Here is a 57671-nt window from a genome sequence, read left to right on the forward strand (position 1 = left end):
GATGGTGCATCCGGGAGGATTCGAACCTCCGACCGCTCGGTTCGTAGCCGAGTACTCTATCCAGCTGAGCTACGGATGCAAATGGCGGTGAGGCGGGGATTCGAACCCCGGATGCAGCTTTTGACCGCATACTCCCTTAGCAGGGGAGCGCCTTCAGCCTCTCGGCCACCTCACCAACACGCCTCTTACGAGTGCTTCGAAGAACTTGTTTCTGCTCATCGTCGCTGCGTGGCGCACATATTACTTTCTGGGACTTATAAGTCAAACAATTTTTCCAGCGCTTTTATCGTTTGCACATTTCACGCGCAATTAGTCTGCAAAAACGGCAAAAAGAGTGTTTTATCAACAGATAAATTGGCAATTCTCTGAAGCAATGAACAAACGGAAAATTCGCAGGGAACGGCAATACGTGTAAGGGAATCGAGAAAACAAGGAAGGCAAAGAAGAAAAGTTAAGAAAAAGGACAACTCAATCAGGTTGCGCCTCACCAGAAAGGTGAGACGCGAAAACCTTAGTAACTGGACTGCTGGGATTTTTCAGCCTGGATACGCTGGTAGATCTCTTCCCGATGGACAGAAACTTCTTTCGGGGCGTTTACGCCGATGCGCACCTGGTTGCCCTTCACCCCTAAAACTGTCACGGTGACCTCATCGCCTATCATGAGGGTCTCACCAACTCGACGAGTCAGAATCAGCATTCTTTGCTCCTTGAAAGATTAAAAGAGTCGGGTCTCTCTGTATCCCGGCATTATCCATCATATAACGCCAAAAAGTAAGCGATGACAAACACCTAAGTGTAAGCAGTCACGGCATCACATTCTGTTAAACCTAAGTTTAGCCGATATACACAACTTCAACCTGACTTTATCGTTGTCGATAGCGTTGATTCGCATGCCGTAACTTGGGGTTTCGGCATGCGCTAACGCTTATAGTTATTACAGTTTTGCGCTGACCCAGCCTTTCACACTGGCTAACGCTGCAGGCAGAGCCGCCGCATCCGTACCACCGGCTTGCGCCATATCCGGACGACCGCCACCCTTACCGCCTACCTGCTGAGCGACCATACCAACCAGCTCCCCTGCTTTCACGCGATCTGTCACGTCCTTAGACACACCCGCAATCAGAGAAACCTTACCTTCCACCACCGTTGCCAGAACGATAATGGTAGACCCCAGTTGATTTTTCAGATCATCAACCATGGTACGCAGCATTTTCGGCTCAACGTCCGCGAGTTCGCTGACCAACAGCTTCACGCCATTGATATCAACCGCTTTGCTGGAAAGATTTGCACTCTCCTGCGCCGCAGCCTGTTCCTTCAATTGCTGCAATTCTTTTTCGAGCTGACGCGTACGCTCCAGTACGGAACGAACTTTGTCACCGATATTCTGGCTATCGCCTTTCAGCAGCTGCGCAATATCGCTTAAGCGATCGCTCTCAGCATGCACTGTTTGGATAGCGCCTTCACCGGTTACGGCTTCGATACGACGAACGCCTGCAGCAGTACCTGACTCGGACACAATGCGGAACAGACCGATATCACCCGTACGGCTGGCATGAGTACCACCACACAGTTCGGTAGAGAAATCACCCATGCTCAGAACGCGCACGTGGTCGTCATATTTCTCGCCAAACAGCGCCATTGCACCTTTGGCTTTCGCCGCTTCAAGATCCATGATGTTCGTTTCAATCGGCAGGTTGCGACGAATTTGTGCATTCACCAGATCTTCAACGGCACGGATTTCAGCAGGTTTCATCGCTTCGGTATGAGAGAAGTCAAAGCGCAGAATTTTATCGTTAACCAGCGAGCCTTTCTGCGCCACGTGCGTGCCCAGAACCTCGCGCAGCGCCGCATGCATCAGGTGCGTTGCGGAGTGGTTCAAGCGGATACGCGCACGACGAGCTTCATCTACGTCAGCCTGCACGGCATCGCCAACTTTCAGAGAACCCGCAGACAGTTTGCCGATGTGACCAATCGCCTGACCATATTTCTGCGTATCGCTAACGGCAAACGCGAAGCCCGCACCTTTCAGTTCGCCTTTATCACCAATCTGACCACCGGATTCCGCATAGAACGGCGTCTGGTCAAGAACGACAACGGCATCCTGACCTGCGTTAATGGCGTCTACCGCTTTACCATCAACAAACAGTGCGGTGACTTTGCCGTTCAGTTCCAGGTACTCGTAGCCTTTAAATTCAGAAGCACCATCAACGCGAATCATCGCATTGTAGTCTGTACCAAAGCCGCTGGCTTCACGCGCACGACGGCGTTGCTCTTCCATTGCGGCTTCAAAGCCCGCTTCGTCAACCTTGATGTTACGCTCGCGGCAAACGTCTGCCGTCAGGTCAACCGGGAAACCGTAGGTGTCATACAGACGGAATGCTGTTTCGCCGTCCAGCGTATCGCCGGACAGTTTTGCCAGTTCTTCATCCAGCAGCGCCAGGCCACGCTCCAGCGTACGCGCAAACTGCTCTTCTTCGGTTTTAAGAACCTGCTCAACCATAGCCTGTTGATGCTTCAGTTCTTCGCCCGCGGAACCCATTACGTCTACCAGCGGACCAACCAGCTTGTAGAAGAAAGTGTCCTTCGCGCCCAGCATGTTGCCATGACGAACTGCGCGACGAATGATACGACGCAGCACATAGCCACGGTTTTCATTCGACGGAACAACGCCATCGGCAATCAGGAACGCACAGGAACGGATATGGTCGGCAATAACGCGCAGCGACTTGTTGCTCAGATCGGTCGCGCCGGTAACTTTCGCCACGGACTCAATCAGTGAACGGAACAGGTCAATTTCATAGTTGGAGTTAACGTGTTGCAGCACGGCCGCAATACGCTCCAGACCCATACCAGTATCCACGGACGGTTTCGGCAGCGGTTCCATGGTGCCGTCAGCCTGACGGTTGAACTGCATGAAGACGATGTTCCAGATCTCAATGTAGCGATCGCCATCTTCTTCCGCGCTTCCCGGAGGCCCCCCCCAAATGTGGTCGCCGTGGTCGTAGAAAACTTCGGTGCACGGACCGCAAGGACCGGTATCACCCATCTGCCAGAAGTTGTCGGAAGCATAAGCCGCGCCTTTGTTATCACCGATACGGATGATACGTTCGCGCGGAATACCGACTTCTTTTTCCCAGATTTCATAGGCTTCATCGTCAGTTTCATAGACGGTGACCCACAGACGCTCTTTTGGCAGGGCAAACCAGTTTTCACCGGTCAACAGTTCCCATGCGTATTGAATGGCGTCGTGTTTGAAGTAATCGCCGAAGCTGAAGTTGCCCAGCATTTCGAAAAAGGTATGGTGACGTGCAGTGTAACCGACGTTTTCCAGGTCGTTGTGCTTACCGCCCGCACGTACGCAACGCTGCGAGGTGGTTGCGCGGGAATAATTACGCTTGTCGAGGCCAAGGAAAACATCCTTGAACTGGTTCATCCCGGCGTTGGTAAACAACAAAGTAGGGTCATTGTTCGGTACCAGGGAGCTGCTGGCAACTACCTGATGTCCTTTACTATGGAAAAAATCGAGAAACGCCTGACGGATCTCAGCGGTGCTCTTGCTCATAATTATCCTGAAGAAATCAAGCTAACGAAATGTCATTACCAGCATCGGCACGTAAACTGCGCCTCTGGCAATCGAAAAGTGGGAATAAGATAAGTTTTCTTTACTGGGAAGTAAAATCCCGTATGCGGTCAATCGTCAAAATTTCGCCATATTGCCTGAATATCTTCCATCAGATAGCCGCGATAGAGCAAAAAACGCTGGACCTTTACCTTATCTGAAAATTCCACAGGTAAAGGTTCTCCATATTTCCGGACGGCCTGCTCACGTGCAAGCACTGCCCAGTCAATTTCGCACTCACGCATGGCTCGCTCAATAGCCTCACGCGCGATCCCTTTCTGATTTAATTCCTGACGCACGCGGGCAGGTCCGTAGCCCTTACGACTGCGGCTGGCGATAAACTGCTGCACGAAGCGATCATCATCCAGATAACGACTTTCAATACACCAGGCGATGACCTTGTCGTAATCCTCTGGCGTGGCATCAATTTCTTCTGATCCATTTTTCCCCATCACCGGAGCGGCCAGCTTACGTCGCAGTTCCTGCTCGCTGTGATCGCGCATCGCCAGAATACGTACGGCGCGGTCAAGCAGTCGGGAATAAGCGGAACGGCGGGAAGTTGCGTCTGTCATAGTGAGCCTTCAGAAATGAAAAAGGGCTGCATGATATGCAGCCCTTTACTATATGCGATTCAAAACAGATTATCAGAAATCTTCGTTCGTTTCTTTTACGTCTTCGCCGCTATCATCAACGGAGAAATCAGGCGTTGAATCCTGGTTATTGAGCAGTAACTCACGTAATTTCTTCTCAATTTCTTTCGCAGTTGCCGGGTTTTCTTTCAGCCAGTTGGTTGCGTTTGCTTTACCCTGACCGATTTTCTCACCGTTGTAGCTGTACCATGCACCAGCTTTTTCAATCAGCTTCTCTTTCACGCCCAGGTCAACCAGTTCGCCGTAGAAGTTGATACCTTCACCGTAAAGAATCTGGAATTCGGCCTGTTTAAACGGTGCTGCAATTTTGTTTTTCACGACCTTAACGCGGGTTTCACTACCCACCACGTTGTCGCCTTCTTTCACCGCACCAATACGACGGATATCCAGACGAACAGAAGCATAGAATTTCAGGGCGTTACCACCGGTGGTGGTTTCCGGGTTACCGAACATAACGCCAATCTTCATACGGATCTGGTTGATGAAAATCAGCAGCGTGTTGGACTGCTTCAGGTTACCGGCCAGTTTACGCATTGCCTGGCTCATCATACGTGCCGCAAGGCCCATGTGAGAGTCACCAATTTCGCCTTCGATTTCTGCCTTCGGCGTCAATGCGGCAACGGAGTCGACAACGATAACGTCAACCGCACCGGAACGCGCCAGCGCATCACAGATTTCCAGCGCTTGCTCACCGGTATCCGGCTGAGAACACAGCAGGTTATCGATATCAACGCCAAGTTTACGCGCATAAACGGGATCCAACGCGTGTTCCGCATCGATGAACGCACAGGTTTTACCTTCGCGCTGTGCGGCGGCAATAACCTGCAGTGTCAGCGTTGTTTTACCGGAGGATTCTGGCCCGTAGATTTCGACGATACGACCCATAGGCAAACCGCCCGCGCCCAATGCGATATCCAGAGAAAGCGAACCGGTGGAGATGGTTTCCACATCCATGGAACGGTCTTCACCGAGGCGCATGATGGAGCCTTTACCGAATTGCTTTTCGATCTGACCCAGCGCTGCCGCCAACGCTTTCTGTTTGTTTTCGTCGATAGCCATTAATTACTCCTGTCATGCCGCTTTCGGGTTAAACCGCGAAACGTGATAGATAATGTTCTGTTGAAGCAATTATACTGTATGCTCATACAGTATCAAGTATTTTGTAGAAATTGTTGCCACAGGGTTTGTAACGCGTAGGCGGTCGCCTGTCGACGTACTGCATCGCGATCGCCGCTAAAGCATTCCCGGCGGGTAATCCCCTCGCCGCTTGCGCTGGCAAAAGCAAACCATACCGTCCCCACGGGCTTTTCTTTGCTGCCGCCATCCGGCCCCGCAATACCGCTTATCGAAACAGCGAAATGCGCGCGGGCGGCTTTTAGCGCACCTATCGCCATCTCCACCACCACTGGCTCACTCACCGCGCCATGCTGGGCCAGCGTCTCTTCACGCACGCCAATCATCTGCGCTTTGGCTTCATTGCTGTAAGTCACAAACCCGCGTTCAAACCAGGTGGAGCTTCCGGCAATATCCGTAATCGCTTTGGCTACCCAGCCGCCGGTGCAGGATTCCGCCGTCGTCACGGTTGCCCCGCGCGCTTTCAGCGCCAGGCCAACCTGCTCGCTTAACTGCATCAGTTCACTGTCGGTCATTTCAGCCTCTGTCAGTTAAAAAAATATGCCGGACAAGATAGCACTTTCATAACCAATGTGGGGATGGCGAGAACGTTTTACGAGGGGGATTCCAAAAATTGCTCCGTTGCATAAATAAGACCTGCCGGATGGCGATGTCAGGGCATCTTCTCCGGCCTACAAGAGATATCCTCCAGTAGGCCGGGGGAGTGATTACTGCACACGCGCCAGCGCCACCGCCTGACCCAATTGCCACACGGCCATCGCGTAATGGGTACTGTGGTTATAGCGGGTGATGGTGTAGAAGTTCGGCAACCCATACCAGTACTGGTAGCCGGTACCGATATCCAGGCGTAGCAGGCTGGCCTGCTGATGATTCCCCAATGACTGCTGCGGCGTCAGACCTGCGGCGGCAAGCTGAGAAATGCTGTACTGCGTTTTAAAGCCGTTAGCCAACCCAGGCGCCTGACCATTTGCCGGAACCGCTACTGTATCGCCTTTCACCCAGCCGTGACCTTTGAAGTAGTTCGCCACGCTACCGATGGCATCAACCGGATCCCACAGGTTAATGTGCCCATCACCATTGAAATCAACGGCATATTGTTTATAGGAAGACGGCATAAACTGGCCGTAGCCCATTGCCCCCGCGAAAGAACCTTTCAAATCGAGCGGATCGTCGCTTTCATCTCGCGCCATCAGCAGGAAGGTTTCCAGTTCGCCAGAGAAGTATTCCGCACGACGAGGATAGTTAAAGGACAGCGTCGCCAGCGCATCCAGAATCCGCGTTTTACCCATCACGCGGCCCCAGCGAGTTTCTACGCCAATAATGCCAACGATAATTTCCGGCGGTACGCCGTAGACCTGCCAGGCGCGGTTCAGGGCATCTTCATATTGGTTCCAGAAAGCCACGCCGTTTTGCACGTTATCCGGTGTGATGAACTGTTTACGATACCGTAACCATGCGCCGTTAGGTCCGGCTGGCGGTTGTGTCGTCGGCGCCTGGCGGTCCATCAGACGCAATACCGAGTCCAGACGCTTAGCCTGCGACAAGATCTCCTGCAACTGCTGGCGGTCAAAACCGTGCTTATTCACCATTTTCTCGATGAACTGCTGGGCGTTCGGATTATTGGCAAAATCACCGCCCGTTTGCATGACATTGTGCTGCGGCTCAAGCAGGAATCCGCCGGATGGCGTACCCGTAGTCGTTTGAGTCTCTGAAGGTTTAGGTTTGCTGCTACAGGCAGCGAGCAATACGAAAAGGGGAAGTAACGCTACATAACGACGCTTGAACATGAGACATCCATTAAACAAATTCAGCCTGGGGGAAGTATGGTAAAGCATCCTCCGTCACACAAGGAAGCAGTTGTCGCTCTCCTTCACAGAATTTCCCCCCTCTTGCACTTCCGCCCGGCACAATTGCGAGCCTTCACGCACTTTCTTTCAAATTAAAATATTTATCTTTCATTTTGAGATCAAAATAACACTTTAAAACATTTCAATGTGATTAAAATAAATTACCGTTTGGCAAGATAACTAAAAACCCCTACAGGAGAGAATAATGATCGACACCATCACACTCGGGGCTGAGTGGTTTATCGGCTTGTTCCAGAAAGGCGGAGAGGTCTTTACCGGCATGGTGACCGGTATTCTTCCTCTGCTGATCAGCTTGCTGGTCATCATGAATGCGCTGATTAACTTTATCGGTCAGCAGCGTATTGAACGTTTTGCCCAGCGCTGCGCTGGAAACCCGCTGTCCCGCTACCTGCTACTGCCGTGCATCGGCACATTTGTGTTTTGTAACCCTATGACGCTGAGCCTGGGTCGCTTTATGCCGGAAAAATACAAGCCCAGCTACTACGCCGCCGCCTCTTACAGTTGCCATTCAATGAACGGCTTGTTCCCGCACATCAACCCTGGCGAGCTGTTTGTCTATCTGGGGATCGCCAGCGGACTGACTACGCTGGGTCTGCCGCTCGGTCCGCTCGCGGTGAGCTATTTGCTGGTCGGTCTGGTGACCAACTTCTTCCGTGGCTGGGTGACCGATTTCACCACCACCATCTTTGAGAAAAAAATGGGCATTCAACTTGAGCAGAAAGTACATCTGGCGGGAGCAACATCATGACGCGTATTCGTATTGAAAAAGGCACCGGCGGCTGGGGCGGCCCGCTTGAACTGGATGCCGTTCCGGGCAAGAAAATTGTCTATATCACTGCAGGAACGCGCCCGGCGATTGTCGACAAGCTGGCGAATCTGACCGGTTGGCAGGCCGTTGATGGCTTCAAAGAAGGCGAACCGCCGGAGAATGAAATTGGCGTGGCGATCATCGACTGCGGCGGCACACTGCGCTGCGGGATCTATCCAAAACGTCGTATCCCGACGGTGAACATTCACGCCACGGGAAAATCCGGTCCGCTGGCCCAGTTCATTGTTGAAGATATCTATGTCTCTGGCGTAAAAGAAGAAAACATTACCGTTGTCGGTGAAGCGTCCGCTACACCAACGCCCGCAAACAGCAGCATGGGCCGCGATTACGACACCAGCAAGAAAATTACCGAGCAAAGCGACGGTCTGTTGGCAAAAGTCGGGATGGGCATGGGCTCAGCCGTTGCGGTTCTGTTCCAGGCCGGGCGCGACACTATTGATACCGTGCTGAAAACCATTCTGCCGTTTATGGCATTCGTCTCGGCGCTGATCGGCATCATTATGGCTTCTGGTCTGGGAGACTGGATCGCCCATGGACTCGCACCGCTGGCCAGCCATCCGCTGGGGCTGGTGACGCTGGCGCTGATTTGTTCTTTCCCACTGCTGTCGCCTTTCCTCGGCCCCGGTGCGGTCATCGCCCAGGTTATCGGCGTTCTGATCGGCGTACAGATTGGTTTGGGGAATATTCCCCCGCATCTGGCGTTACCTGCTCTGTTCGCCATTAACGCCCAGGCTGCATGCGACTTTATCCCTGTCGGGCTGTCGCTGGCCGAAGCACGTCAGGACACGGTCCGCGTCGGCGTGCCATCCGTTCTGGTGAGTCGTTTTCTGACCGGCGCGCCAACCGTTCTCATCGCCTGGTTTATTTCCGGCTTTATTTACCAATAAGAGGCACTCAAAAATGACCGTGATTTATCAGACCACCATCACCCGCATCGGCCAGAGCGCCCCGGATGCACTCAGCGACCAGATGTTGATTACCTTTCGTGAAGGTGCGCCCGCGGATATCGAGGAGTTTTGCTTCATTCATTGCCACGGCGAGCTGAACGGTTCGTTACAAGCGGGGATCCAGTTTGAACTAGGCCAGCATCAGTACCCGGTCACCGCCGTTGGCAGCGTGGCAGAACAAAACTTACGTGAACTGGGACATATCACCCTGCGTTTTGACGGACTGAGTGAAGCGGAATTCCCCGGCACCGTACACGTTTCAGGCCCCGTGCCAGACGGTATCGCGCCGGGCTGTATTTTGAAGTTTGTTGCTTAAGATTGAAGGAGATAAAGATGAATCAGGTTGCCGTTGTCATTGGTGGAGGCCAGACCCTTGGCGCATTCCTTTGCCGTGGGCTTGCGACAGAAGGATACCGCGTCGCGGTGGTGGATATTCAAAGCGATAAAGCCGCCAACGTGGCGCAGGAAATTAACGCCGAGTTTGGCGAAGGCACCGCCTACGGTTTTGGCGCAGATGCCACCAGCGAACAGAGTGTGATGGCGCTATCGCGCGGAGTGGATGAAATATTCGGCCGCGTCGATCTGCTGGTTTACAGCGCGGGTATCGCTAAAGCCGCTTTTATCAGCGACTTTCAGCTCGGTGATTTCGACCGTTCGCTGCAGGTGAATCTGGTCGGCTACTTCCTCTGCGCACGTGAGTTCTCACGCCTGATGATCCGCGATGGTATTCAGGGACGCATTATCCAGATCAATTCCAAATCCGGGAAAGTGGGCAGTAAACACAATTCAGGCTATAGCGCGGCAAAATTTGGCGGCGTGGGCTTAACCCAGTCACTGGCGCTGGATCTGGCGGAATACGGGATCACCGTGCATTCACTGATGCTTGGCAATCTGCTGAAATCACCGATGTTCCAGTCGTTATTGCCGCAATATGCAACCAAACTTGGACTTAAGCCAGACGAAGTTGAGCAGTACTACATTGATAAGGTTCCGCTCAAACGCGGCTGCGATTATCAGGACGTGCTGAACATGCTGCTGTTTTACGCCAGCCCGAAAGCCTCTTACTGCACAGGGCAGTCCATCAACGTGACCGGCGGTCAGGTGATGTTTTAATATTGAATTGCCGGATAGCGGCTACGCTTATCCGGCAAAATTAAAGGAGTACATAATGGTTTCCGCACTGATTACCGTCGCCGCCATTGCGTGGTGTCTGCAGCTGGCATTAGGGGGCTGGCAAATATCCCGCTTTAATCGGGCGTTTGATAGGCTTTGCCAACAGGGTCGGGTTGGCGTGGGGCGCTCCGGCGGACGTTTTAAACCCCGAGTGGTGGTCGCCATTGCGCTAGATGAGCAGCAGCGAGTAACTGATACGTTATTTATGAAAGGTCTTACGGTATTCGCCAGACCCGGCAAAATTGCCACAATAATGGGCAAACATCTTGATGATTTACAGCCTGATGTGATCTTTCCCCATGATCCGCTATCGCAGAATGCACTATCATTGGCGCTTAAACTGAAACATGGATAATTTCGTTGTGAATGCTAATAGCTTGCGAAATTATCATTTTGCAACCTATAGTCAGGGTAATCACGCCTATGAAACCTCGTCAGCGTCAGGCTGCCATACTGGAGCATCTGCAAAAGCAGGGAAAATGCTCGGTTGAAGAACTGGCCCACTACTTTGACACGACCGGCACGACCATTCGTAAAGACCTTGTTATTCTGGAGAATGCCGGTACCGTCATTCGTACCTATGGCGGCGTAGTATTAAATAAAGACGAATCCGACCCGCCAATCGATCACAAAACGCTAATCAACACGCATAAAAAAGAGCAGATTGCCGAAGCCGCCGTCCGTTTTATTCACGATGGCGACTCCATTATTCTGGATGCGGGCAGCACCGTACTGCAGATGGTGCCAATGCTCACGCGCTTTAGCAACATCACAGTCATGACCAACAGCCTGCACATTGTTAACGCCCTTTCGGAGCTGGACAACGAGCAAACCATCCTGATGCCCGGCGGGACCTTTCGCAAAAAATCTGCGTCATTTCACGGTCAGCTGGCTGAAAACGCCTTTGAGCAGTTCAGCTTTGATAAACTCTTCATGGGCACCGACGGCATTGACCTCAATGCTGGCGTGACCACCTTTAATGAAGTGTTTAGCGTCAGCAAAGCGATGTGCAATGCCGCTCGCGAAGTAATTCTGATGGCTGACTCATCAAAATTTGGGCGCAAAAGCCCCAATGTTGTATGCAGTCTGGAAAGCGTCGACAAGCTGATTACCGATGCGGGTATCGACCCTGCGTTTCGTCAGGCGCTGGAAGCAAAAGGGATTGAAGTAATCATAACCGGAGAAACCAATGAGTGATGCACTACTGAACGCGGGCCGCCAGACGTTAATGCTGGAGCTACAGGAAGCCAGCCGACTGCCAGAACGACTGGGTGATGATTTTGTCCGCGCTGCCAATACGATCATCCACTGCGAAGGCAAAGTGATTGTCTCCGGGATTGGCAAATCCGGCCATATTGGCAAAAAAATCGCGGCAACCCTCGCCAGTACCGGCACCCCCGCCTTTTTTGTACATCCGGCGGAAGCATTGCACGGCGACTTAGGCATGATTGAAAGCCGCGATGTCATGCTGTTTATCTCCTACTCCGGCGGCGCGAAAGAGTTGGATCTCATCATTCCACGCCTGGAAGACAAATCCGTCGCTCTGCTGGCCATGACCGGAAAACCGACCTCACCGCTGGGTCTGGCGGCCAAAGCGGTGCTGGATATTTCCGTTGAGCGTGAAGCCTGTCCGATGCGCCTGGCACCGACCTCCAGCACCGTTAACACGCTGATGATGGGCGACGCGCTGGCCATCGCCGTAATGCAGGCGCGCGGCTTCAACGAAGAAGATTTTGCGCGCTCGCATCCGGCGGGTGCGCTGGGCGCTCGTCTGTTAAATAAAGTGCATCATCTGATGCGTCGTGACGATGCCATACCGCAGGTGACGCTCACCACCAGCGTCATGGACGCGATGCTGGAACTTAGCCGTACGGGTCTTGGCCTGGTGGCAGTCTGCGATGATGACTCGTTGGTGAAAGGCGTCTTTACCGACGGCGACCTGCGCCGCTGGCTGGTTGGCGGTGGAGCGCTCACCACTCAGGTTAGCGAGGCGATGACCCACAACGGCGTTACGTTGCAGGCACAGAGCCGCGCCATTGACGCCAAAGAGATCCTGATGAAACGCAAAATCACTGCAGCACCGGTGGTCGATGAAAACGGTAAACTTACCGGTGCTATCAACCTGCAGGATTTCTATCAGGCCGGTATTATCTAATCCTTCAGCCCCAGACGTTTCGCCAGCCGGTGCAGGTTGGCGACGTCTGTTTCCAGCGCCCGCGCACTTGCTGCCCAACTGTGATTATTTTGCGCCAGCGCCCGGCGGATCATCTCTCGCTGGAATGACTCCGTTGCTTCACGCAGATTATGCTGTTGCGGGATCTCTGCAACACCTTCCGCCGCTGGTGTTACAGGCGCTTCATCCTGCAAGGCAAAATGCTGCGTCTCTAGCACCACTTCATCCCCTGCTCTGGTGGCCCTTGCCAGAACAACCGCACGGTGAATGGCATGTTCCAGCTCGCGTACGTTACCAGGCCAGGCGTAGCTCAACAGATGACTACGCGCACCGGGGCTTAACACCACACGGGAAAGTCCCAGTCGCAGTCGACATTGCTCGCAAAAATAGCCTGCCAGCAGCACCACATCTTCGCCACGCTCACGAAGAGGCGGTACGGAAAGGGGAAAGACGCTCAGCCGGTGGAATAAATCCGCACGGAAATTCCCGGCCAGCACCTCTTCGCGTAAATCACGGTTCGTTGCCGCGAGTACGCGCACGTCGACACGCAGGCTGCGATCGTCACCCACGCGTTGAATATCACCGTATTGCAGCACGCGTAGCAGCTTAGCCTGTAGCGCCAGCGAGAGTTCGCCAATTTCATCGAGAAACAGCGTCCCGTTATCGGCCATTTCAAACTTACCGCTCCGATTACTGATAGCCCCGGTAAAGGCCCCTTTTACGTGACCAAACAGCTCGCTTTCCGCTACGCTTTCTGGCAAGGCCGCACAGTTCAGATACACCAGCGGGTTCACCGCGCGGGGTGAACCTTCATGAATCGCTTTCGCTACCAGCTCCTTCCCGGTCCCCGTTTCGCCGCTAATCAGTACGTTGAGATCGGACCCCGCCACAATCTCAATCTCTTTTTTCAGCTGCATCATATTGGGCGACAGGCCAATCATCTGGGTTTCCGTCACCTGCTCGAAAGCCGTCGACGAACCCGGCAGCATATTCTGGCTTTCCAGCTGTTCAATCAGTAGCGCATTGCTCAACGCGCCAGCCGCCAGCGCGGCAATCAGCCTGAGTTCTTCATCACTGAACACATCAAACTGATCCGGTTCCATGCCATCCAGCGTTAACGCGCCAATCAAATTTTGACCGGCGAACAGTGGTAAGCCAATACAGGCATGCACTTTCAGACTCTCCTGGCCTGGGATCAGCCCGTCGTAAGGATCGGGCAAATCACTGTCGGCAGGAAAACGTACCACGTCTCCGGCACGGGCAATCGCTTCCAGACGCGGATGCCCTTCCAGCGTAAAGCGCCTGCCGAGAACATCCTGGGCCAGCCCATCGATTGCCAGTGGAATAAACTGTCGCGACTCGTAGCGCAGCAATGCCGACGCGTCGCACTCCAGTACCTGACGCAAGGTGGTTATCAGGCGTTGAAAGCGATCCTGATGTCCAATACCGCTTTGTAATTCAATGGCGATGCCCGCCAGCACATCTACGGAAAAGCTCATGGCTACCTCATTGTCATTTTGACAATTCATATTGTCATATTGACAATAAGAAACATAGTCATTTTGACTACCACCTTATGAGCAATAAAAAATAAAATCTTTAAAATCAAAGAAATAAAAAGTTGGCATGCAACCTGCTATTAGCAAAACATCTTTTTTGAAAAACGCCGAATTAATTGAGGTTGTTATGTCTATTCTGGTTAAAAATAACATTCATTGGGTTGGCCAACGTGACTGGGAAGTGCGTGATTTCCACGGAACTGAATACAAAACGCTGCGCGGTAGCAGCTATAACAGCTATCTCATCCGTGAAGAAAAAAATGTCCTGATCGATACCGTAGACCACAAATTCAGCCGTGAATTCGTGCAGAACCTGCGCAGTGAAATCGACCTTGCCGATATCGACTACATCATTATTAACCACGCGGAAGAAGACCATGCCGGTGCGCTGACCGAGCTGATGTCCTGCATCCCGGACACGCCAATCTACTGCACCGCTAATGCCATTGACTCTATTAACGGACACCACCATCACCCGGAGTGGAACTTCAATGTGGTCAAAACCGGCGACAGCCTTGACATCGGCAACGGCAAACAGCTGATCTTCGTTGAAACACCCATGCTGCACTGGCCGGACAGTATGATGACCTACATGACCGGCGATGCGGTGCTGTTCAGTAACGATGCCTTCGGCCAGCACTACTGCGACGAACGCCTGTTCAACGACGAAGTTGACCAGGCCGAACTGTTCGAACAGTGCCAGCGCTACTATGCCAATATCCTGACGCCGTTCAGCCGTCTGGTGACGCCGAAAATTACTGAGATCCTCAGCTTCAACCTGCCGGTCGATATGATTGCCACTTCCCACGGCGTGGTATGGCGCGACAACCCGACACAAATCGTTGAGCTGTACCTGAAATGGGCAGCGGATTATCAGGAAGACCGCATCACCATTTTCTACGACACCATGTCCAATAACACCCGCATGATGGCGGACGCGATTGCCCAGGGCATCAACGAAGTCGACCCGAACGTGGCGGTAAAAATCTTTAACGTCGCCCGTAGCGACAAAAACGAAGTCCTGACTAACGTCTTCCGCTCTAAAGGCGTGCTGGTCGGGACTTCCACAATGAACAACGTGATGATGCCGAAAATCGCCGGTCTGGTGGAAGAGATGACCGGCCTGCGTTTTCGTAACAAGCGTGCCAGCGCCTTTGGTTCACACGGCTGGAGCGGCGGTGCGGTAGACCGTTTGTCCACGCGTTTGCAGGATGCCGGTTTCGAGATGTCGCTGAGCCTGAAGGCGAAATGGCGTCCGGACCTCGGTGCACTGGAACTGTGCCGCCAGCATGGCCGCGAAATTGCACGTCAGTGGGCGCTTGCTCCACTGCCGGAGACCCCCGTTAAAGCCTTGTCCAAAGAAGAAGAGTGCGCCTGTGCCGCTGCGGCTGCCGCTGACCTTGGCCCAAGCATGCAGTGCAGCGTGTGCCAGTGGATTTACGACCCAGCAAAAGGTGAACCGCTGCAGGACGTTGCACCGGGTACACCGTGGAGCGACGTACCGGACAACTTCCTGTGCCCGGAATGTTCATTAGGTAAAGACGTCTTCGACGTACTGGCAACGGAGGCAAAATGAGCCACGAAATTGTCATCATTGGTTCGGGCTTCGCCGCCCGCCAGTTAGTCAAAAATATCCGTAAGCAGGATGTGACTGTCCCGCTGACCCTGATTGCCGCGGACAGCATGGATGAGTACAACAAGCCCGATCTCAGCCACGTTATCAGTCAGTCACAGCGTGCAGACGACCTCACCCGCCAGTCGGCGGGGGAGTTTGCCGAGCAGTTTAATTTGCGCCTGTTCCCACATACCTGGGTAACCGACATCGACGCCGATGCCCACATAGTGAAAAGTCAGGACAAGCAGTGGCAGTACGACAAACTGGTGCTGGCGACGGGGGCTTCAGCCGTTGTACCTCCGGTTAGCGGGCGTGAGTTAATGCTTACATTGAACAGCCAACAAGAGTATCGCGCCTGTGAAACGCTGCTGCGTGACGCCCGGCGGGTGCTGATTGTTGGCGGCGGACTGATTGGCAGTGAACTGGCGATGGATTTCTGTCGGGCCGGTAAAGCGGTAACGCTTATCGACAACGCCGCCAGCATTCTGGCCTCGCTGATGCCGCCGGAAGTCAGCAGTCGCTTACAGCATCGTCTGACCGATATGGGTGTCCATCTGCTGCTGAAATCCCAGCTTCAGGGGCTGGAAAAAACGGCCTCGGGTATTCGCGCCACGCTCGATCGTAGCCGCAACGTAGAAGTCGATGCGGTGATTGCCGCCACCGGCCTGCGCCCTGAAACCGCGCTGGCGCGTCGCGCCGGATTGAACATCAATCGTGGCGTCTGCGTCGACAGCTATCTGCAAACCAGCCACCCGGACATTTATGCCCTCGGCGACTGTGCGGAAATTAATGGTCAGGTTCTGCCGTTCCTGCAGCCGATTCAACTGAGCGCCATGTATCTGGCGAAGAACCTGCTCGGCGGCAATGCGCCATTGAAGCTGCCTGCCATGCTGGTAAAAGTTAAAACGCCGGAACTGCCATTACATCTGGCAGGGGAAACCCAGCGCCGTGATCTGAACTGGCATATTGCCGCTGAAGCGCAAGGTATGGTGGCCAGAGGAATGAACGAAGAAGGCCAGCTATGTGCGTTTGTGGTCAGTGAAGACCGAATGAAAGAGGCCTTTACGCTGCTGAAAACGTTGCCCGTGTAAGTCCAGAGTACCGTTGCTTGATTTATTAACCTCACGCGCACGGATGTGCGTTGCCACTTGTCGGTATGCCCCGACATGTTTTTCTTGCCCCGCCAGTCCCGGGGCTTTTTTTTATTTTTGCGTCAACACCCGCGCCGCGGCAATCACGCCCTGCCCCAATGACAACCCGCCGTCGCCCGCCGGTAAACGCTGCGGGAACAGTAAGGTAAAATCACGCAGATAAAACGCCAGACGGGCCGACAATAAGCGGTTATGCATCACGCCACCGCTGAATACTAACGTTTTAATTCCGCGCGCTTCGGCCTGCTCACGCATCAGCGTGGCAAAACCACGCGCCAGCGCGTCGTGAAACGTCCACGCTCTTTCTGCAGGGTCGGTCTGCCAGGTGAGCCATTGCTGCCAAAAAATCGCTAAGTCCAGTTGATTGCCATTAAGCGGCACCGTAACAGGGTGATCAACACCTGCACACCGCGATGCCAGCGCCTCCAGCGCACAGGCCGCCTCACCTTCATAACTCAACGATTCCGGCGCACAATGCAACGCGGCGGCAACCGCATCAAACAAGCGCCCGCACGACGATGCCAGCGGGGCATTGATTCCCCGCTCAATGGCGCGCGCCAGTACGTTCCAGTTTTGATGCTGTAGCCCCGATGTTTCCGGGTAACGCTGCCAGTCAGGAACAAAACGCAGGCATTGCGCGAGCAGATTGCGCCATGGCTGTTTTGCCGCTAAATCGCCGCCCGCCAGCGCTACCGCCGGTAAGCCGCCAAGGTGCTCGCATTCACGATAGTTGATCCGCAAACACTCACCTCCCCACAGCGCACCATTTTCCCCCATGCCGATGCCGTCCAGCGTCAGAGCAATCACGTCACCTCCGTCGAGCGGCCAGCCGTGCTCGGCCAGACATGCCGCAGCATGCGCATGGTGATGCAGTACCGTTTCGGTTGGCAGATTCATTTCACTGGCCCACTGGCTGGAAACATAGCCAGGGTGTGCATCATGCACGATACGCTGTGGCGTAAAATCATAAATGTTCTGGATCAGACGCAGCGCATCACGCCACTGTTGCTGAATGCCGTCATCGCTGAGATCGCCTAAATGCTGGCTGATAACCGCCTGTTCGCCGCGCACCAGGCAGAAAGTATTTTTCAGATCCGCACCTAAGCACAGCATCGGCGGCACGTCGCGAAATCCCGGCGGCAGCGCGACCACATCCGGCACGTAACCCCGGGAACGACGCAGCATTTCCCCGCTGTCGCGCACCACGGAGTCATCCATCCGCTGCACAATTTCGCGGTTATGCAGCAAAAAACCATCGGCAATCTCACTTAAATCTTCCAGCGCCTGCGCATTGGTAATAGCAGGCGGCCTGCCGCTAAGATTGCCGGAGGTCATCACCAGCGGGCAATTCATCTCTTGCAAGAGCAAATGCTGTAACGGATTCGCGGGCAGCATGACGCCCACTTCCGTTAACCCTGGCGCAATGCCCTCGCTCAATGCAGCGACATAGCGTTTTTGCACCAGCACGATCGGCGCAGCGGGGGTTGTGAGCAAACGACGCGCGGGTTCAGGTAGTCCGTCATCAGTTGGTAGCATTACCGCCAACGGTTTCGCCGGGCGGTGTTTGCGCAGCCTGAGCAGCGCGACGACGTCATCATTGCGCGCATCGCACACCAGATGAAACCCACCAATGCCTTTAACGGCCACAATTCCGCCCGCTTTGAGTCGCGATACCGCCGCCTGCAACGCTGCTTCTTTTTCCGCCCGCAGATCTGCGCTTATCCACTCAAGATGCGGGCCACACGTTGGGCAAGCGACAGGCTGCGCATGAAAACGACGATCATATGGATCGCGGTATTCCGCTTCGCATTGTGAACACAGTGGGAATGAGGTCATGACGGTAAAGGGACGGTCATACGGCATTGCACGAATAATGGTGAAGCGCGGACCGCAGTGAGTACAGTTGATAAAAGGATAACGATAACGGCGTTCGCCGGGGGTGCTCATTTCAATCAGACATTCGGGACAGGTCGCGGCGTCCGGAACGATCTGCGTATTCATCGAACCGCCAGCGCTTTGCCGAATAGTGAAATCGGCAGGCTGTTGCGTCCAGGCGAACGATTCGCGCTCAACGCTATCAATGCGCGCCAGTGGCGGGCAGTGTTGGTGCAACTGCGCAATAAATTCCGCCGGATCTTCCTGCAAGCGCACAACCACACCGTCACCGTCGTTACACACGTCGCCATGCAGCTGTAACCGCTGCGCCAGTTGCCAGACGTAGGGGCGAAATCCAACGCCCTGTACCTTGCCGCGAATACGCAACTGTACGCCGGTGTGGGTGTTTATTGTCATGATGAATTCCCGCGGTAATGTATCCCTGAAATGTCCGTTTGCCGGATGGCAGCTTCGCCTTATCCGGCCTACGTTACTCCTTTGTAGACCTGACAAGCACAGCGCCATCAGGCACGTATTTTACGCGGATTTTCAGATATCAGAACAGCAAAGATGCGGTGGAATCCAGCGCCGCGCGACGGCGTTTTTCAGCGCTCAGTTGTTCAAGCTTATTGCGATCCACATAAATCAGCGCGTGAGTCGGGCAGACTTCCATACAGGCAGGACCGGCCTCGCGATGGTGGCACAGGTCGCACTTATTGGCTTCGGCTTTTTCTGCACGGACGTTCAGGCCAGCCCCACTGTTACGTACAACCGGGCGCACAACCACTTCCATTGCGCCATAAGGACAAGCCACAACGCAGGTTTTACAGCCAATACAGCGTTCCTGCATTACGTGGACAAAGCCTTTATCACGGCTGATTGCACCGTTCGGACAGACGTTAGCGCACGGCGCATCTTCACACTGGCGGCACAATGTCGCCGTGGAGACATTAACGCCTTTGATGACGTGAATGCGGGGTAAAAAGGTTTCAGGGGTCAGCGATGCGCAGTCCTGGTTATCCTGATGGGATACCACGCAGGCCACTTCACAGGTACGGCAACCAATGCATTTATTGGCGTCTGCAATGATGAAACGGTTCATCAATTTCTCCAGCAATGACAGAATATCTGCCGAAGCATTCACAAATCGTGCCAGATTTTAATCTACTGTTCTTAAAGGTTTTTTATTTTGATGTCTACAAGGAAAGCGTGTCATCGTCACTAGTGACGATGACAAATGACAGCCGTCAGGACGAAACGGGCGGCGCAACAGAGTCGCGGTGAATGAGTTCACCGGTGAAGGTTTTTGGCGGGGTAAATACCCCGTCCCCCAGCATAAAGATCAGCCGTCCAATCGTTTCCTGGATCATTTCCGTCACGGGGATTTTGACACTGGAAAGCGCAGGAATCGTATATGGCGCGAGGGCGATATCATCGAAGCCAATCACCGAGACCTGTAAAGGCACGCACACACCACGGGCGTGAAACTGCTTCATCGCGCCGATCGCCATATCGTCATTGCTGGCCACCAGCGCGGTAAAATTGACCTTACGCGAAAGCAAAGTATCCACACCCGCAGCACCGCAGGCTGGCGTCCACTTTCCTTTAACAATCAATTCATTATTAAGCGCAATTCCATGATGTGCCAGCGCGTCTTTATAGCCTGAAAGTCGCTCCACGCCGGTAGGTGAATCCATCGAACCGGTAATAAATCCAATCTCTTTGTGTCCGGCGGCAATGAGCTGAGTGACGGCGTTAAAGCTGGTCTGCTTTTGATCGCACCACACGCAGTGGCTGGTGTTTTTCCGCAGACGTCGATTAAGCACCATAATCGGCTGACTATGGGCGTCGATGATATCGTCTATCTCATCCACGCTGAGAAAACGCGGATAAATCATAATCGCGTCGCAGCGTAAGTCGAGCAAGTACTGGATCGCCTGGCGCTCTTCCTCAGCGCTGTGCTTACCATCAGCCAGCAACAGCTGACGTCCCTTATCCTCCGCCATACGTGCGGTATGAAACAGCAGCTCGCTGAAATAGACACCGTGATAAAGGGTGTTCGTCACCACTAGTCCCAGCGTCTGCGTGGTTTTCGCCGCCAGACTGCGCGCCAGCAAGTTAGGGCGATAACCACTCTCTTCAATGGCCTGAAACACGCGGTCTTTGGTCTCCTGGCTGACGTAGCCGTTCCCAGAAAGCACCCGGGAAACCGTCGCTTTCGACACGCCGGCACGCTTCGCCACCTCCAGCATAGTGGTCATATTACTCATCCCTTTTCTCTTAATGTGACGCAGTGTACTGCACCGTTTCGCCGCTGTCCTCGCTGCTAAATCGCAGACGCTGACATCTAGTGATATGGGTCACAATTACAAAAAATGATCAAAATTAAATCTTGCTTATTATTCATAATTTAAACATGATTTTGTGGAACCGGTTTCCTACCTGCGTTTCATAACTCAGAAAAGCGACCCAACGTAAACGGATAAAACATAACGTACCCTACTGATAAAACAGGATTAAATCCGATGTCCAAGAATTATGCAGCGCTGGCGCGCTCCGTTGTGACGGCTCTGGGAGGCGTTGACAACATCACAGCAGTGACCCACTGTATGACCCGTTTGCGTTTCGTTATCAAAGATGACTCGCAGGTCGACAGCGCGACGCTGAAGACGCTCTCTGGCGTACTTGGCGTGGTGCGTAGCGATAACCAGTGCCAGGTGATCATCGGCAACACCGTTTCGCAGGCGTATCGCGAAGTGGTCAGCCTGTTGCCTGCCAATATGCAGCCTGCTGAGCCGCAAACCAAACCCCGACTGACACTGAAGCGGATTGGCGCGGGGATCCTCGACGCGCTGATCGGCACCATGTCGCCGTTGATCCCGGCTATTATCGGCGGATCAATGCTCAAGCTGCTGGCAATGATCCTCGAAATGACCGGCGTGCTGGAGAAAGGATCGTCCACGCTCACCATTCTGACCGTTATCGGTGACGGCGCATTTTTCTTCCTGCCGCTGATGGTCGCCGCGTCGGCCGCTATCAAATTCAAAACCAACATGTCGCTGGCAATCGCCATCGCAGGCGTACTGGTGCACCCCAGCTTCATCGATCTGATGGCGAAGGCTGCGCAGGGTGAGCACGTTGAGTTTGCCCTGATCCCGGTGACGGCGGTGAAATACACCTACACGGTGATCCCGGCGCTGGTGATGACCTGGCGCCTGTCATACATCGAACGTTGGGTGGATAGCATCACTCCGGCGGTAACCAAAAACTTCCTTAAACCAATGCTAATCGTGCTGATCGCCGCGCCGCTCGCCATCGTCATCATTGGCCCGATCGGTATCTGGATCGGTAGCGCAATTTCCGCGCTGGTTTATACCATTCACGGCTATCTCGGCTGGCTGTCGGTGGCCATTATGGGCGCATTGTGGCCGCTGCTGGTGATGACCGGCATGCATCGCGTCTTCACCCCAACCATTATTCAGACCATTGCTGAAACCGGGAAAGAAGGCATGGTGATGCCGTCAGAAATCGGCGCCAACTTGTCGTTAGGCGGTTCATCGCTGGCAGTGGCATGGAAAACCAAAAACCCGGAACTGCGTCAGACGGCGTTAGCGGCAGCCGCCTCCGCCATCATGGCGGGCATTTCCGAACCTGCGCTGTATGGCGTGGCAATCCGCCTGAAACGACCGCTGATTGCAAGCCTTATCAGCGGTTTTATCTGCGGTGCCGTTGCCGGGATGGCCGGGCTGGCGAGTCATTCCATGGCGGCTCCTGGCTTGTTCACCAGCGTACAGTTTTTCGATCCGGCCAATCCGATGACCATCGTTTGGGTGTTTGGCGTGATGGCGCTGGCGGTAGTGCTTTCCTTTGTATTAACGCTGATTCTGGGCTTTGAAGATATCCCTGTCGAAGATGCAGCCGCGCAGGCCAGAAAAAACCAGGCCGCACAACCGGGCAATATCAATGGAGCCAGCATTTGACTGGTATGAACTGAGGTTAATTATGTCTGTTTTTCCGCAAGGATTTTTATGGGGCGGCGCACTGGCCGCCAACCAGTCTGAAGGGGCATACCGGGAAGGCGGCAAAGGACTGACTACCGTCGATATGATCCCCCACGGCACACATCGGATGCCCGTCAAGCTGGGTCAGGAAAAGCGCTTTGCGCTGCGGGATAACGAATTTTATCCCAGCCATCAGGCGATCGATTTTTATCATCGCTACAAAGAGGATATCGCGCTGATGGCGGAAATGGGGTTTACGGTTTTTCGTACTTCCATTGCCTGGAGCCGTCTCTACCCCAACGGCGATGAGCTGACGCCGAATGCAGAGGGTATCGCGTTTTACCGGGCGGTATTTGCCGAGTGTAAAAAATACAGTATTGAACCGCTGGTCACGCTGTGTCACTTCGATGTGCCGATGCATCTGGTCACCGAGTACGGCTCCTGGCGTAACCGCAAAATGGTTGAGTTCTTTACCCGCTACGCCCGTACCTGCTTCGAGGCTTTTGATGGGCTGGTGAAATACTGGCTGACGTTCAACGAAATCAACATTATGCTGCACAGCCCCTTTTCAGGCGCCGGGCTGGTATTTGAAGAAGGTGAAAATCAGGATCAGGTGAAATATCAGTCCGCTCACCACGAACTTATTGCCAGCGCCCTGGCGACGAAAATAGCCCATGAAATTAATCCGCAAAACCAGGTCGGTTGTATGCTGGCTGGCGGTAATTTTTATCCTTATTCCTGTAAACCAGAAGATGTGTGGACCGCGCTGGAAAAAGACCGCGAAAACCTGTTCTTTATTGATGTGCAGGCGCGCGGGGCTTATCCCGCTTACTCTGCCCGCGTGTTTCGCGAAAAGGGCGTGGTGATAGAAAAAGCCCCGGAAGATGACGATATCCTGAAAAACACCGTCGATTTTGTCTCGTTTAGCTACTACGCATCACGCTGTGCCTCGGCGGAAATGAACACCGGCAATACCAGCGCCGCCAACGTGGTGAAGTCGCTGCGTAATCCGTACATTGCCGCCAGCGAATGGGGCTGGGGCATCGATCCGCTTGGTCTGCGCATTACCATGAATATGATGTATGACCGCTACCAGAAACCGTTGTTTCTGGTGGAAAATGGGCTGGGGGCGAAAGATGAAATTGATGCTAACGGCGAGATCAATGACGACTACCGCATCAGCTATTTACGCGAACACATTCGCGCGATGGCAGACGCTATTGAAGATGGTGTGCCGCTGATGGGTTACACCACATGGGGCTGTATTGATTTGGTTTCTGCCTCAACCGGTGAGATGAGTAAACGCTACGGTTTTGTGTATGTGGACCGCGATGATACGGGCAACGGCACGCTGGCGCGCACCCGCAAGAAATCATTCTGGTGGTACAAAAAAGTGATCGCCAGCAACGGCGTCGATCTGGCGTGAAGGGCCTGCCGGAGGGGTCCACAGCCCTCCGGCAGACGTGCGTATTTTCATTTCATTTATTGCATTCAAAATGTGGAACCGTCCTTCCCGTTTCAGGTTTGCCCCCACGCTTTTTTACTGGCATTTTATTCAGTAGTTTTTAATCCTGGTCGCTCACCATAAGGAAGCGCGCATGTCTGATAAAAATGGCACAGCAGCAGTGGCTATCACCAAACCCGTCCGTCGTTTAACTGTTGGATATGTCAGAAAACGCCATGAGGATCCCAAAACGGGTTACACGCGACGAATCAGTCGGCACGCTTCACTCACACTGAACGGCGACTGGCTGGAACAAGCAGGGTTTCCTACCGGAACAGCAGTGAGTGTGTCAGTGACCCAGGGGAAATTAATTATTGAGCAGGCCATTGAGTAACGAGGATAAGCGGGGAAACAGGCCGGATGTCACTCCCATCCGGCACTGATACGGTTTACTCTTCCGGCGCTTCAAGCTCGGAGAATCCACCGTGCCCTTCCCAGCCAGCTAACCGCTGATAGACGGTATCGACCGCATCCTTGATTGGTTGTGTCATTGGGTAATAAAAACCAACAATATCCGGCTGAATACCAAGGAAAATCACCTCGCCAACATCGTCTTTCAGCTGATCAACCAGGTAGTTCAGCGGCATGTTGTGAGTGGTCATCATGAACATCTCGGCAATGTCATCGGGATCGATAATGCGGATTTGACCTGGGTTCAGCCCCATATCGGTAGCATCAACAATCAACAAACGTTGCGGACGCAGTTCACGGATGGCGACAATGTCGTTCTCCGGCGCGCTACCGCCGTCGATGACAACCCAGTTGCCTTGAGGATTTGCGACACACATTTCAGCCAGCAGGGGACCCGCGCCGTCGTCGCCCATCATGCTGTTACCCACACATAATAAAACGTCAGTCACGATGTCTCCTCACCATCAGATAGATGGCGCTTTCCTGGTGGATGTCGTGCAACATGCTGAGCATCAGTTTGCTCCACTCCTGCTGCTGCGGGGTTTGCACGGCACGCGCATCATCGAACGCACGCGCCAGCATTTGTACATGGTTGAAATCGATGACGATCTCGCCGTACTTCGGCACGCCCTCCATTTTCCGGCGGGCTTCACTGCCTTCGGCAAGCGTGGCAATCCACGCCAGATAGTCATCCCACGGACAGGTTAACGCCGCTTCCAGGCAATCGATGATCCCAAGGTGGTGACCAATCGCCAGGCTGTAATAGACAACCTGCTGCGCCTCGGCGGGCGTTGCATCGTTCTCATCAATAAACTTACGGCTCAGTTGGCTGAACACCACCGTTTCACTCATCGGATACGTGCCTCTTCAACAACATGGTTAAGATGCGTAACGATCTCGGTCAGACGCGGATCGTTTTCCGCTTCCAGCCAGCGCGCCACCTGGTGCTCGCCCTGGCCTAACTGCGTCATATAATCATCAGCAATCTGGCGACCATAGCGATAGCCCGCCAGACGGCGCGCCTCGCGATCGATCTTCACGCGCAGCGGTTGAACCATATCCGAATGCAGAATTTCGGCGGGCTGCCCATCCAGTTCACCCGGCGCACGCGCGTGAATTTTCTGTTCCAGCAGACCAAGCGCCATGGCAAAACCGTACAGCGTGGCCGCAGGCGTTGGCGGGCAGCCAGGGATATACACATCCACCGGTACGATTTTGTCCGTGCCGCCCCATACGCAGTATAAGTCGTGGAAGATACCGCCGCTGTTGCCGCAGGCACCGTAAGAGATACAAATTTTCGGGTCTGGCGCAGACTGCCAGGCGCGCAGCGCCGGAGAGCGCATGGCACGTGTTACCGCGCCGGTAAACAGCAGGATATCCGCATGGCGCGGGGACGGTACCACTTTGATGCCAAAGCGTTCGGCGTCAAACAACGGAGAGAGCGTGGCGAAGATTTCGATTTCGCAACCGTTGCAGCCGCCGCAGTCCACACGGTAAACGTACGCTGAACGCTTGATGCTTTTTAGCAGCGACGCTTTCATGCTGGCAATGGATTCATCCACCGTCATCGGTACCGGAATACCGTTGGCATCACGTGGGCCTAATAAATTGCTCATCAGCTGGCCTCTTTCATATGGCGAGTCAGTTCAATACGGTCAGACGGCACCAGGCATTTCTGGCGCTTACAATCCGGGCAGGTCTCAAAGCTTTCGCGGTGGTTTTCCGCACGGGAATCACCGTTGTGCTTCAGCAACGCAATGGCGTAATCAATCTCTTTTTGTACCGCAAACGGGCGGTTACATACGCGGCAATTACACAGCGCAAAGCGAGACTGCTGCAGGAAATCCTCTTTCTTCCACACCGCCAGCTCATACTCCTGCGACAGCTTGATTGCCGCCGTCGGGCAAACTTCTTCGCAGCGGGCGCAGAAGATGCAGCGACCAAGGTTGAACTGCCACGCCAGTTCATTGGTGACCAGATCGGTTTCAACCGTCAGCGCGTTCGACGGGCACGCATTCACACAGGCCGCGCAGCCAATACACTGCTGCGGATTGTGTTCCGGTTTGCCACGGAAGTTTTTATCGACCGCAATCGGCTCCAGCGGATACGACGACGTCGGCGCCCCGGTTTTGATGACTTTTTTGATAAAGGTAAACATGGCGATTCCTTATTTCAGCGGCGAGTTTTTACGCTCGATGCTGTAGCGCTCAAGTTCTTTGTACGGCACGACTTTGCTCTTCTTCTTACGCACATCAACCACGGTCATACGGTCAGTACAGGAGTAGCAAGGATCGAGGCTACCGATAATCAGAGGTGCATCGGAAACGGTATTGCCACGCAGCATGTAGCGCAGCGTCGGCCAGTTGGCGTAGGTCGCCGCACGGCAACGCCAGCGATACAGTTTCTGGTTATCGCCGGTCATACTCCAGTGGATATCATCTCCGCGCGGCGCTTCAGCAAAGCCCAGTGCAAAACGGTGAGGAATATAAGTAAAGCCTTCTACCATCAGCGGACCGCCCGGCAGGTTATCCAGACCAAAGTCGATCATATTCAGTGCGGTATAGACTTCATTAATACGAACTTTCAGACGAGAAATAACGTCGCAGCCCTGCTCGCTATGAACTTCCATCGGCAGCAGACCATAGCCAACAAACGGGTGATCGGCGCGGGTATCGCGCGTGTGGCCGCTGGCGCGAACCATCGGGCCGACGTTACTGAAGTCGCGGGCAATTTCCGGATCCAGACGACCAATACCGACCGTACGCTGTTCCATGTTTGGCGTGCTGAGCAGCATATCGACCAGTTCCTGCACGTCACGACGCATCTGCTGCGCCAGTTGACGGGTCTGGATCATATCTTCTTTCAGCAGATCACGACGGATACCGCCGATCAGGTTCAGACCGTAAGTTTTACGTGCCCCGGTGAGGATCTCCGCCATCTTCATCGACGTTTCACGCACGCGGAAGAACTGCATAAAGCCGGAGTCAAAACCGGTGAAGTGACAGGCCAGACCGAGGTTCAGCAGATGTGAGTGCAGACGCTCAACTTCCAGCAGAATGGCGCGGATCATCTGCGCACGCTCCGGCACCACGATGCCCATCGCATTCTCAACGGAGGTGGTATAGGCGGTGCTATGCGCAAAGCCGCAGATACCACACACGCGATCTGACAGGAACGTCACTTCGTTGTAACCCATACGGGTTTCCGCCAGTTTCTCCATGCCGCGATGGACATAGAACAGACGGTAGTCGGCGTCGATGATGTTCTCGCCGTCAACGAACAGACGGAAGTGACCTGGTTCATCAGAGGTGACGTGCAGCGGGCCGATCGGCACCACGTTATTTTTCTTGTCGCCCAGTTCGTTGATGAACTCGTAGGTTTCAGCATCGGTAGTCGGCGCCGGGCGCTGACGATAATCCATGCTGTCTTTACGCAGCGGATAGAGTTCGTCCGGCCAGTCATCAGGCAGTACCAGACGGCGCTCATCCGGCAAACCAACCGGGATCAAACCGTACATATCGCGCACTTCGCGCTCACCCCAGACCGCAGCCGGAACACGCGGCGTGACGGACGGGAACTCCAGCTTATTGGCATCGACTTCAACGCGGACGGTTATCCAGCACTTGGTGCCCTGCTCCATCGACATCACGTAGTAAACGGCGTAATGGCCGCACAGCTGACGTTCGTCGTTACCAAACAGCACGGACAACCAGCCGCCCTGTTTGTAGTACAGGAACTCCACCACTTCCGGCAGGTAGTTCACCTTGACGGTGATCGTCAGCTGATCTTTGGTCTGCCAGGCTTCATCCAGCACCACGCCCGGAAAGGCCTGATGCAGCGCAGCGAGATAGTGTTGACCTAATTTTTCTTCAGACATGCTCAAACTCTCTTAAATCACGCCACCAGCAAGGAGACGAACGCTAAAAACGCAAACCCAAAACCGGCCCAGGTCACGCGTGAAGTGGCGCAAAAACGCAGACGCGCCATGCTGTTTTCGAACAGGGCGATAACCAGCACGCCGAGAACCAGTTTGACGACGGCAATCACCAACGCCAACAGCAGCCCCCCGGCGGTGAAGGTTTCCATCTGTCCCCACGGCAAGAACACACCAACGAACATTTGCAGAACAACCAATTGCTTAAGGCTAATGCCCCATTTCAGCACCGCAAAACCGCTGCCGCTGTATTCGGTCAATGGGCCTTCCTGCAGTTCCTGCTCGGCTTCCGCCAGATCGAACGGTAGTTTGCCCATTTCGATAAAAGTGGCAAAAGCGCAGGCGCACAGCGCCAGAATCAGCGGGATGCTTCGCGCAGCAGGCCAGTGGTAAATGGTATCGGCGATGTTGCTGATATGGGTTGAACCGGCAACCTGCGCTGCAACCCACAGGCCCAGCAGCAGGATGGGTTCAACCAATACGCCGAGCATCGCTTCGCGGCTGGCACCAATGGCGGTAAACGGGCTACCGGTATCCAGTCCCGCGATAGAGAAGAAGAAGCGGGCGATAGCGAACAGATAAATTAAGGTGATCAGATCGCCCAGTTGCGGCAGCGGTGAGCCAACGGTCACTACCGGCAACGCAGTGGCGATAGTCAGCATCACGCCCACCATCACAAACGGCGTCAGGCGGAAAACCCAGCTGGAATCCGCAGGCGCAATGCTCTGACGCCCCAGCAGTTTGATAATGTCGCGGTATTCCTGCAAAACGCCCGGACCGCGGCGATTGTGCAAACGCGCACGCGCCACGCGGGTAACACCGGAAAGCAGCGGCGCAACGGCAAACAGCACCAGCGCCTGAATTAACGGATATAAAACACTCATTCTCAGGCTCCTCGTGAAACCACAATCACCACCAGTACCGCCAGCTCAATCAGCGCCAGGCGACGGAACAGCACCGGCGCAGCCGCATTCTGCCAGCCCGGAACCAGTGATACCGGATTCAGCCATTTACGCAGTTTGAGTACCGGAGCAAAGGCTTCTTTCACTGGCATAGCAAAACCATGCGCAGTAATGACCATTGACTGCTCGTGATCGTAGCCACACACCCATGCCGCACCGCGTGAACGCGACGGCAGGCGGTTACCTTTGAAAATCGCCATGATGATGAACGGCAGTAGCGGACACGCGATCAGCAGCAGCGTGATCATCGGCTGAGAAACGGTGGTGTTCGCGGTTTCCAGCGGTAGCGGAACAGCAGAGGAGATCATCGGCAGCAGCCACGGCGCAGCCACACCGCCAATCACACAGCAGATAGCCAGCGCAACGACACTCACACCCATCAGGATTGGTGCGCAGCAGGCATTCTCAGCTTCCTTCGTACGCGGTGCGCCAAGGAACGTTACGCCATAGACTTTTGCCATACACATCACCGCCAGCGCGCCGGTAATTGCCAGCCCAACCGCCAGCAACGGCCCTAACAGACGACCGACAAACGCCCCGCTGTTACCCAGCTTGAAGAAGGATTGATAGATAACCCACTCACCGGCAAAACCGTTCAGCGGCGGCAGCGCGGCCATCGCCATCAGGCCAACCAACATCGCCAGAGAGATAACCGGCATACGTTTACCGATCCCGCCCAGTTTTTCGATATCGCGATGACCGGTACGGAACCAGATGCTGCCCGCGCCCAGGAACAGAACGCTTTTGAACAGGCTGTGGTTGACCAGATGATACAGACCACCGGTTAAACCCAGCGCAATCAAAGCAGGTTGATTCAGGGAAATGCCGGTCACGCCAGCACCCAGACCCAGCAGAATAATGCCGATATTTTCCAGCGTGTGGTACGCCAGCAGACGCTGGATGTTGTGCTCCATCAGCGCATAAAGACCGCCGACAAATGCGGTGATCATACCCAACACCAGCAGCGTAATTCCCCACCACAGCGGCGCGTTACCGCCCAGCAGCGACAGCGACAGAATACCCAGCAGCCCCACCTTCATGACCACGGTAGAGAACAGCGCCGCAGCCGGCGCGCTGGCGTTGGCGTGTGCCTGCGGCACCCATCCGTGCAGCGGAATAATCCCGGCCAGCAGGCCAAAACCTGCCACACCCAGCAGCCAGATGTCAGACCCGAGCGGCAGTTCCTGAGTGCGCAGGTCTAGCAGACGCAGCTCCAGCGTGCCGTAACGTTGCCACACAAGGTAGCAGGCAATTGCCAGCAGCAGCGTACCCATACGCCCCAGCGCAAACCACAGTTTCCCCTCTTTGCTGCAGCCGGTGAGGAACACGGCACAAAGCGCCATGATTTCCGCCATCACCACCAGCGTCCCGAGGTTGCTGGCCACCACCGCACATACCGCTGCTGCCATCAGCAAATTTATCAGCAGGCCGTTAGCTTTGACCTGTGGATGACGATGCCAGTCGATGTTGTACAGGCTGACAAACAGGCCACACAAGCCCAGCGTAATCAGCCAGATGGCATTTAGCGGGGTAATTTGCAGACTGTGACCAATAAACGGCATCACGCCGCTCACCGCCAGCGCATTAGTCAGAACGGTTAAACCCGCAGCCGCCGTACACAAGCTGCCGACCGCGCCGCCAACCCCGGCAATCCAACCGCTCAACGGTTTATGAAATGAAAACAGAAATGCCAGAACCGCCGCAGCCGCAAACCAAGCCACGCCGCTGTTAATTAGTGAAATTGCGCTCATTTTGCATCCCCACTCTGAGCCTGCTGAAACAAGGTGAGATCGCCGAAATCGGTATTGAAAGTCAGCTCACGCTTACGTTTGCTGGCGCGGGCGATATCCATGTTGCTCACCAGGTGCAGGGCTTTGGTTGGGCACATGCGCACACAGGCCGGACCCTGTTCGTCAAAACTGCACAGATCGCATTTCACCGCAATGGCGCGAACGCCCGGAACCCAGTCCAGCAGCGTGCTCACACGGGCAGGTGCAGGCGGAGCCGGAGGCGCTTTTGGCGTATTGGCGTTTGCCGGGATGTGTAGCGGACGGCTACCGGAAAACTCAATCGCGCCGAACGGACAGGCAATCCCGCACAATTTGCAACTGACGCACAGGCTTTCATTCAGCTGTACAGCACCGTCAACACGATTAATCGCATTAACCGGACAAACGGTGGCGCAAGGTGCATCTTCACACTGGTGGCAAAGCTGCGGCGCGGATTCTTTTTCATTTAACATCACTTTCAGGCGCGGCATAGACTGCAGGCCATGCTGGCGATGTGTCTCTGAGCAGGCAGCTTCACAGGTGTGGCAGCCGATACAAAGAGTGGAGTCAGCAATTACAAAACGATTCACCAGGCATTCCTCAGGTGATAGTCATTTTTGACGAAAACATGTCTGCGAAATGTCATTTCGACATTTTTCGACATGCCCATTCCCTAAACTGTCGTGACGCAGAATGAAAGCGCATCATGACTAAACTGGGCAGTACCCGAGGCTTAAGCCGGGCTATGTCCCTCAACCAGTTGACTTAAATTCACCGGCATATTGTTCTCAACCGCGGTATACAGGCTGTCGTAGACGGTGGCGATTTTTTCGAGATAGTGCTCCAGCACCTGTTCACGATCGCGGGCGTTGATACGCTCATCGACTTTACCGTCGATGGTCAACTGTGCCTGTGCAATCAGTTGTTTATCATCACCATCTTTTGTTTCGACGTAGTACTCGATGGTGTGGCTGTTAAAGCCATCCGCCAGCGTGACGTAGATAGTGAAGTGTTCAAAAAGGACAAAGCAGAGATCTTTGTCCGGCGCACAGCTCATTGCATGATGCAAACGCGCTTTCGACAGGGTGATCCCCTGAACCAGCGAGTTACAGTAAATACGCCACTGGTCCTGTAGGCGACGATGCCGTTCAGCGATGTAATCGGCTTTTTCGCTTATTTCCCAAATAGTCATGTCAGGTTACCCGTTTAGCAGAGATGAACAGCTTTAAGCACATTTCATGCCAAAATTAAAAACCTTAATTTTCATACAGATAAAAAATCAAAAACGAGTGACGACATGTCATTTCGTCATCGTCGTCATTGTCACGCTGGAAAAAATCCAAGCTGGCATGTTTATTGCTTTTAGTACGGCAACTTCACAGGAGGCGGTATGCACGAAATAACCCTCTGCCAACGGGCACTGGAATTGATTGAACAACAGGCCACCCAGCACGGCGCAAAACGAGTAACTGGGGTCTGGCTCAAAATTGGCGCATTTTCTTGCGTAGAAACCAGCGCTCTCGCCTTTTGTTTTGATCTGGTATGCCGTGGCACCCTTGCAGAAGGTTGTAAACTCCACCTCGAAGAACAAGAAGCCGAATGTTGGTGCGAATCTTGTCAGCAATACGTCACCTTACTGACGCAACGCGTGCGTCGGTGCCCGCAATGCAACAGCGATACGCTGAGAATTGTGGCCGATGACGGTCTACAGATTCGGCGAATTGAAATTGGCGACGCTGAAGATTAATTAATGCCGGATATCGACTTAGTCATTTCCGGCATAAAAGGCTAGTAACAAGCAATAGATCAGGAGTGAGCGATGTGTACGACATGTGGTTGCGCTGAAGGCAACCTTTATATAGAGGGTGATGAGCATAATCCCCACTCGGCGTTTCGCAGCGCGCCATTTGCCCCGGCGGCTCGCCCGGCACTGAATATTACCGGTGTGAAAACCTCCAGTTTCACACCGAGTCAGACCGAAGAAGGCGATTTGCACTATGGTCACGGTGAAGCAGGTACCCATGCGCCGGGCATGAGCCAGCGCCGCATGCTGGAAGTGGAAATTGACGTACTGGATAAAAACAACCGTCTGGCCGAACGCAACCGCGCCCGCTTTGCCGCTCGTCAGCATCTGGTACTGAACCTTGTCTCAAGCCCGGGTTCCGGTAAAACCACGCTGCTGACCGAAACGCTGATGAAGCTCAAAGACAACGTGCCGTGTGCCGTCATTGAAGGCGACCAGCAAACGGTTAACGATGCCGCACGTATTCGTGCCACGGGCACGCCAGCCATCCAGGTCAACACCGGTAAAGGTTGCCACCTCGACGCCCAAATGATCGCTGACGCCGCGCCGCGTTTGCCGCTTGAAGACAATGGTATTTTGTTCATTGAAAACGTCGGCAACCTGGTTTGCCCGGCGAGTTTCGACCTCGGCGAACGCCATAAAGTGGCCGTGCTTTCCGTCACTGAAGGCGAAGACAAACCGCTGAAATACCCGCATATGTTTGCCGCCGCCTCGCTGATGCTGCTCAATAAAGTGGATCTGCTGCCGTACCTCAATTTTGACGTAGATAAGTGCATCGCCAGCGCCCGGGAAGTAAACCCGGAAATTGAGATCATCCTGATTTCTGCCACCAGCGGCGAAGGGATGGACCAATGGCTCTCCTGGCTGGAGACGCAGCGATGTGCATAGGTGTTCCGGGTCAAATCCGCACCATTGACGGCAACCAGGCTAAAGTCGACGTTTGCGGTATTCAGCGCGACGTCGATCTGACGCTGGTTGGTAGCTACGATGAGCATGGTCAACCCCGTTTGGGCCAGTGGGTACTGGTTCACGTCGGCTTTGCCATGAGCATCATTAATGAAGCAGAAGCGCGCGACACGCTCGATGCGCTACAAAACATGTTTGACGTTGAGCCGGATGTCGGCGCGTTGCTGTATGGCGAGGAAAAATAATGCGTTTTGTTGACGAATACCGCGCACCAGAACAGGTGATGCAGTTGATAGAGCACCTGTGTGAACGTGCTGCACTCCTCCCCTACACTGCTGAACACCCGCTGCGCATCATGGAAGTTTGTGGTGGTCATACCCACGCAATCTTCAAGTTCGGTCTCGATCAATTACTGCCTGAAAACGTCGAGTTTATTCATGGTCCGGGCTGCCCGGTTTGCGTTCTGCCGATGGGCAGAATCGACAGCTGTGTAGAAATTGCCAGCCATCCGGAAGTGATTTTCTGCACCTTTGGTGATGCGATGCGCGTCCCGGGTAAACAAGGTTCCCTGCTACAAGCCAAGGCGCGCGGCGCGGATATCCGCATCGTCTATTCACCGATGGATGCGCTGAAGCTGGCACAGGAAAACCCAACGCGTAAGGTTGTGTTCTTTGGCCTGGGTTTTGAAACCACCATGCCAACAACCGCCATTACCCTGCAACAAGCAAAACAGCGTGACGTGCAGAATTTTTACTTTTTCTGCCAGCACATCACGCTTATCCCTACGCTGCGCAGCCTGCTGGAACAACCGGACAACGGCATTGATGCCTTTTTAGCGCCGGGCCACGTCAGCATGGTGATTGGTACCGATGCCTATAATTTCATTGCCTCAGATTTCCATCGTCCGTTAGTGGTCGCCGGTTTCGAACCGCTCGATCTGCTGCAGGGCGTGGTGATGTTGATTGAGCAGAAAATTGCCGCGCACAGCCAGGTAGAAAACCAGTACCGTCGCGTGGTACCGGACGCCGGTAACGCGCTAGCGCAACAGGCAATTGCCGACGTTTTCTGCGTCAATGGCGACAGCGAATGGCGCGGTCTGGGCGTAATTGAATCTTCCGGTGTTCATCTGACGCCGGAGTATCAACGCTTTGATGCCGAAGCGCATTTCCAGCCAGCACCGCAGCAGGTGTATGACGATCCGCGTGCGCGTTGTGGAGAGGTATTGACCGGCAGATGCAAACCGCATCAGTGCCCGTTGTTTGGTAAAACCTGTAATCCGGAGACCGCATTTGGCGCCCTGATGGTCTCCTCAGAAGGCGCATGTGCCGCCTGGTATCAATATCGTCAGCAGGAGTGTGAAGCATGAACAGCGTACAACTCGCCCACGGTAGCGGCGGTCAGGCTATGCAGCAGTTGATCAACAGTCTGTTTATGGAGGCTTTTGCGAATCCGTGGCTGGCGGAACAGGAAGATCAGGCACGTCTGGAACTGGCGCAACTGGTCGCTGAAGGCGACCGTCTGGCGTTTTCAACCGACAGCTATGTTATTGATCCGTTGTTCTTCCCGGGGGGGAATATCGGCAAGCTGGCTATCTGTGGTACGGCTAACGATGTGGCCGTCAGCGGCGCGCTCCCGCGCTATCTCTCCTGCGGTTTTATCCTCGAAGAAGGTTTACCAATGGAGACACTGAAAACCGTCGTTAACAGCATGGCGGCAACCGCGCGCGAAGCGGGCATTGCCATCGTCACCGGCGACACCAAGGTTGTACAGCGCGGCGCGGCGGACAAACTGTTTATCAACACCGCCGGAATGGGCGCGATCCCGGCTAACATTCACTGGGGGGCACAAACCCTGAGCGTGGGCGATGTGCTGCTGGTCAGCGGTACGCTTGGCGATCATGGCGCAACTATCCTCAACCTCCGCGAACAACTGGGTCTTGATGGCGAACTGGTCAGTGACTGCGCGGTATTGACACCGCTTATCCAGACGCTACGTGATATCCCCGGCGTGAAGGCGCTGCGTGACGCGACCCGTGGCGGCGTGAATGCGGTAACGCATGAATTTGCCGCATCATGCGGGTTTGGTATTGAGCTGTCAGAAGCGGCCCTGCCCGTGAAGCCTGCAGTACGTGGCGTTTGCGAACTGCTGGGCCTCGATGCGCTCAACTTTGCTAACGAAGGCAAGCTGGTGATTGCCGTTGAACGTCAGGCCGCTGAAACGGCACTTGCCGCGCTGCGCGAGCATCCGTTAGGACGCGATGCCGCAATGATTGGCGAAGTGGTAGAGCGCAAGGGTGTGCGTCTTGCCGGACTCTACGGCGTGAAACGAACCCTTGATTTACCACACGCCGAACCCTTACCTCGTATATGCTAACAGCCCATTAGCGGCAACGTGTAGGCCGGATAAGCTGAAATCGCTATCCGGCAATAATTTACGACTTATACCTATAATTCATTTACCGTTTTCGCACCGTTCTGCGGTGCTTTTCCTGGAAAAGCAATATGTCGTATACACCGATGAGTGACCTCGGACAGCAAGGCCTGTTCGATATTACTCGTACATTATTACAGCAGCCCGATCTCCCGTCTCTCAGCGAGGCGCTTTCGCAGCTGGTCAAGCGTTCAGCGCTGGCCGACTGTGCGGCTATTGTCTTATGGCAGGCACAAACGCAGCGTGCGCGTTATTTTGCGACGCGTGAAAATGGTAAACCCATCGATTATGAAGACGAAACAGTACTGGCCCATGGCCCGGTACGCCGTATTTTGTCCCGCCCCGATGCGCTGCACTGCAACTATCACGAATTTACTGAAACCTGGCCACAGCTGGCCGCTGGCGGACTGTATTCTGAATTTGGCCACTACTGCCTGCTGCCGCTGGCGGCGGATGGGCGCATCTTTGGCGGCTGTGAATTCATCCGTAATGAAGATCGTCCATGGAGTGAAAAAGAGTACAACCGGCTGCAGACCTTCACCCAAATAGTCGGCGTTGTAGCTGAACAAATTCAAAGCCGGGTCAGCAACAACGTCGATTACGATCTGTTGTGCCGCGAGCGTGATAACTTTCGCATCCTGGTCGCCATCACCAATGCAGTGCTCTCTCGCCTGGACATTGACGAACTGGTCAGCGAAGTCGCCAAAGAGATCCACCACTACTTCGACATCGATGCCATCAGCATCGTGTTACGCAGCGATCGCAAAAACAAACTCAGCATTTATTCCACCCACTATCTGGATGAACATCATCCGGCGCACGAACAAAGTGAAGTGGATGAAGCTGGTACGCTTTCCGAACGCGTGTTCAAAAGCAAAGAGATGCTGCTGATTAATCTGAGCGAACGCGATACGCTCGCCCCTTACGAACGGATGCTGTTCGAAACCTGGGGCAACCAGCTACAGACCCTGTGTCTGCTGCCGCTGATGTCGGGCAATACTATGCTCGGCGTCCTTAAGCTGGCGCAGTGCGAAGAGAAAGTGTTCACCACTGCCAACCTCAAACTGCTACGCCAAATCGCCGAACGCGTGGCGATCGCCGTAGATAACGCTCTCGCCTATCAGGAAATTCATCGCCTGAAAGAGCGCCTGGTCGATGAAAACCTGGCGCTCACAGAACAACTTAACAACGTGGAGAGCGAGTTCGGCGAAATCATTGGCCGCAGTGAAGCAATGTACAGCGTGCTCAAACAGGTCGAAATGGTGGCGCAAAGCGACAGCACCGTCCTGATTCTCGGCGAAACCGGAACCGGTAAGGAGCTGATTGCCCGAGCAATTCACAACCTGAGTGGGCGTAACGCCCGCCGGATGGTAAAGATGAACTGTGCCGCCATGCCTGCCGGGTTGCTGGAAAGCGACCTGTTTGGTCATGAGCGCGGCGCGTTTACCGGGGCCAGCACGCAGCGGATTGGACGTTTCGAGCTGGCCGATAAAAGCTCGCTGTTCCTCGATGAAGTGGGCGACATGCCGCTGGAGCTTCAGCCCAAACTGCTGCGCGTATTGCAGGAGCAGGAGTTTGAACGTCTGGGCAGCAATAAACTGATCCAGACCGACGTTCGCTTGATCGCCGCCACTAATCGCGATCTGAAAAAGATGGTCGCCGATCGCGAGTTTCGTAACGATCTCTACTATCGACTGAACGTCTTCCCAATCCATCTGCCGCCACTGCGCGAGCGCCCGGAAGATATCCCGCTGCTGGTGAAAGCTTTCACCTTTAAAATTGCCCGCCGGATGGGGCGCAATATCGACAGCATTCCTGCCGAAGCGCTGCGTACGCTGAGCAGCATGGAATGGCCGGGCAACGTGCGCGAACTGGAAAATGTGGTGGAGCGTGCAGTTCTGCTTACCCGAGGCAACGTGCTACAGCTGTCCCTGCCGGATATTGCCGCGTTGACGCCGTCCGCACCACCAGTGGCCACCGAAGTTGCGCAGGATGGCGAGGACGAATACCAGTTGATCATGCGCGTTCTGAAAGAGACCAACGGCGTGGTTGCCGGTCCTAAAGGTGCAGCGCAGCGCCTGGGACTGAAGCGCACCACGTTACTCTCGCGTATGAAACGCCTGGGCATTGATAAGGATGCGCTGGTTTAACTGATTGCCCGATAGCGCCACGCTTATCGGGCATCTGAATTACTTCTTGCGCTGATATTTCTCTGGCAATTCCGGGACAGGGCGTTTGTCATCAATCAGATGACGCACGGTCAGAATCGGATGACGCCAGAGCATTCTTGGCCCAGCCCAGCGCATAATTTGTTTCATCTCTTCGCGTTTAGTAGGTTGATAACAGTGTACCGGACACTGTTTACAGGCCGGTTTTTCCTCACCAAATACGCACTTATCGAGGCGCTTTTGCGCATAGGCAAACAACGCATCGTAATGCCCCGGCTCGTCTGAAGCCTGCGGACAATGGCTCTCGTAGAGTGAGATCATTTTCCGGATCGTCATTTTTTCACGAGCAATACGTTTGCCGGACATAATGCCTCCATAATTAAGTTGCATAAATAATACACCTTAACCATAGAGGCAACCAAGAGCCGTTAATCATTCCAGGAAAAATGACTAAATAGCTCTGCGTTTATAAGGTCGATAATGCGGTAGCCAAAAGTTATCTTTAATACTCTGCAACAGCGTCTCGTCGCTCATCTTCTCCGCCACACCGGAATGCTGTGCTGCCTTACCGACCTCAAAAGCAACACTGCGAGTCACTTCGCAGATTGTCTTAACCTCCGGTAGCAGAGCACCTTCACCATTGCGCACCAGTGGAGAAGCATTGGCCAGTGCGCAGCTTGCCGCCATCAGCATCGTGTCTGTTATGCGCGTCGCGCCGCTGGCGATAGCCCCCAGACCGATGGCCGGGAAAACATACACGTTATTGCACTGTGCAACGGGAATGGAACCCCCATTAAATACAACCGCATCGCAGGGACTGCCTGTCGCGATGATGGCCCGTCCCTCGGTCCAGCGCACGATATCTTCTGGCCGCGCTTCCATTCTCGAGGTGGGATTCGACAGCGGCATGACAATCGGGCGATCGCAGTATTGATACATCGTGCTAATCACCTCCTGCGAGAACAGTCCGGCCTGGCCCGACACACCCAGCATCACCGTGGGTTTGACATTATGAATCACCTCCAGTAATGACGGCGCCTGCCCATCATACTGCCAGTCAGATAAGGCTTCGGGAGGTTGCGCCAGCGATTGCTGGAAATCAGCTAAGGCATCATTGGTGGTCATCACCAGACCGTCGCGATCCACCATAAAAATGGTCCGTCGGGCTTCAGCCTGGCTCATACCTTCAGATATACGACAGGCAATAATATGCTGGGCGATGCCACATCCTGCCGCGCCCGCCCCTACAATCACGATGGGTTGCTGGCAGAGGTCGCGACCGCTACCACGACAGCCCGAGAGAATTGTTGCAAGAGCCACTGACGCCGTGCCCTGAATATCATCATTAAAACAGCATAGTTCATCACGATAACTCGCCAACAAAGGGATCGCTGTATGCTGGGCGAAGTCTTCAAACTGCAGCAGAACGTTAGGCCAGCGTCGTTTAACCGCCGCAATAAACATGCCAATAAATGCGAAGTAATCTTCACCGGTGATACGCGGATGACGCCAGCCGATATAGCGCGGATCGTCCAGCAGTCGTGTATTGTTAGTGCCGACATCCAGAAGAATGGGTAACGTATTCGCCGGATTTACCCCTCCACAAACGGTATAAAGCGACAACTTCCCGATAGGAATACCCATACCGCCAACGCCCTGGTCGCCCAAGCCCAGAATGCGCTCACCATCAGTGACGACAATGACTTTAATATCGTGCCGTGGAATATCATGCAAAATATCGTCAATACGATCGCGATCGGGCCATGAAATAAATACACCACGCGCACGACGATATATCCAGGAGAATTTTTCGCAGGCGGCCCCGACTACCGGGGTATAAACGATTGGCAGCATCTCAGGTAGATGCTTTTTCAGCAGATAATAAAATAACGTTTCGTTGGTATCCTGAATATTACGCAAATAAATATGCCGGGCGTTGTGGGATTCAGCCTCAAGATATTGTTGATACGCCCGCTCGGCTTGTTCATCAATATTCTCAATGGCGCAAGGCAGTAGCCCACTCAGGTTAAAGTCATGTCGTTCTTGTTGCGTGAAGCTGCTTCCCTTGTTCAATAACGGAGACTCAAGCAGTAACTTGCCCGTAAACGGGACGTATAAAACATCGTTTGTCACGTTGCCATCCATAAATTACAACCAGATAAACAATAAGAGCCTGCATTAACAGGCTCTCGGGATTCAAATCAGGACATAGTTGGCAACCAGCATCGCCGCGATACCGGCCAGCGCTGGAAGCAGCGTCCTTCTGACGATCATAAACGGTGAACATTCCCCTGCTTTGCTTACCGCAATAATGATGCCAGCCACAGGAGACATTGAGCGCCCCATTCCCGCCATCAGTTGCATAGGCAGGATCATATTAACGGCGCTTTCGCCAAATTTTGCCGCAATGGAGGGGGCCAGGCCGGAGAAAGAGAAGAAGGCAGCAACGCCAGAGCCTGTCAGTACAGCGGTTACTCCCACCAGCGCGGTCATCACTAGTGTCATGCTGGTAAAGCCCAGACCTGCGTTTTGCACCGACTGCAGCAGGTAGTCCACTGCGCCAATTTTCTGCAGCCCCTGCGCATAGATATCCGCACACACCAGCAAGGAAACGATGCTGGTAAACATGCTGCCCATACCTTTGAAGAAGACCTGTAATCCTTTACAGCAGCTTTTGAAATCTCGGGTTGACACCAGTTCAAAGAAAAATGCGACGACCGCGCCAAGAATCATCGCCGTCACTACGTCAATTTTAATAGATTTGATCACCAGCGGGCTAAAGACCAGCACCAGAACCACAGGCAGAACCGGCAGAAGCGCGTAAATAACGGGAGACTTGCGACCCTCTTCTTCCGCTTGCGCGACACTTTGCTCGCCCGGCACGAAGCCATCCTTTTTGTCAAAATATTTCGCGGTGAAGTAAATCACCACCGCAACAGCCAGCATCACCACCACCGCGACCGGCATCTGGTAATGAGCAAAGTAGATAGCGCTTTCCATTCCGGCATGCTTGGCCGCCAAATTCGCTGTTCCAACCGCAGGCCCTAAATCCATAAACGCGCACAGACCAATCATCGCTGCCGCAGAGGCTTTACTGACTCCGAGACGGACCAGAACCGGGAAGAATGTCACCAGCAGCAACATCGCCAATCCCGCCGCACTTGAAATTGCCACATGCAGAAGCTGCGCACAGATGTACCCCAGCGCGAGGATAAGGTAAGGCGCTTTAATCACTTGTAGCGGACGAATGCACATATTAACCATCGCGTTCGACGCTTTGATGTGATCCATATAGCTGGCAAATCCGCCCGCAGCCATGATGATAAGACCAATACCCGCAATTTGTGTGGTCAGCGATTCTTTGGCAAAGCTAAAGATATCCAGCCAGGTTGATCCCGTGGATTTGGCTTTATCATAGAGAATGCTTTTTTCAGGATAAAACAGTACGGTAATGGTCAATAATGCCAATCCAGCGAGTAATAAAACAGTTTGCGGCTGATAATTTTTCACAATTAACCATGCAGCAATAGCTGTTATCACTATAGCTATAATAAACGCTGTCATAATAACAATTCCTATGCCATACAAATCGGGTAGGGTTACCTGTCATATCATCATAGCTTATGTAGGATAGTAAAAAATTACACCTATATATAAGCAGCTATAATATGTACGTAAATTTATCGTATTACATACTCAAATATTGAGATTTAAGTGTAATGGGTTGTGTGGTTGTAAAATACGGGAAAGGTGTTTTCCCACCCCTTTTTGTGAGTAAGATCGCAACTCATCTGAATAAGGTAGCATCCGTAAGAAAAGGCTGGATGCGGGTTTCCAAGATATTCATTCAATGGTTGACGTCGAAAAGGTATTATCCTATAACAACGTTGATATACAACAGCAACCGGGTGTTATCCATGTACAATAAAAACACATTAAGTCTGGATGAGTATAACTTACTGACTCTTAATATGGGTGATCTAACTGAATCTGAGTGCCGACTTAATGAGTACATTAATAAACACTTTAATGAACTCCCTTATCATGGCATTGTTGATCTCTCGCAAAATGCGATGGTAAGCAAAGCAACTATTGGCCGATTTTTAAATAAGATTGGGTTTACGGGTTATGCTGCTTTCCGTAAGGCATTAGATATCACGCTGTCAAAAAATAAAATATCTGCGCCGTTTGAGAAAAACATCAAACTGCGTAACAATCCCAGCATTACCACCGAAACTATCGTTACCGATTTCACCCACAAAGTATCAGAGTTATTTAATCAATTTAAAAATAATATTGATATTGAGAGCCTTAATGCGTTTATCGATCTGGTGCTGAATAATAAACGTCATATTTATGTCGTCGGCCCTTCATCATCTCATGCCATGGCGACGCATTTTTGTACACTGCTAAAGTACTTTCGCAGCAACATCACTCTGTTACCGACGGACATCAGCGAGCTCCCCAAATGTCTCATCAATATTGAGGAAGGGGATGTCCTGATTGTTTTCTCTTACTATCGATTTAACCGGGTCGCCCTCAATATTGCAAAATGGTTCAGAAAAAAGAATGCCGTCGTAGTGTTGGTGACCAACTCAGAGGCGAACCCTTACGGTAAGTTCTGCGATCTGCAGTTTGTTCTCCCAAGCGACGTACACTCCATTTTTCAAAGCCGTATTCTTGGCTTCTTTTTTATCGAACTCATTCTGCATCTGGCTTATGAGAAAGGAGATAGCGAGGGTAATTTTGCCCAACTGGAAGAATTATTCGTCTTTTTCGAAACATTTTCTGCTTCGGCCCACAATACTTAGCGCCACCAACCGCCAGGAGTGTTATCCCTCCCGGCGACATGACGAATCAGGCAATATCTGCGGTTTTCACGCGATCGAACTCAGCGATAGTCTCAGCGATTAGCGCGTCGTTAGCCCCGATATATGACAGCGGCTCGCAGGCGGCAGCAATTTCCGCCCCAGATAATGACGCGCGGATTTCCGGGCTAGCCTGTACGATCTCCATGAAGCTGTGCTCGCCGGTTGCATGCTTCAGCAGCTTTTTCACTAGGTTATAAGCGGACTCTCTGCCAATTTTGGCGGCAAGCTTCATCGTCAGCGATTCCGACATAATAAAGTGCTTTGAGCAGTCAAAATTAGCGCGCATCTTATCTTCATTAACAATGAGATGCGAAAGCAGGCTCTTTGCGCGTGTCAGGCTGGTCGATAACGCATTAGAGGCCTCCGGAAGGATCGTCCAGTTTAATACCCGCATAGAGGCTGCTCGCACATCCTGTTGATCCAGCATTGCTGGCGCGCCGGAAGCATACATCCACCCCATTCTTGCCAGCGTTTGCATCATATTACTGGCGCGTGGATTAACTTTGTGTGGCATGGTGCTGGATCCGCCACCGCCCTCTCCCTCAAGTACTTCAGCAATCGGCGTACGTCCCATTGTTTCGACATCGTTGGCCAGACGACACAGCGTGCCGTGAACAAGAGCAAAAAACTGCACAACTTCAACGACCGCATCCTGACTGGCATTATTAATCCCGCAGGGCACGTTCAGACCCAACGCTAACATCAGCCGCTGGCGTGTTTCCATTCCCTGCTTACCTACAGAAGCCAGATTCCCCACCGCACCACCAAAAAGTCCGGTTACGGCACGCGGATACAGCTGCTGTAGACGTGTCAGGTGGCGGTTTATCTCCGCCAGATAACTGCAAACATGAAGCCCCCACGTCGTTGCAGAAGCATCCACCGAATTGGTTCGTGCAACCATTACCGTGCGAGCATGTCGTAACGCCATCGTTTTCATGGCTTCGCCAACATCAAGCAATTGCTCACGTAACAGTTGCAGCGTTTGCTGCAATCTCATCGCCATGCCTGAGTCCAGTAAATCCTGAGTGGTACATCCCCAGTGCAGAAACTGACTTACCAATGGTGTTCCACTGGCGGAGATCTGATCGATCAGCGGCTTTATAGCCATGCCGACGGTTTTTGTTTCTTGCGCCAGGGTGGGCCAGTCAATCTCTATTTCCCGACAGGTTTGTTCAATTTCAACGGCTGCTTGTTGAGGAATAATCCCCAGCTCACTTTGCACGCGAGCGACCGTCGCCTCAAAACGCAACCAACAACGCAGCAGATTGTCGTCAGACCATATTTCCCGCATCTTCTCCTGAGTGAACAATGATGAATAAAGGTCAGAATCAAATACCGTTGTTTGCTTCCCGTACATACAGCGCCTCTCCGGCTAGTGAATGCGTGATAATCGAAAATGTGATTAATCAATTTTGCGGGATTTGTCTGCCAAATTATAGGGGAAAATAGTATTCCCACCCCAAAATAGGCCATGAGAATGTAATATTCCCATTTTCAGTTTTTGCCTTCTGTAAAAATGCGATGTAGTTCACAGTAACTTCTGCATTACAATTTAAGTCACCGTAATACCTTAAAAAAAACACTCATTAAATATAAGAACCATTAATACAATCGCCAAATCAGAGATAGTTATGCGCGAATAATCACATTTCATTACGAGAAAAAATGATTCCCATATCGCTGTCATTCCTTTTCCTCAAACAATTACCTCGCTGTGAAATTTATTTTTATGGTCAGGAAACTAATGCTGATTTGAGGGATAACATGAAACTAAAAAATTATTCACTAATATTACTAATGGGTATGAGTTCCTCGGCGTTCGCCTTAAACGTCTATAATAAGGATGGAAATACGCTGGATATCTATGGTCGTGTTGAGGGCAAAATTGCAAGTGGTCAGAATTCATTCGCTGGCAGTGAAAGTCGAAGTGATTTAGGTGGTCGTATAGGTATTTATCTCACGCGAGATCTGGATCTTCTGCCAGAGACTAAAATCGTAGGCCGACTGGAATGGCAGGTGCGTACCGAAAAAAATGATAATAATACCGGCGAAAGCGATATGGAGGCCCGCTATTCCTATGTCGGCCTGTCGAATAAAACATGGGGTGAACTGATCACCGGGAGAACCAAAAACCCGTTGTATCAGGTAATGAAAATGACCGATAAGTACAAAAACTTCACCCCCAATATCTACAGCTATGGCATTACAACCATTGATGACTCTTACCAGTTCAACCGACAGGACGGTACCGTACAGTGGAACGCCAAATTTGCCGGCAATGAGATTCAACTGGCATGGGTTTCCGGTAACGGCAACAGTGATAACGAAGCTCTGGATTACGGCGCGATGGCCAGCTATCGCAATTCTTTCAAATTTGGCGATTTTAGGATTACACCGGCGATAGCGGCCAGCCGTTATAAACGACAGGACGGGGTAGTGACCACCGATGGACGTAATCAAAACGATCAAATCATGGGAGGATTACAACTCAGTTATAAAGCCTATGAAGTCGCAGTAACCGCATTACGTACGTCTATTTCTCGTGATAACAAAAGCGATAATAATTATAAAGGGATGGATTCGTTCATTTCCTACAACTTTGGCACCGTCAAGGTTCTTACCGGATATAGCTTTTTAAATGAAGATGGTAAAGATATTGCTGAAAAAGAAGACTGGCGTGCTGAAGCGCAATTAACATTGGCTAAAGACACGTGGTTATCATTTACTTACGATAAAGAGTTCGCAAGTAAGAACAAAAAGACCAATGATGATGCGCTTATCGTTGGGCTCCGTTATGATTTCTAAGAGATAAAAAATGAAAAAGATAACATTACTTGCCGCAGCGACGACTTTCGCCTTAAGTAGTATCTGTGTTCAAGCGGATACGTTATTAGCGCCTTCCGCATATGCGAAAATGGATGGTGAGAATAAAATTGTCGCGCTTTATGGTAACTCTTTCACTTTCTATAACAATAATATTAATACCCGCCTGCGGGATTTGACGCAGTCCTTACTACCTGATCACGCCAAAGGCTATAAATATCGGGGGATCACGATTTCCAGCGGTCATTTAGGCTGGCAAATTGAGAATATGCGCTATCAGAACACGCTACAGAAATGGGATGTCGTCATCCTGCAGGGGAATTCTACAGAAACGATTTCAAAGAAAGAAAGTACCCGACAAAATTTCGTGGACTCTGCAACCCAAATGGCCGAAATGGCGCATAAAGCCGGTGCAAAAGTCGTCTATTTCATGACCTGGCCGAAAAAAGACAAACCCGAAGATAGCCAAAAACTGGCAGATGCTTATATCTCGATTGCGCAAAAAACGGGGGGATATGTAGCTCCGGTAGGTCTGGCTTTCGAGAAAGCGCGTACAACGCACCCAGAAATTAACCTGTATTATCAAGATGGTGTACACCCTTCGATTTCAGGAACATATCTCGCCGCCTGCGTATTTTTCGCTACTCTGTATAATCAGTCTCCGGTCGGCGGTGCGCTTCCCATTGATACGGACATGAACCCTGCTACCGCCAAAGCCTTGCAGCAAGTAGCCTGGGAAACCGTCACTGAGTTCCAGAAATCATAATCATCGGCTTTGTCCTCCCCTGCACGCCGACAATCGTGTCGGCGTAAACGCATATCCTCATCCATTCCTTAGCACCCTACGCAAATAAGAATTATTTTCATTTACTTATACCTTGTGCTATATAACATAGCAAATGCTATATTTGATGATAAATTAACCATTTTATTGTGAGGGATACTATGCTGCATCTGCCCCATCTGAAATCGCTTCTCCTTGCAAGCGTAATCACGGCGCTGACGCTGTCTCCTGCCTGGGCGAAAGAAAAATTTAAGGTAGTAACTACCTTTACGGTGATTGCCGATATGGCCAGTAATGTGGCAGGTGACGCTGCTGACGTCAGTTCTATCACCAAACCCGGGGCTGAAATTCACGAATATCAGCCCACACCAGGGGATATTAAACGCGCACAGGGTGCACAGCTAATCCTCTCCAACGGCCTCAATCTGGAGCTTTGGTTTGCCCGCTTCTATCAGCATTTATCCGGCGTGCCGGAGGTAATGGTCTCAAATGGCGTGCAGCCAATGGGTATCAGCGAAGGGCCGTACAACGGCAAACCGAACCCGCATGCCTGGATGTCAGCGGAGAACGCGCTCATCTACGTGGATAACATTCGCGATGCGCTGATGAAATACGATCCAGACAATGCTGCCACCTACCAGAAAAATGCGGAGAATTATAAAGCGAAAATCCAGCAGACTCTGGCGCCGCTGCATGATGAACTGATAAAGCTCCCTGCCGATAAACGCTGGCTGGTCACCAGCGAAGGCGCATTCTCTTACCTGGCACGTGATAACGGCCTGAAAGAGCTGTATCTGTGGCCAATCAATGCCGATCAGCAAGGCACGCCCAAACAGGTACGCAAAGTGATCGACGCGATCAAAGAGCATCAAATCCCCACCGTATTTAGCGAAAGCACCGTGTCCGACAAGCCTGCACGTCAGGTCGCTCGTGAGTCTGGCGCGCATTACGGCGGCGTGCTGTATGTCGATTCGCTCAGCGCTGCCGATGGTCCGGTACCGACCTATCTGGATTTACTGCGCGTGACGACACAAACCATCGTCAGCGGCATCAACGACGGGTTAAGGAGCCAAAAATGAGTCAATCTGCGATTACCGTGAATCAGGTTACGGTGACGTATCGCAACGGGCACACTGCGCTGCGGGATGCCACTTTTCAGGTTCCGGGCGGCTCAATTGCCGCCCTGGTCGGCGTCAACGGTTCGGGAAAATCAACGCTATTTAAAGCGTTGATGGGGTTTGTCCGTCTGGCGCGGGGGGAAATCTCTATTCTGCAACAACCGGTTAATAAAGCGCTCAAACAGAATCTGATCGCCTATGTCCCCCAGTCAGAGGAGGTGGACTGGTCGTTTCCGGTGCTGGTGGAAGATGTGGTGATGATGGGACGATTTGGCCATATGGGCTGGCTGCGTCGGCCAAAACAGATCGACCACGACTGCGTAGATACGGCGCTGGCGCGGGTCGACATGCTGGACTATCGCCATCGCCAGATTGGTGAACTTTCTGGCGGGCAGAAAAAACGCGTCTTTCTGGCGCGCGCTATCGCACAGGACGGCCAGGTCATTTTACTGGATGAACCGTTTACTGGTGTAGATGTGAAAACCGAGGCCCGGATCATCGACCTGCTGCGTGAACTGCGTGATGAAGGCCGGACCATGCTGGTCTCTACCCATAACCTGGGCTCCGTCACCGAGTTTTGTGATTACACGGTGATGATTAAGGGCACGGTGCTGGCAAGTGGCCCGACCGAAACCACCTTTACTCCCGAGAATCTCGAGCTGGCATTTAGCGGTGTCCTGCGTCACGTTGCCCTGCGCGGCGGCGAACAGCACGTGATTACCGATGATGAACGTCCGTTTATTTCGCGACGCGCGGCAAGCGAGGGGGAATAATCATGAACTGGCTGACAGAGCCGTTTGGTTACCAGTATATGCTCAACGCCATGTGGGTTTCGGCGATGGTCGGCGGCCTGTGCGCGTTTCTCTCTTGCTATCTGATGCTCAAAGGCTGGTCGCTGATTGGCGATGCGCTATCGCACTCTATCGTGCCGGGTGTAGCCGGAGCCTATATGTTAGGGCTTCCCTTCGCACTGGGCGCATTTCTTTCCGGTGGGCTGGCAGCGGGCAGCATGCTGTTTCTCAATCAGCGTTCACGCCTGAAGGAAGATGCGATTATCGGGCTGATTTTTTCGTCTTTTTTCGGTATCGGGCTTTTTATGGTGTCGCTCAATCCGATGTCGGTGAACATCCAGACCATTATTCTCGGTAATATCCTGGCAATTGCGCCGGAAGATATTCTGCAGCTGGCGATCATCGGTGTGGTATCGCTGACCATCCTGTTATTGAAGTGGAAAGATTTGATGGTGGTCTTTTTTGATGAAAACCACGCCCGGTCTATCGGTCTGAATCCGGGGCGTTTGAAGCTGCTGTTTTTTACACTGCTCTCCGTTTCAACGGTAGCCGCCCTGCAAACCGTCGGCGCATTTCTGGTGATTTGCCTGGTGGTCACGCCCGGAGCCACCGCCTGGCTGTTGACCGATCGTTTTCCTCGCCTGCTGGCGGTTGCCGTAGCTATCGGTAGCCTGACCAGCTTTTTCGGGGCCTGGCTGAGCTACTGGCTGGATGGTGCAACCGGCGGAATTATCGTCGTATTGCAAACACTGCTGTTCCTGCTGGCGTTTGTCTTCGCCCCCAAACACGGTCTGCTGGCGAATCGCCGCCGCGCCCGCAGGATCAATAAGGAGCTGGTATGATCTTAACAACGCTGCTGGAACCCTTTCAGTTTAGCTTTATGGTCAATGCGCTGATCATCTCCACTATTGTGGCTATCCCCTGCGCGTTGTTATCGGTTTTTTTAGTGCTCAAGGGGTGGGCGCTGATGGGTGATGCCATGAGCCATGCGGTTTTTCCGGGGATCGTGCTGGCTTACATCGCGGGCATCCCGCTGGCAATTGGCGCGTTTGTCGCTGGACTGTTCTGCGCGGTAGCCACCGGATACCTCGACGATAACAGCCGCATTAAGCGCGACACCATCATGGGCATTGTTTTCTCCGGGATGTTTGGTGCGGGACTGGTGCTGTATGTTTCCATTCAGTCGGAAGTGCATCTGGATCATATTCTGTTCGGCGATATGCTCGGCATATCACTGAGCGATATCATGCAAACAACGGTGATTGCGTTGGGGATCGCGCTAATCATTGGGCTGAAGTGGAAAGATCTGCTGCTGTATGCGTTCGACCTACATCAGGCCAAGACCAGTGGGCTTAACACCACTCTGCTGCATTACGGCCTGTTGTGTATGATCGCCCTGACGATTGTCGCCACGCTAAAATCGGTCGGGATTATTTTGTCGATTTCTTTACTGATTGCTCCTGGGGCGATTGCAATTTTACTGACGCGGAAATTTTCCAACGCCTTGTGGCTGGCGGTGGCGATGTCGATCGTTACTTCGTTTATAGGGGTATATCTGTCATTTTTCATCGACAGCGCACCGGCTCCCACCATCGTCGTATTATTTTCACTGCTGTTTGTGATTACTTTTATTTATGCAACCCTGCGCGATCGGCGTTTAGAAAATCAACTTCAGCTACGTGATGTATAAATAATACTTTATAATATGTCAGCTAATTTTTTATTTTGATATGAATATAGCCTCCGGTCAGAGGCTATATTATCAGCAGATTACAACATCGTGATGATACGTTTTAATAAACGAATTCGCTGTTCGATGGAGGCGATATTCAGCCATTCATCAACACCGTGAAAACCCGCGCCGACTGGTCCCAAACCATCCAGCGTCGGGATCCCCAGTGACGCAGTGAGATTAGCATCGCTACCGCCGCCAACGGCCTGCCATGTCACGGCGATCCCTTCTTCCTGTCCGGCTCGTTCAACCAGCGCCATCAGCTGTTGCGTCTCCTCGTTCGCAGCCATCGCAGGCTTATGGCTGACCCGGGTAAGCGTAGTGGTCACGCCCTCAAGAAAACCTTGCTGGCAGAGCGACAGTAAAGCCTGATGGACACGATCATATTCTTCATTGTCCCAAAAGCGCACGTCCAACTCTGCGCGGAGTTTCGCTGCCACCACATTCGCCGCACTGCCACCCTGCACCACCCCCACATTTAGCGTGGTGCCACGCGTCATGTCGGTCAATGCATTAATCGCCAGTACGCTATTAGCAAAAGCGGTAATGGCAGAACGTCCTTTCTCCGGCTCATTGCCGGCATGAGACGCCACACCGTCAAACGTCAGTTGATAGCCTCCCACACCTTTACGCGCTTTCACCAAAGAGCCATCTGCCCGGGCAGCCTCACAGACCAGCACGCAACGTGCGCGTTTCGCCAACGCAGCAATCCACTCGCTGGAGTGAACGCTGCCGGTCTCTTCATCCGGGTTCATTGCTACCGCAATAGATAAACGCGCCAGATGCTCCGCGGGTAACGAGCGCATAGCCCAGAGAATATTTAGCAGGCCGCTTTTCATGTCAGAAACGCCGGGGCCGTAAAGACGGTGTTCATCGCGGCTCATCGGGCGTTCAGCCACCGTTCCTGCCGGAAAAACGGTATCCAGATGACCGACCAGCAGCACATCGTATTGTGTTGCATGAGGCTTATTAGTTACCAGCAACGCCGGGCCGACCTCACTCCCCAAATCCACAAGCTCCGTTTGCCAGCCTTCCTGCTGCCAGAGATCACGCATCACCGCGGCGATATGGGCTACGCCTGCGACCGTTTGCGTTCCGCAGTCAACGTTGACCAGCGTTTGCAGTTCATTAATGTATTTTTCCAAATCCATGGTCATTCCTTATCAGAGAATAATGCGCATCAGCAGCATCGCTAAAAAAGCGTTCAGAACGGAGATAATTATCATCAGGGGAATACGTTTAGCGCTGGTGCCAATAACGCCGAGAATGCGGCCCAAATACTGTACCTGCGACCCCATCAGATAGATTGCCGGTGCCAGAATAGCCAGATGTTCGCCGGTCAGAATGCCTTTATCAAACAGACCAATCGCTACCCCAATCCCACCGCCCATCGACATCCAGCCGCCAATCAATACCGCTGCGGCTTCGCCGGGAAGACCAAAAAGACCCATTAGCGGTGCGAACACCATACCAAGCCCTTTCAGCGCGCCGGTAATCTCCAGCGCTTTGATGATGATAAACGCCATCACCACGTTTGGCAGAGTGCTGGTTGTCGCAATATTCCAGCCTTTACGGGCCCCTTCGACAAAAACATCAGTAATAACCGGATTAGAAGTTGGTGCGCTCATGATGCTTCTCCTGGAGCAGTTGACTGGGTTTTCTTACTGGTAAAAGTCAGGATCAGACGCATTACATTGGCGCCAACAATTTTCATAATGAACATCACAGCCACGCACGCGCCAATAGACGCTGGCACGGCTGGAGTACCGTCCACCGCCATCAGCGTGAACAGAATGGCACCGGAGGAAAAGAAGTTGGTGATCATTGCCCCAGCAGAGAACTGGAACATGGCGAAAATATCTTTTTCGTTTTGCGTAATTTCGCCTTCGTCGGCCAGATTTCGCGTTAACGATGCGCCAACGTCAGTGCTCTGCAGGCTGCCGATCAGCGCCAGGCCGGTATTTCCGGGGATTCCCATCAGAGGACGCAGCAGAGGAGTTAATAAACGACGTGCCGCACGCAAAGCGCCATAGTGTTCAAGCACGTTGATCATGCCAAGGGCAAACATGACAGCAGGAATTAATCCCAGTGCAAAGAGAAAACCATCCATGGCACCGTGACCGCCGGTACCACGAAACGCACTGGTCGTTGTCGTCAGCGTATCCCCCTCGAGACTCGCTTTACTGACGACTTTACCGAAAGCACCGTTCAGGGTGGTGAAATCAAATACGCCATACCATTCTTTGCCGCCGAGTAGTCCGGAGAAAAATACTGCAGCGAATGCCAGAGCAAAATAAGCTCCCGGCCCTACCTTATTATCCTGAGAGGGTAAACTCATATCCATTTCCTTATTGATGTAGAGAATCACCGCATCATTTTGGATACGCAAGGAATAAATAAAGTGATTTAAATCATTTCTGTGGCGTGTACATTCCAGAAATTTTAAAAAATGTGACGTATTAGAGTTTGCCCTTTAAATAAAACCATCTCGTTAATATTTAAATTAATCATTAGTTATGTAATGAATAGTAAACATGCAACTGGGAGGGTGAGCCACCTTAAATTAAATAAATAAAAAGATTTACAGATATAATAAATTATGCCGCTGTAAAACTTTCTTACAACTCCACTCCTTCCCACAAATACCAGGCGTATTTAATGTCATTTTTTGTAGCGGCAAAACCTACGGGTGAATCTCAGTCGTTGTCGGTGATAAGATAGACTATTCTGGCCGAGCCAAAGCTCGTCGTTACTGCCCGTCAGGCGGCTTTCGAATGACAAATTTGTGGGTTTATGCAAGTTTCCAGGGGCTTGCATGAGACTACCCAGGTACCCAAAAAGATTAAAAAAAGAGCAAAGAAGATATGAAAGAGTCACTTGATAAGGACTTCTCTAACCACACGCCGATGATGCAGCAGTATCTCAAGCTGAAGGCTCAGCATCCGGAAATACTGCTGTTTTACCGCATGGGCGACTTTTACGAACTGTTTTATGACGACGCTAAACGCGCGTCTCAGCTGCTAGATATCTCCCTGACCAAACGCGGCGCATCTGCGGGCGAGCCAATCCCGATGGCGGGCATTCCTCACCATGCGGTAGAAAACTACCTCGCCAAACTGGTCAATCAGGGTGAATCTGTCGCTATTTGTGAGCAGATTGGCGATCCGGCAACCAGTAAAGGTCCGGTGGAGCGCAAAGTGGTACGCATTGTCACGCCGGGTACCATCAGTGATGAAGCGCTGTTGCAGGAACGTCAGGACAACCTGTTGGCCGCCATCTGGCAGGACAGTAAAGGTTACGGTTACGCTACGCTGGATATCAGCTCAGGGCGTTTTCGCGTCAGTGAACCCGCCGACCGCGAAACCATGGCCGCAGAGCTTCAGCGCACCAACCCTGCTGAATTGCTGTATGCCGAGGATTTCGCTGAAACTTCGCTGATTGAGGGGCGTCGCGGGCTGCGTCGTCGCCCGCTGTGGGAATTTGAAATTGATACCGCCCGCCAGCAGTTAAACCTACAGTTTGGCACGCGAGATCTGATTGGTTTTGGCGTGGAAAATGCCCCACGCGGATTATGCGCCGCCGGATGTCTGCTGCAATACGTAAAAGATACTCAACGTACCTCGCTGCCACATATTCGTTCCATCACCATGGAACGTCAGCAAGACAGCATCATCATGGATGCCGCCACGCGCCGTAATCTGGAGATCACGCAGAACCTGGCAGGTGGCTTTGATAACACGCTGGCGTCAGTACTCGACTGCACCGTGACGCCGATGGGCAGCCGTATGCTCAAGCGCTGGCTGCATATGCCTGTGCGCGACACTAAAATCCTCACCGAGCGCCAACAAACCATCGGCGCGCTGCAGGATACCACCAGCGAATTGCAACCCGTGCTGCGACAGGTGGGCGACCTGGAGCGTATCCTGGCGCGTCTGGCCTTACGTACCGCGCGTCCGCGCGATCTGGCCCGCATGCGTCATGCCTTCCAGCAATTACCGGAACTGCGTGCACAACTGGAAAGCGTAGACAGTGCCCCCGTGCAAATGCTGCGCGATAAAATGGGCGAATTTACCGAACTGCGTGAACTGCTTGAACGCGCCGTCGTCGAAGCGCCACCCGTGCTGGTTCGCGACGGTGGCGTCATTGCCACGGGTTACAATGAAGAGCTGGACGAGTGGCGAGCGCTGGCCGATGGCGCAACCGACTACCTCGACAGACTGGAAATCCGCGAACGCGAACGCACCGGCCTGGATACGCTTAAGGTCGGGTTCAATGCCGTACACGGCTACTACATTCAGATCAGCCGTGGACAGAGTCATCTGGCTCCGATTAACTACGTGCGTCGCCAGACGTTGAAAAACGCCGAACGCTACATTATTCCGGAACTGAAAGAGTACGAAGACAAAGTTCTGACGTCAAAAGGCAAAGCGCTGGCGCTGGAAAAACAGCTGTATGACGAGCTGTTCGACATGCTGCTCCCGCACCTGGCGGATTTGCAGCAAAGCGCCAGCGCGCTGGCGGAGCTGGACGTACTGGTCAACCTGGCGGAACGTGCTTATACGCTGAATTACACCTGTCCGACCTTCACCGATAAACCCGGCATTCGTATTACCGAGGGGCGTCATCCGGTGGTCGAGCAGGTGCTGACCGAGCCGTTTATCGCCAACCCGCTTAACCTCTCGCCTCAGCGACGGATGCTGATCATCACCGGTCCGAATATGGGGGGTAAAAGTACCTATATGCGCCAGACCGCGTTGATTGCGCTGTTGGCCTACATCGGCAGCTACGTTCCGGCGCAGAAAGTGGAAATAGGCCCGATCGATCGGATCTTTACCCGCGTGGGCGCGGCGGATGATCTGGCGTCCGGTCGTTCTACCTTTATGGTAGAAATGACCGAAACTGCCAACATTCTGCATAACGCCACCGAGAACAGCCTGGTGCTGATGGATGAGATTGGCCGTGGAACCTCCACCTACGACGGCCTGTCGCTGGCATGGGCGTGCGCGGAAAACCTCGCTAATAAAATCAAAGCATTAACCTTGTTTGCGACCCACTACTTCGAACTGACTCAGTTACCGGAGAAGATGGAAGGCGTCGCTAATGTGCATCTGGATGCGTTAGAGCACGGCGATACCATCGCCTTCATGCACAGCGTTCAGGATGGTGCGGCGAGCAAGAGCTATGGTCTGGCAGTAGCTGCCCTTGCAGGGGTGCCGAAAGAGGTTATTAAACGCGCGCGGCAAAAACTGCGCGAACTGGAAAGCATTGCGCCAAACGTTGCTGCGACCCAGGTCGATGGTACGCAGATGTCGCTGCTTTCAGTGCCTGAAGAAACCTCCCCCGCCGTTGAAGCGCTGGAAAATCTCGACCCGGATTCACTAACGCCGCGCCAGGCGCTGGAGTGGATCTATCGGTTGAAGAGCCTGGTGTAAAAATGCAGTGCCCGACGGCGCTTTGCTTATCGGGCATTGGGCTACACGGGAATGGCTGCGAGAGGACAGTACCGGACCATCAAGACGCGGGGTTTCCCCCGCGTTGTAGCTACTTCTTCGGTTCGTAAGCGAGAACAGCTTTAAACTCCATACCACGTTCTTTAATACTTAACTCGCACAACGAATCTCGCACCATTAACGTGAATCCCAGCGCCGTAAAACACAGCACTACAATTGCCACAAGGGCATATTTTGTCAGCATGTCTTGCCTCCCTGCAAAGAAGAGACTAACATCCAAATTGTTCAGGTTTGTACGCTAGCCTCAGGTTGATAGAACTATCTCCTGGGGCTTTTGTCTTTCCGGGACCTTGCCAATGCTCAAAGCTCAGAAAGCCTCAAGCACCCGCCGCTATTCTATTCCCGATGCCGCTGTAACAAATTAATTTATCAATACGTTACGAGTCTGCGCGCAAAAAAAGACCCGGAATCCCGGGCCTTCAGTATTAGCGCTTACCTTCCGCCAGCAGCGGTGGAATACTCGGCACCATTGGTGCGTCATCGATATCTTTTTGCGTCATCCGAAACGCCTCCGGGTAGTGCTCGCGGCTGGTGCGGCGAAGCGGTTCGGTATTACGCCAGGTGTACAGACAATGCTGGCACTGATATACCGTCCAGACATCTTTCACCGGCGAGTTCGCCATCACTTCAATATGTTCATCGGCACAACGGGGACAAATCATCTGCAACTCCTTATTTACGGTTAGCCAGCATGGCGGTCAGCTTTTCAGCCCAGGCTTTCGTTTCCGGTAAATCACATACCGGCTGGCTGTAGTGCCCACGGTTATCCGGCGCAACCGGCGTGGTGGCATCTATGATTAACTTGTCGGTAATCCCCGCCGGACTGGAGCCCGGATCAAGTTCCAGCACCGACATATTCGGCAACTGCACCAGATCCCCCGCCGGATTAACTTTCGAAGACAGCGCCCACATCACCTGCGGCAGATTGAACGGATCAACATCCTCATCAACCATAATCACCATTTTCACGTAACCCAGACCATGCGGCGTGGTCATTGCCCGCAGCCCGACTGCACGGGCAAAGCCACCGTAGCGTTTTTTGGTGGAGATAATCGCCAGCAAACCGTGGGTGTACATGGCGTTCACCGCCTGTACTTCCGGGAATTCAGCTTTCAGCTGTTGATAAAGCGGTACGCAGGTTGCTGGCCCCATCAGATAGTCGATTTCCGTCCACGGCATCCCGAGATACAGCGATTCAAAAATCGGTTTACTGCGATAAGAGACTTTATCGATACGCACCACGGTCATGTTACGACCACCAGAATAGTGGCCGGTAAACTCACCAAAAGGACCTTCGATTTCACGTTTACGGCTTTCAATGACCCCTTCGAGGATCACTTCTGAACCCCATGGCACGTCAAAGCCAGTGAGCGGTGCGGTGGCGATCGGATACGGGCTTTCGCGCAGCGCCCCCGCCATTTCGTATTCCGACTGATCGTACTTCAGCGGCGTAGCCCCCATCAGGGTAATAATCGGATCGTTACCCAGCGTGATGGCAATCGGCAGATCTTCACCACGCTCTTCAGCTTTATGCAGATGCAACGCAATATCGTGCATCGG

55 protein-coding genes and 2 tRNA genes (1 of these 57 running past the window's edge) are annotated in these 57671 nt (G+C 53.0%); 26 read left to right on the forward strand and 31 right to left on the reverse strand.

Annotated elements, in window-relative coordinates; translation table 11 throughout:
* Positions 1–2 precede the first annotated feature (2 nt).
* From OGY15_RS03055 to mltB, 8 genes are all read right to left on the reverse strand, one after another.
* Positions 3–79 (reverse strand) — tRNA-Arg (locus tag OGY15_RS03055).
* 3 nt (positions 80–82) lie between these two features.
* Positions 83–175 (reverse strand) — tRNA-Ser (locus OGY15_RS03060).
* A gap of 336 nt (positions 176–511) precedes the next feature.
* Entirely contained in the window at positions 512–697 is a 186-nt protein-coding gene (gene csrA, locus OGY15_RS03065; RefSeq protein WP_000906486.1) for a carbon storage regulator CsrA, read from the reverse strand.
* Positions 698–934: 237 nt separating this feature from the next.
* Complete coding sequence (alaS, locus tag OGY15_RS03070; RefSeq protein ID WP_286538205.1) at positions 935–3562, reverse strand: alanine--tRNA ligase; 2628 nt, start codon at positions 3560–3562, stop codon at positions 935–937.
* A 128-nt stretch (positions 3563–3690) separates the two neighbouring features.
* Positions 3691–4191: a recombination regulator RecX gene (gene recX / locus OGY15_RS03075; RefSeq protein WP_286538207.1), complete on the reverse strand. Its 501-nt coding sequence runs from the start codon at positions 4189–4191 to the stop codon at positions 3691–3693.
* 72 nt (positions 4192–4263) lie between these two features.
* Entirely contained in the window at positions 4264–5328 is a 1065-nt protein-coding gene (recA, locus tag OGY15_RS03080) for a recombinase RecA (RefSeq protein ID WP_003037330.1), read from the reverse strand.
* 92 nt (positions 5329–5420) lie between these two features.
* On the reverse strand, positions 5421–5918 hold the full coding sequence (gene pncC, locus OGY15_RS03085) for a nicotinamide-nucleotide amidase (protein WP_151218188.1): 498 nt from the start codon (positions 5916–5918) through the stop codon (positions 5421–5423).
* A 192-nt stretch (positions 5919–6110) separates the two neighbouring features.
* On the reverse strand, positions 6111–7190 hold the full coding sequence (mltB, locus tag OGY15_RS03090) for a lytic murein transglycosylase B (protein WP_032947148.1): 1080 nt from the start codon (positions 7188–7190) through the stop codon (positions 6111–6113).
* 265 nt (positions 7191–7455) lie between these two features.
* Here mltB and srlA point away from each other — a divergent pair, with 265 nt between their 5' ends.
* The 7 genes from srlA to gutQ all read left to right on the forward strand — a co-directional run bounded on the left by srlA (position 7456) and on the right by gutQ (position 12375).
* Positions 7456–8019 (forward strand): PTS glucitol/sorbitol transporter subunit IIC, encoded by a 564-nt coding sequence (gene srlA, locus OGY15_RS03095; protein WP_003037339.1) that lies wholly within the window; start codon positions 7456–7458, stop codon positions 8017–8019.
* Entirely contained in the window at positions 8016–8987 is a 972-nt protein-coding gene (gene srlE, locus OGY15_RS03100) for a PTS glucitol/sorbitol transporter subunit IIB (protein WP_286538213.1), read from the forward strand. Before srlA ends, srlE begins: the two co-directional genes overlap by 4 nt.
* A 13-nt stretch (positions 8988–9000) precedes the next feature.
* A complete protein-coding gene (gene srlB, locus OGY15_RS03105; RefSeq protein ID WP_151224239.1) occupies positions 9001–9363 on the forward strand; it encodes a PTS glucitol/sorbitol transporter subunit IIA in 363 nt (120 codons plus the stop codon).
* 17 nt (positions 9364–9380) lie between these two features.
* Positions 9381–10160 (forward strand): sorbitol-6-phosphate dehydrogenase, encoded by a 780-nt coding sequence (srlD, locus tag OGY15_RS03110; protein WP_151218191.1) that lies wholly within the window; start codon positions 9381–9383, stop codon positions 10158–10160.
* Between the two features lie 55 nt (positions 10161–10215).
* Positions 10216–10575, forward strand: a complete 360-nt coding sequence (gene gutM / locus OGY15_RS03115; RefSeq protein WP_151218192.1) for a transcriptional regulator GutM — start codon at positions 10216–10218, stop codon at positions 10573–10575.
* A gap of 68 nt (positions 10576–10643) precedes the next feature.
* The gene (gene srlR, locus OGY15_RS03120) at positions 10644–11417 is read left to right on the forward strand and encodes a glucitol operon DNA-binding transcriptional repressor SrlR (protein ID WP_003037350.1); all 774 of its coding nucleotides are present in this window, start codon (positions 10644–10646) and stop codon (positions 11415–11417) included.
* On the forward strand, positions 11410–12375 hold the full coding sequence (gutQ, locus tag OGY15_RS03125) for an arabinose-5-phosphate isomerase GutQ (protein WP_187253100.1): 966 nt from the start codon (positions 11410–11412) through the stop codon (positions 12373–12375). The genes srlR and gutQ overlap by 8 nt, the downstream gene beginning before the upstream one ends.
* On the opposite strand, the gene norR is transcribed toward gutQ, so the two are convergent.
* Positions 12372–13892 carry a nitric oxide reductase transcriptional regulator NorR gene (norR, locus tag OGY15_RS03130; RefSeq protein WP_151218194.1) on the reverse strand — a complete coding sequence of 507 codons (1521 nt, stop codon included), beginning with the start codon at positions 13890–13892 and terminating at the stop codon, positions 12372–12374. The two genes, gutQ and norR, sit on opposite strands and share 4 nt — an antisense overlap.
* 187 nt (positions 13893–14079) lie before the next feature.
* On the opposite strand from norR, the gene norV reads away from it, so the two are divergent.
* Entirely contained in the window at positions 14080–15528 is a 1449-nt protein-coding gene (gene norV, locus OGY15_RS03135) for an anaerobic nitric oxide reductase flavorubredoxin (RefSeq protein WP_151218195.1), read from the forward strand.
* Entirely contained in the window at positions 15525–16658 is a 1134-nt protein-coding gene (norW, locus tag OGY15_RS03140; RefSeq protein ID WP_286538220.1) for an NADH:flavorubredoxin reductase NorW, read from the forward strand. The genes norV and norW overlap by 4 nt, the downstream gene beginning before the upstream one ends.
* Positions 16659–16769: 111 nt before the next feature.
* Here the strand turns inward: norW and hypF are convergent, their stop codons facing one another.
* The 3 genes from hypF to OGY15_RS03155 form a co-directional block, all read right to left on the reverse strand.
* Complete coding sequence (gene hypF, locus OGY15_RS03145) at positions 16770–19010, reverse strand: carbamoyltransferase HypF (RefSeq protein ID WP_286538224.1); 2241 nt, start codon at positions 19008–19010, stop codon at positions 16770–16772.
* Positions 19011–19149: 139 nt separating this feature from the next.
* On the reverse strand, positions 19150–19695 hold the full coding sequence (gene hydN, locus OGY15_RS03150; protein WP_003037366.1) for an electron transport protein HydN: 546 nt from the start codon (positions 19693–19695) through the stop codon (positions 19150–19152).
* Between the two features lie 145 nt (positions 19696–19840).
* Complete coding sequence (locus OGY15_RS03155; protein WP_151218198.1) at positions 19841–20854, reverse strand: LacI family DNA-binding transcriptional regulator; 1014 nt, start codon at positions 20852–20854, stop codon at positions 19841–19843.
* A 264-nt stretch (positions 20855–21118) separates the two neighbouring features.
* On the opposite strand from OGY15_RS03155, the gene ascF reads away from it, so the two are divergent.
* The 3 genes from ascF (at position 21119) to OGY15_RS03170 (ending at position 24432) form a co-directional block, all read left to right on the forward strand.
* Entirely contained in the window at positions 21119–22573 is a 1455-nt protein-coding gene (gene ascF / locus OGY15_RS03160; RefSeq protein WP_286538227.1) for a PTS cellobiose/arbutin/salicin transporter subunit IIBC, read from the forward strand.
* A gap of 22 nt (positions 22574–22595) precedes the next feature.
* Positions 22596–24020, forward strand: coding sequence for a 6-phospho-beta-glucosidase (locus OGY15_RS03165; protein WP_151224243.1), 1425 nt, complete (start codon positions 22596–22598; stop codon positions 24018–24020).
* 172 nt (positions 24021–24192) lie between these two features.
* Positions 24193–24432 carry a SymE family type I addiction module toxin gene (locus OGY15_RS03170; protein ID WP_151218200.1) on the forward strand — a complete coding sequence of 80 codons (240 nt, stop codon included), beginning with the start codon at positions 24193–24195 and terminating at the stop codon, positions 24430–24432.
* A gap of 55 nt (positions 24433–24487) precedes the next feature.
* On the opposite strand, the gene hycI is transcribed toward OGY15_RS03170, so the two are convergent.
* The 9 genes from hycI to hycA all read right to left on the reverse strand — a co-directional run bounded on the left by hycI (position 24488) and on the right by hycA (position 32366).
* Complete coding sequence (hycI, locus tag OGY15_RS03175; protein WP_151224245.1) at positions 24488–24958, reverse strand: hydrogenase maturation peptidase HycI; 471 nt, start codon at positions 24956–24958, stop codon at positions 24488–24490.
* Entirely contained in the window at positions 24951–25361 is a 411-nt protein-coding gene (locus tag OGY15_RS03180; protein WP_005130585.1) for a formate hydrogenlyase maturation HycH family protein, read from the reverse strand. Before OGY15_RS03180 ends, hycI begins: the two co-directional genes overlap by 8 nt.
* A complete protein-coding gene (gene hycG, locus OGY15_RS03185) occupies positions 25358–26125 on the reverse strand; it encodes a formate hydrogenlyase subunit HycG (RefSeq protein WP_151224246.1) in 768 nt (255 codons plus the stop codon). The genes OGY15_RS03180 and hycG overlap by 4 nt, the downstream gene beginning before the upstream one ends.
* Positions 26125–26667: a formate hydrogenlyase subunit HycF gene (gene hycF, locus OGY15_RS03190; RefSeq protein WP_003846595.1), complete on the reverse strand. Its 543-nt coding sequence runs from the start codon at positions 26665–26667 to the stop codon at positions 26125–26127. Before hycF ends, hycG begins: the two co-directional genes overlap by 1 nt.
* 9 nt (positions 26668–26676) lie before the next feature.
* Entirely contained in the window at positions 26677–28386 is a 1710-nt protein-coding gene (gene hycE, locus OGY15_RS03195; protein ID WP_286538232.1) for a formate hydrogenlyase subunit HycE, read from the reverse strand.
* Positions 28387–28403: 17 nt separating this feature from the next.
* Positions 28404–29327 carry a respiratory chain complex I subunit 1 family protein gene (locus OGY15_RS03200; RefSeq protein WP_003825914.1) on the reverse strand — a complete coding sequence of 308 codons (924 nt, stop codon included), beginning with the start codon at positions 29325–29327 and terminating at the stop codon, positions 28404–28406.
* A 2-nt stretch (positions 29328–29329) separates the two neighbouring features.
* Positions 29330–31156 (reverse strand): formate hydrogenlyase subunit 3, encoded by a 1827-nt coding sequence (hycC, locus tag OGY15_RS03205; RefSeq protein ID WP_286538234.1) that lies wholly within the window; start codon positions 31154–31156, stop codon positions 29330–29332.
* A complete protein-coding gene (gene hycB, locus OGY15_RS03210) occupies positions 31153–31764 on the reverse strand; it encodes a formate hydrogenlyase subunit HycB (RefSeq protein ID WP_005130602.1) in 612 nt (203 codons plus the stop codon). The genes hycC and hycB overlap by 4 nt, the downstream gene beginning before the upstream one ends.
* Before the next feature lie 143 nt (positions 31765–31907).
* The gene (gene hycA, locus OGY15_RS03215; protein WP_151218204.1) at positions 31908–32366 is read right to left on the reverse strand and encodes a formate hydrogenlyase regulator HycA; all 459 of its coding nucleotides are present in this window, start codon (positions 32364–32366) and stop codon (positions 31908–31910) included.
* 198 nt (positions 32367–32564) lie between these two features.
* Between hycA and hypA the strand changes: the two genes are divergently transcribed.
* The 6 genes from hypA to flhA all read left to right on the forward strand — a co-directional run bounded on the left by hypA (position 32565) and on the right by flhA (position 38464).
* A complete protein-coding gene (gene hypA / locus OGY15_RS03220; RefSeq protein WP_042310587.1) occupies positions 32565–32921 on the forward strand; it encodes a hydrogenase maturation nickel metallochaperone HypA in 357 nt (118 codons plus the stop codon).
* A 72-nt stretch (positions 32922–32993) separates the two neighbouring features.
* Positions 32994–33866, forward strand: a complete 873-nt coding sequence (hypB, locus tag OGY15_RS03225) for a hydrogenase nickel incorporation protein HypB (RefSeq protein ID WP_151218205.1) — start codon at positions 32994–32996, stop codon at positions 33864–33866.
* Entirely contained in the window at positions 33857–34129 is a 273-nt protein-coding gene (hypC, locus tag OGY15_RS03230) for a hydrogenase 3 maturation protein HypC (RefSeq protein ID WP_151218206.1), read from the forward strand. The genes hypB and hypC overlap by 10 nt, the downstream gene beginning before the upstream one ends.
* A complete protein-coding gene (gene hypD, locus OGY15_RS03235) occupies positions 34129–35250 on the forward strand; it encodes a hydrogenase formation protein HypD (protein WP_151218207.1) in 1122 nt (373 codons plus the stop codon). Before hypC ends, hypD begins: the two co-directional genes overlap by 1 nt.
* The gene (hypE, locus tag OGY15_RS03240) at positions 35247–36257 is read left to right on the forward strand and encodes a hydrogenase expression/formation protein HypE (RefSeq protein WP_286538245.1); all 1011 of its coding nucleotides are present in this window, start codon (positions 35247–35249) and stop codon (positions 36255–36257) included. The genes hypD and hypE overlap by 4 nt, the downstream gene beginning before the upstream one ends.
* A gap of 128 nt (positions 36258–36385) precedes the next feature.
* Positions 36386–38464, forward strand: a complete 2079-nt coding sequence (gene flhA / locus OGY15_RS03245; RefSeq protein ID WP_187253108.1) for a formate hydrogenlyase transcriptional activator FlhA — start codon at positions 36386–36388, stop codon at positions 38462–38464.
* Between the two features lie 39 nt (positions 38465–38503).
* On the opposite strand, the gene OGY15_RS03250 is transcribed toward flhA, so the two are convergent.
* From OGY15_RS03250 to dcuC, 3 genes are all read right to left on the reverse strand, one after another.
* Positions 38504–38848 carry a nitrous oxide-stimulated promoter family protein gene (locus OGY15_RS03250; protein ID WP_286538779.1) on the reverse strand — a complete coding sequence of 115 codons (345 nt, stop codon included), beginning with the start codon at positions 38846–38848 and terminating at the stop codon, positions 38504–38506.
* A gap of 84 nt (positions 38849–38932) precedes the next feature.
* Positions 38933–40627, reverse strand: a complete 1695-nt coding sequence (locus tag OGY15_RS03255; protein WP_151224251.1) for an NAD-dependent malic enzyme — start codon at positions 40625–40627, stop codon at positions 38933–38935.
* Positions 40628–40678: 51 nt separating this feature from the next.
* The gene (gene dcuC / locus OGY15_RS03260) at positions 40679–42046 is read right to left on the reverse strand and encodes a C4-dicarboxylate transporter DcuC (protein ID WP_151218209.1); all 1368 of its coding nucleotides are present in this window, start codon (positions 42044–42046) and stop codon (positions 40679–40681) included.
* Between the two features lie 353 nt (positions 42047–42399).
* Between dcuC and OGY15_RS03265 the strand changes: the two genes are divergently transcribed.
* Positions 42400–43293, forward strand: coding sequence for a MurR/RpiR family transcriptional regulator (locus tag OGY15_RS03265; RefSeq protein WP_151218210.1), 894 nt, complete (start codon positions 42400–42402; stop codon positions 43291–43293).
* Between the two features lie 46 nt (positions 43294–43339).
* On the opposite strand, the gene OGY15_RS03270 is transcribed toward OGY15_RS03265, so the two are convergent.
* Positions 43340–44710, reverse strand: a complete 1371-nt coding sequence (locus tag OGY15_RS03270) for a class-II fumarase/aspartase family protein (RefSeq protein WP_151224252.1) — start codon at positions 44708–44710, stop codon at positions 43340–43342.
* 407 nt (positions 44711–45117) lie between these two features.
* Here OGY15_RS03270 and OGY15_RS03275 point away from each other — a divergent pair, with 407 nt between their 5' ends.
* From OGY15_RS03275 to sitD, 6 genes are all read left to right on the forward strand, one after another.
* Entirely contained in the window at positions 45118–46158 is a 1041-nt protein-coding gene (locus OGY15_RS03275; protein ID WP_151224253.1) for a porin, read from the forward strand.
* Positions 46159–46168: 10 nt separating this feature from the next.
* Entirely contained in the window at positions 46169–46942 is a 774-nt protein-coding gene (locus OGY15_RS03280; protein WP_151218213.1) for an SGNH/GDSL hydrolase family protein, read from the forward strand.
* Positions 46943–47121: 179 nt separating this feature from the next.
* Positions 47122–48039 carry a metal ABC transporter substrate-binding protein gene (locus OGY15_RS03285; RefSeq protein ID WP_286538252.1) on the forward strand — a complete coding sequence of 306 codons (918 nt, stop codon included), beginning with the start codon at positions 47122–47124 and terminating at the stop codon, positions 48037–48039.
* The gene (gene sitB / locus OGY15_RS03290) at positions 48036–48851 is read left to right on the forward strand and encodes a manganese/iron ABC transporter ATP-binding protein (protein WP_210905308.1); all 816 of its coding nucleotides are present in this window, start codon (positions 48036–48038) and stop codon (positions 48849–48851) included. The genes OGY15_RS03285 and sitB overlap by 4 nt, the downstream gene beginning before the upstream one ends.
* Before the next feature lie 2 nt (positions 48852–48853).
* Positions 48854–49711 (forward strand): metal ABC transporter permease, encoded by an 858-nt coding sequence (sitC, locus tag OGY15_RS03295; protein WP_210905309.1) that lies wholly within the window; start codon positions 48854–48856, stop codon positions 49709–49711.
* Positions 49708–50559 carry an iron/manganese ABC transporter permease subunit SitD gene (sitD, locus tag OGY15_RS03300; protein WP_278238624.1) on the forward strand — a complete coding sequence of 284 codons (852 nt, stop codon included), beginning with the start codon at positions 49708–49710 and terminating at the stop codon, positions 50557–50559. The genes sitC and sitD overlap by 4 nt, the downstream gene beginning before the upstream one ends.
* 80 nt (positions 50560–50639) lie before the next feature.
* Here the strand turns inward: sitD and OGY15_RS03305 are convergent, their stop codons facing one another.
* Genes OGY15_RS03305 through OGY15_RS03315 form a run of 3 tightly spaced genes read right to left on the reverse strand, consistent with a single transcriptional unit; the run spans position 50640 to position 52945 of the window.
* The gene (locus OGY15_RS03305) at positions 50640–51752 is read right to left on the reverse strand and encodes a M20 family metallopeptidase (RefSeq protein WP_286538260.1); all 1113 of its coding nucleotides are present in this window, start codon (positions 51750–51752) and stop codon (positions 50640–50642) included.
* Positions 51753–51764: 12 nt separating this feature from the next.
* Positions 51765–52229 (reverse strand): YjiG family protein, encoded by a 465-nt coding sequence (locus OGY15_RS03310; protein ID WP_151218217.1) that lies wholly within the window; start codon positions 52227–52229, stop codon positions 51765–51767.
* Entirely contained in the window at positions 52226–52945 is a 720-nt protein-coding gene (locus OGY15_RS03315; RefSeq protein WP_151218218.1) for a nucleoside recognition domain-containing protein, read from the reverse strand. The genes OGY15_RS03310 and OGY15_RS03315 overlap by 4 nt, the downstream gene beginning before the upstream one ends.
* A 520-nt stretch (positions 52946–53465) precedes the next feature.
* On the opposite strand from OGY15_RS03315, the gene mutS reads away from it, so the two are divergent.
* The gene (gene mutS, locus OGY15_RS03320) at positions 53466–56033 is read left to right on the forward strand and encodes a DNA mismatch repair protein MutS (RefSeq protein WP_278238622.1); all 2568 of its coding nucleotides are present in this window, start codon (positions 53466–53468) and stop codon (positions 56031–56033) included.
* Between the two features lie 109 nt (positions 56034–56142).
* Here mutS and OGY15_RS03325 read toward each other — a convergent pair whose 3' ends face one another.
* From OGY15_RS03325 to OGY15_RS03335, 3 genes are all read right to left on the reverse strand, one after another.
* Entirely contained in the window at positions 56143–56295 is a 153-nt protein-coding gene (locus tag OGY15_RS03325; RefSeq protein WP_003034202.1) for a Hok/Gef family protein, read from the reverse strand.
* 241 nt (positions 56296–56536) lie between these two features.
* Positions 56537–56773, reverse strand: a complete 237-nt coding sequence (locus tag OGY15_RS03330; RefSeq protein WP_151218219.1) for a non-oxidative hydroxyarylic acid decarboxylases subunit D — start codon at positions 56771–56773, stop codon at positions 56537–56539.
* Positions 56774–56783: 10 nt separating this feature from the next.
* A protein-coding gene (locus OGY15_RS03335; protein ID WP_187258912.1) for a non-oxidative hydroxyarylic acid decarboxylases subunit C crosses the window boundary here: on the reverse strand, positions 56784–57671 show its 3' portion. It continues 540 nt past the right edge of the window; the window shows 888 of its 1428 coding nt (coding positions 541–1428); its start codon lies off the right edge, out of view; the stop codon is at positions 56784–56786.

It is taken from the genome of Citrobacter sp. Cu231 (genome assembly GCF_030332265.1).
GTDB classification, from domain to species: domain Bacteria; phylum Pseudomonadota; class Gammaproteobacteria; order Enterobacterales; family Enterobacteriaceae; genus Citrobacter; species Citrobacter meridianamericanus.

What these genes read in the sequence shown, in the direction of transcription:
- norV (WP_151218195.1), top strand. Translation starts at nt 14,080, where the DNA reads ATGTCTATTCTGGTTAAAAATAACATTCATTGGGTTGGCCAACGTGAC.
- ascF (WP_286538227.1), top strand. Translation starts at nt 21,119, where the DNA reads ATGTCCAAGAATTATGCAGCGCTGGCGCGCTCCGTTGTGACGGCTCTG.
- hycC (WP_286538234.1), bottom strand. Translation starts at nt 31,156, where the DNA reads ATGAGCGCAATTTCACTAATTAACAGCGGCGTGGCTTGGTTTGCGGCT.
- OGY15_RS03325 (WP_003034202.1), bottom strand. Translation starts at nt 56,295, where the DNA reads ATGCTGACAAAATATGCCCTTGTGGCAATTGTAGTGCTGTGTTTTACG.
- pncC (WP_151218188.1), bottom strand. Translation starts at nt 5,918, where the DNA reads ATGACCGACAGTGAACTGATGCAGTTAAGCGAGCAGGTTGGCCTGGCG.
- recX (WP_286538207.1), bottom strand. Translation starts at nt 4,191, where the DNA reads ATGACAGACGCAACTTCCCGCCGTTCCGCTTATTCCCGACTGCTTGAC.
- OGY15_RS03280 (WP_151218213.1), top strand. Translation starts at nt 46,169, where the DNA reads ATGAAAAAGATAACATTACTTGCCGCAGCGACGACTTTCGCCTTAAGT.
- flhA (WP_187253108.1), top strand. Translation starts at nt 36,386, where the DNA reads ATGTCGTATACACCGATGAGTGACCTCGGACAGCAAGGCCTGTTCGAT.
- mltB (WP_032947148.1), bottom strand. Translation starts at nt 7,190, where the DNA reads ATGTTCAAGCGTCGTTATGTAGCGTTACTTCCCCTTTTCGTATTGCTC.
- dcuC (WP_151218209.1), bottom strand. Translation starts at nt 42,046, where the DNA reads ATGACAGCGTTTATTATAGCTATAGTGATAACAGCTATTGCTGCATGG.
- OGY15_RS03265 (WP_151218210.1), top strand. Translation starts at nt 42,400, where the DNA reads ATGTACAATAAAAACACATTAAGTCTGGATGAGTATAACTTACTGACT.
- hypE (WP_286538245.1), top strand. Translation starts at nt 35,247, where the DNA reads ATGAACAGCGTACAACTCGCCCACGGTAGCGGCGGTCAGGCTATGCAG.
- srlR (WP_003037350.1), top strand. Translation starts at nt 10,644, where the DNA reads ATGAAACCTCGTCAGCGTCAGGCTGCCATACTGGAGCATCTGCAAAAG.
- srlE (WP_286538213.1), top strand. Translation starts at nt 8,016, where the DNA reads ATGACGCGTATTCGTATTGAAAAAGGCACCGGCGGCTGGGGCGGCCCG.
- hypB (WP_151218205.1), top strand. Translation starts at nt 32,994, where the DNA reads ATGTGTACGACATGTGGTTGCGCTGAAGGCAACCTTTATATAGAGGGT.
- OGY15_RS03155 (WP_151218198.1), bottom strand. Translation starts at nt 20,854, where the DNA reads ATGACCACTATGCTGGAGGTGGCGAAGCGTGCCGGCGTGTCGAAAGCG.
- hypA (WP_042310587.1), top strand. Translation starts at nt 32,565, where the DNA reads ATGCACGAAATAACCCTCTGCCAACGGGCACTGGAATTGATTGAACAA.
- OGY15_RS03200 (WP_003825914.1), bottom strand. Translation starts at nt 29,327, where the DNA reads ATGAGTGTTTTATATCCGTTAATTCAGGCGCTGGTGCTGTTTGCCGTT.
- norW (WP_286538220.1), top strand. Translation starts at nt 15,525, where the DNA reads ATGAGCCACGAAATTGTCATCATTGGTTCGGGCTTCGCCGCCCGCCAG.
- srlB (WP_151224239.1), top strand. Translation starts at nt 9,001, where the DNA reads ATGACCGTGATTTATCAGACCACCATCACCCGCATCGGCCAGAGCGCC.
- OGY15_RS03305 (WP_286538260.1), bottom strand. Translation starts at nt 51,752, where the DNA reads ATGGATTTGGAAAAATACATTAATGAACTGCAAACGCTGGTCAACGTT.
- recA (WP_003037330.1), bottom strand. Translation starts at nt 5,328, where the DNA reads ATGGCTATCGACGAAAACAAACAGAAAGCGTTGGCGGCAGCGCTGGGT.
- srlD (WP_151218191.1), top strand. Translation starts at nt 9,381, where the DNA reads ATGAATCAGGTTGCCGTTGTCATTGGTGGAGGCCAGACCCTTGGCGCA.
- gutM (WP_151218192.1), top strand. Translation starts at nt 10,216, where the DNA reads ATGGTTTCCGCACTGATTACCGTCGCCGCCATTGCGTGGTGTCTGCAG.
- gutQ (WP_187253100.1), top strand. Translation starts at nt 11,410, where the DNA reads ATGAGTGATGCACTACTGAACGCGGGCCGCCAGACGTTAATGCTGGAG.
- OGY15_RS03330 (WP_151218219.1), bottom strand. Translation starts at nt 56,773, where the DNA reads ATGATTTGTCCCCGTTGTGCCGATGAACATATTGAAGTGATGGCGAAC.
- sitD (WP_278238624.1), top strand. Translation starts at nt 49,708, where the DNA reads ATGATCTTAACAACGCTGCTGGAACCCTTTCAGTTTAGCTTTATGGTC.
- hycA (WP_151218204.1), bottom strand. Translation starts at nt 32,366, where the DNA reads ATGACTATTTGGGAAATAAGCGAAAAAGCCGATTACATCGCTGAACGG.
- norR (WP_151218194.1), bottom strand. Translation starts at nt 13,892, where the DNA reads ATGAGCTTTTCCGTAGATGTGCTGGCGGGCATCGCCATTGAATTACAA.
- hycG (WP_151224246.1), bottom strand. Translation starts at nt 26,125, where the DNA reads ATGAGCAATTTATTAGGCCCACGTGATGCCAACGGTATTCCGGTACCG.
- OGY15_RS03275 (WP_151224253.1), top strand. Translation starts at nt 45,118, where the DNA reads ATGAAACTAAAAAATTATTCACTAATATTACTAATGGGTATGAGTTCC.
- srlA (WP_003037339.1), top strand. Translation starts at nt 7,456, where the DNA reads ATGATCGACACCATCACACTCGGGGCTGAGTGGTTTATCGGCTTGTTC.
- OGY15_RS03315 (WP_151218218.1), bottom strand. Translation starts at nt 52,945, where the DNA reads ATGGATATGAGTTTACCCTCTCAGGATAATAAGGTAGGGCCGGGAGCT.
- hycF (WP_003846595.1), bottom strand. Translation starts at nt 26,667, where the DNA reads ATGTTTACCTTTATCAAAAAAGTCATCAAAACCGGGGCGCCGACGTCG.
- OGY15_RS03270 (WP_151224252.1), bottom strand. Translation starts at nt 44,710, where the DNA reads ATGTACGGGAAGCAAACAACGGTATTTGATTCTGACCTTTATTCATCA.
- OGY15_RS03310 (WP_151218217.1), bottom strand. Translation starts at nt 52,229, where the DNA reads ATGAGCGCACCAACTTCTAATCCGGTTATTACTGATGTTTTTGTCGAA.
- mutS (WP_278238622.1), top strand. Translation starts at nt 53,466, where the DNA reads ATGAAAGAGTCACTTGATAAGGACTTCTCTAACCACACGCCGATGATG.
- OGY15_RS03255 (WP_151224251.1), bottom strand. Translation starts at nt 40,627, where the DNA reads ATGGATGGCAACGTGACAAACGATGTTTTATACGTCCCGTTTACGGGC.
- alaS (WP_286538205.1), bottom strand. Translation starts at nt 3,562, where the DNA reads ATGAGCAAGAGCACCGCTGAGATCCGTCAGGCGTTTCTCGATTTTTTC.
- hypC (WP_151218206.1), top strand. Translation starts at nt 33,857, where the DNA reads ATGTGCATAGGTGTTCCGGGTCAAATCCGCACCATTGACGGCAACCAG.
- OGY15_RS03180 (WP_005130585.1), bottom strand. Translation starts at nt 25,361, where the DNA reads ATGAGTGAAACGGTGGTGTTCAGCCAACTGAGCCGTAAGTTTATTGAT.
- sitC (WP_210905309.1), top strand. Translation starts at nt 48,854, where the DNA reads ATGAACTGGCTGACAGAGCCGTTTGGTTACCAGTATATGCTCAACGCC.
- hydN (WP_003037366.1), bottom strand. Translation starts at nt 19,695, where the DNA reads ATGAACCGTTTCATCATTGCAGACGCCAATAAATGCATTGGTTGCCGT.
- hypD (WP_151218207.1), top strand. Translation starts at nt 34,129, where the DNA reads ATGCGTTTTGTTGACGAATACCGCGCACCAGAACAGGTGATGCAGTTG.
- OGY15_RS03285 (WP_286538252.1), top strand. Translation starts at nt 47,122, where the DNA reads ATGCTGCATCTGCCCCATCTGAAATCGCTTCTCCTTGCAAGCGTAATC.
- OGY15_RS03170 (WP_151218200.1), top strand. Translation starts at nt 24,193, where the DNA reads ATGTCTGATAAAAATGGCACAGCAGCAGTGGCTATCACCAAACCCGTC.
- csrA (WP_000906486.1), bottom strand. Translation starts at nt 697, where the DNA reads ATGCTGATTCTGACTCGTCGAGTTGGTGAGACCCTCATGATAGGCGAT.
- OGY15_RS03250 (WP_286538779.1), bottom strand. Translation starts at nt 38,848, where the DNA reads ATGTCCGGCAAACGTATTGCTCGTGAAAAAATGACGATCCGGAAAATG.
- OGY15_RS03165 (WP_151224243.1), top strand. Translation starts at nt 22,596, where the DNA reads ATGTCTGTTTTTCCGCAAGGATTTTTATGGGGCGGCGCACTGGCCGCC.
- hypF (WP_286538224.1), bottom strand. Translation starts at nt 19,010, where the DNA reads ATGACAATAAACACCCACACCGGCGTACAGTTGCGTATTCGCGGCAAG.
- hycE (WP_286538232.1), bottom strand. Translation starts at nt 28,386, where the DNA reads ATGTCTGAAGAAAAATTAGGTCAACACTATCTCGCTGCGCTGCATCAG.
- sitB (WP_210905308.1), top strand. Translation starts at nt 48,036, where the DNA reads ATGAGTCAATCTGCGATTACCGTGAATCAGGTTACGGTGACGTATCGC.